At 65.2% G+C, this 55,499-nt stretch carries 57 protein-coding genes and 4 tRNA genes (2 of these 61 running past the window's edge); 14 read left to right on the forward strand and 47 right to left on the reverse strand.

Going from position 1 to position 55,499, the window contains the following annotated elements; genetic code table 11:
• The 3 genes in view from ROZ37_RS01620 to ROZ37_RS01630 are tightly spaced (each overlapping or abutting the next) and all read left to right on the forward strand, a layout consistent with a single transcriptional unit that may run on beyond the window.
• On the forward strand, window positions 1–27 hold the 3' end of the coding sequence (locus tag ROZ37_RS01620) for a hypothetical protein (RefSeq protein WP_312656958.1). The gene continues 411 nt to the left of window position 1, outside the view; the window shows 27 of its 438 coding nt (coding positions 412–438); the start codon falls outside the window, past its left edge; it ends in the stop codon at window positions 25–27.
• Entirely contained in the window at window positions 27–1,913 is a 1,887-nt protein-coding gene (locus ROZ37_RS01625) for a hypothetical protein (RefSeq protein WP_312656960.1), read from the forward strand. The genes ROZ37_RS01620 and ROZ37_RS01625 overlap by 1 nt, the downstream gene beginning before the upstream one ends.
• Window positions 1,894–2,118 (forward strand): hypothetical protein, encoded by a 225-nt coding sequence (locus ROZ37_RS01630; protein WP_312656961.1) that lies wholly within the window; start codon window positions 1,894–1,896, stop codon window positions 2,116–2,118. Before ROZ37_RS01625 ends, ROZ37_RS01630 begins: the two co-directional genes overlap by 20 nt.
• Before the next feature lie 84 nt (window positions 2,119–2,202).
• Here the strand turns inward: ROZ37_RS01630 and ROZ37_RS01635 are convergent, their stop codons facing one another.
• A complete protein-coding gene (locus ROZ37_RS01635; protein WP_312656962.1) occupies window positions 2,203–2,655 on the reverse strand; it encodes a pilin in 453 nt (150 codons plus the stop codon).
• Window positions 2,656–2,928: 273 nt separating this feature from the next.
• On the opposite strand from ROZ37_RS01635, the gene ROZ37_RS01640 reads away from it, so the two are divergent.
• Window positions 2,929–3,486, forward strand: coding sequence for a hypothetical protein (locus tag ROZ37_RS01640; protein WP_312656963.1), 558 nt, complete (start codon window positions 2,929–2,931; stop codon window positions 3,484–3,486).
• 272 nt (window positions 3,487–3,758) lie between these two features.
• Here ROZ37_RS01640 and ROZ37_RS01645 read toward each other — a convergent pair.
• The 19 genes from ROZ37_RS01645 to rpoE all read right to left on the reverse strand — a co-directional run bounded on the left by ROZ37_RS01645 (window position 3,759) and on the right by rpoE (window position 18,362).
• Window positions 3,759–3,832: transfer RNA gene (locus ROZ37_RS01645), tRNA-Cys, on the reverse strand.
• 70 nt (window positions 3,833–3,902) lie between these two features.
• Window positions 3,903–3,978, reverse strand: a tRNA-Gly gene (locus ROZ37_RS01650).
• 36 nt (window positions 3,979–4,014) lie between these two features.
• A complete protein-coding gene (gene pgsA, locus ROZ37_RS01655) occupies window positions 4,015–4,608 on the reverse strand; it encodes a CDP-diacylglycerol--glycerol-3-phosphate 3-phosphatidyltransferase (protein ID WP_312656965.1) in 594 nt (197 codons plus the stop codon).
• Between the two features lie 32 nt (window positions 4,609–4,640).
• Window positions 4,641–6,449: an excinuclease ABC subunit UvrC gene (gene uvrC, locus ROZ37_RS01660; protein ID WP_312656967.1), complete on the reverse strand. Its 1,809-nt coding sequence runs from the start codon at window positions 6,447–6,449 to the stop codon at window positions 4,641–4,643.
• 19 nt (window positions 6,450–6,468) lie between these two features.
• Complete coding sequence (gene nagZ, locus ROZ37_RS01665; RefSeq protein ID WP_312656968.1) at window positions 6,469–7,542, reverse strand: beta-N-acetylhexosaminidase; 1,074 nt, start codon at window positions 7,540–7,542, stop codon at window positions 6,469–6,471.
• A complete protein-coding gene (gene acpS, locus ROZ37_RS01670; protein WP_312656969.1) occupies window positions 7,539–7,916 on the reverse strand; it encodes a holo-ACP synthase in 378 nt (125 codons plus the stop codon). The genes nagZ and acpS overlap by 4 nt, the downstream gene beginning before the upstream one ends.
• A gap of 10 nt (window positions 7,917–7,926) precedes the next feature.
• Window positions 7,927–8,682 (reverse strand): pyridoxine 5'-phosphate synthase, encoded by a 756-nt coding sequence (locus tag ROZ37_RS01675; protein ID WP_312656970.1) that lies wholly within the window; start codon window positions 8,680–8,682, stop codon window positions 7,927–7,929.
• Complete coding sequence (recO, locus tag ROZ37_RS01680) at window positions 8,679–9,401, reverse strand: DNA repair protein RecO (RefSeq protein WP_312656971.1); 723 nt, start codon at window positions 9,399–9,401, stop codon at window positions 8,679–8,681. Before recO ends, ROZ37_RS01675 begins: the two co-directional genes overlap by 4 nt.
• 21 nt (window positions 9,402–9,422) lie before the next feature.
• Complete coding sequence (era, locus tag ROZ37_RS01685; RefSeq protein ID WP_312656972.1) at window positions 9,423–10,343, reverse strand: GTPase Era; 921 nt, start codon at window positions 10,341–10,343, stop codon at window positions 9,423–9,425.
• On the reverse strand, window positions 10,340–11,017 hold the full coding sequence (rnc, locus tag ROZ37_RS01690; RefSeq protein ID WP_312656973.1) for a ribonuclease III: 678 nt from the start codon (window positions 11,015–11,017) through the stop codon (window positions 10,340–10,342). The genes era and rnc overlap by 4 nt, the downstream gene beginning before the upstream one ends.
• On the reverse strand, window positions 11,017–11,376 hold the full coding sequence (locus ROZ37_RS01695) for a DUF4845 domain-containing protein (RefSeq protein ID WP_312656975.1): 360 nt from the start codon (window positions 11,374–11,376) through the stop codon (window positions 11,017–11,019). Before ROZ37_RS01695 ends, rnc begins: the two co-directional genes overlap by 1 nt.
• Window positions 11,377–11,394: 18 nt before the next feature.
• Entirely contained in the window at window positions 11,395–12,183 is a 789-nt protein-coding gene (gene lepB, locus ROZ37_RS01700) for a signal peptidase I (RefSeq protein WP_312656976.1), read from the reverse strand.
• A gap of 48 nt (window positions 12,184–12,231) precedes the next feature.
• Window positions 12,232–14,028 carry a translation elongation factor 4 gene (gene lepA, locus ROZ37_RS01705; protein WP_312656977.1) on the reverse strand — a complete coding sequence of 599 codons (1,797 nt, stop codon included), beginning with the start codon at window positions 14,026–14,028 and terminating at the stop codon, window positions 12,232–12,234.
• A gap of 54 nt (window positions 14,029–14,082) precedes the next feature.
• Entirely contained in the window at window positions 14,083–14,349 is a 267-nt protein-coding gene (locus ROZ37_RS01710; protein WP_312656978.1) for a glutaredoxin family protein, read from the reverse strand.
• Window positions 14,346–15,761 carry a Do family serine endopeptidase gene (locus tag ROZ37_RS01715; protein ID WP_312657485.1) on the reverse strand — a complete coding sequence of 472 codons (1,416 nt, stop codon included), beginning with the start codon at window positions 15,759–15,761 and terminating at the stop codon, window positions 14,346–14,348. Before ROZ37_RS01715 ends, ROZ37_RS01710 begins: the two co-directional genes overlap by 4 nt.
• 5 nt (window positions 15,762–15,766) lie before the next feature.
• Window positions 15,767–16,222, reverse strand: coding sequence for a SoxR reducing system RseC family protein (locus tag ROZ37_RS01720; RefSeq protein WP_312656980.1), 456 nt, complete (start codon window positions 16,220–16,222; stop codon window positions 15,767–15,769).
• 14 nt (window positions 16,223–16,236) lie between these two features.
• Entirely contained in the window at window positions 16,237–17,211 is a 975-nt protein-coding gene (locus ROZ37_RS01725; protein ID WP_312656981.1) for a MucB/RseB C-terminal domain-containing protein, read from the reverse strand.
• Window positions 17,208–17,753: a sigma-E factor negative regulatory protein gene (locus ROZ37_RS01730; RefSeq protein ID WP_312656982.1), complete on the reverse strand. Its 546-nt coding sequence runs from the start codon at window positions 17,751–17,753 to the stop codon at window positions 17,208–17,210. Before ROZ37_RS01730 ends, ROZ37_RS01725 begins: the two co-directional genes overlap by 4 nt.
• A gap of 9 nt (window positions 17,754–17,762) precedes the next feature.
• Window positions 17,763–18,362, reverse strand: a complete 600-nt coding sequence (rpoE, locus tag ROZ37_RS01735) for an RNA polymerase sigma factor RpoE (protein WP_312656983.1) — start codon at window positions 18,360–18,362, stop codon at window positions 17,763–17,765.
• Between the two features lie 221 nt (window positions 18,363–18,583).
• On the opposite strand from rpoE, the gene nadB reads away from it, so the two are divergent.
• Window positions 18,584–20,167, forward strand: a complete 1,584-nt coding sequence (gene nadB, locus ROZ37_RS01740; RefSeq protein ID WP_312656984.1) for an L-aspartate oxidase — start codon at window positions 18,584–18,586, stop codon at window positions 20,165–20,167.
• Here nadB and ROZ37_RS01745 read toward each other — a convergent pair.
• The 9 genes from ROZ37_RS01745 to ROZ37_RS01785 form a co-directional block, all read right to left on the reverse strand.
• Window positions 20,164–20,634 (reverse strand): protein YgfX, encoded by a 471-nt coding sequence (locus tag ROZ37_RS01745; protein WP_312656985.1) that lies wholly within the window; start codon window positions 20,632–20,634, stop codon window positions 20,164–20,166. The two genes, nadB and ROZ37_RS01745, sit on opposite strands and share 4 nt — an antisense overlap.
• A gap of 22 nt (window positions 20,635–20,656) precedes the next feature.
• Window positions 20,657–21,895, reverse strand: coding sequence for a beta-ketoacyl-ACP synthase II (gene fabF / locus ROZ37_RS01750; protein ID WP_312656986.1), 1,239 nt, complete (start codon window positions 21,893–21,895; stop codon window positions 20,657–20,659).
• A 20-nt stretch (window positions 21,896–21,915) separates the two neighbouring features.
• On the reverse strand, window positions 21,916–22,155 hold the full coding sequence (gene acpP, locus ROZ37_RS01755) for an acyl carrier protein (protein ID WP_002930040.1): 240 nt from the start codon (window positions 22,153–22,155) through the stop codon (window positions 21,916–21,918).
• Window positions 22,156–22,245: 90 nt separating this feature from the next.
• On the reverse strand, window positions 22,246–23,004 hold the full coding sequence (gene fabG, locus ROZ37_RS01760) for a 3-oxoacyl-ACP reductase FabG (protein WP_312656993.1): 759 nt from the start codon (window positions 23,002–23,004) through the stop codon (window positions 22,246–22,248).
• Entirely contained in the window at window positions 23,001–23,930 is a 930-nt protein-coding gene (gene fabD / locus ROZ37_RS01765) for an ACP S-malonyltransferase (RefSeq protein WP_312656995.1), read from the reverse strand. The genes fabG and fabD overlap by 4 nt, the downstream gene beginning before the upstream one ends.
• 18 nt (window positions 23,931–23,948) lie before the next feature.
• Window positions 23,949–24,914 (reverse strand): beta-ketoacyl-ACP synthase III, encoded by a 966-nt coding sequence (locus ROZ37_RS01770; protein WP_312656997.1) that lies wholly within the window; start codon window positions 24,912–24,914, stop codon window positions 23,949–23,951.
• Complete coding sequence (gene plsX / locus ROZ37_RS01775) at window positions 24,911–25,924, reverse strand: phosphate acyltransferase PlsX (protein WP_312656999.1); 1,014 nt, start codon at window positions 25,922–25,924, stop codon at window positions 24,911–24,913. The genes ROZ37_RS01770 and plsX overlap by 4 nt, the downstream gene beginning before the upstream one ends.
• An 85-nt stretch (window positions 25,925–26,009) precedes the next feature.
• Window positions 26,010–26,189 (reverse strand): 50S ribosomal protein L32, encoded by a 180-nt coding sequence (gene rpmF, locus ROZ37_RS01780; protein WP_312657000.1) that lies wholly within the window; start codon window positions 26,187–26,189, stop codon window positions 26,010–26,012.
• A 27-nt stretch (window positions 26,190–26,216) separates the two neighbouring features.
• Window positions 26,217–26,720 carry a YceD family protein gene (locus tag ROZ37_RS01785; RefSeq protein WP_312657001.1) on the reverse strand — a complete coding sequence of 168 codons (504 nt, stop codon included), beginning with the start codon at window positions 26,718–26,720 and terminating at the stop codon, window positions 26,217–26,219.
• A 104-nt stretch (window positions 26,721–26,824) separates the two neighbouring features.
• Between ROZ37_RS01785 and ROZ37_RS01790 the strand changes: the two genes are divergently transcribed.
• Window positions 26,825–27,400: a Maf family nucleotide pyrophosphatase gene (locus ROZ37_RS01790; RefSeq protein WP_312657002.1), complete on the forward strand. Its 576-nt coding sequence runs from the start codon at window positions 26,825–26,827 to the stop codon at window positions 27,398–27,400.
• The gene (locus ROZ37_RS01795) at window positions 27,397–28,116 is read left to right on the forward strand and encodes an SAM-dependent methyltransferase (protein ID WP_312657003.1); all 720 of its coding nucleotides are present in this window, start codon (window positions 27,397–27,399) and stop codon (window positions 28,114–28,116) included. The genes ROZ37_RS01790 and ROZ37_RS01795 overlap by 4 nt, the downstream gene beginning before the upstream one ends.
• Before the next feature lie 27 nt (window positions 28,117–28,143).
• Here ROZ37_RS01795 and ROZ37_RS01800 read toward each other — a convergent pair whose 3' ends face one another.
• From ROZ37_RS01800 to ROZ37_RS01815, 4 genes are read right to left on the reverse strand one after another with little or no spacing between them, the layout of a single operon-like run.
• Window positions 28,144–29,094 (reverse strand): S49 family peptidase, encoded by a 951-nt coding sequence (locus ROZ37_RS01800; protein WP_312657005.1) that lies wholly within the window; start codon window positions 29,092–29,094, stop codon window positions 28,144–28,146.
• Window positions 29,087–29,383 (reverse strand): Rieske 2Fe-2S domain-containing protein, encoded by a 297-nt coding sequence (locus ROZ37_RS01805; RefSeq protein WP_312657007.1) that lies wholly within the window; start codon window positions 29,381–29,383, stop codon window positions 29,087–29,089. Before ROZ37_RS01805 ends, ROZ37_RS01800 begins: the two co-directional genes overlap by 8 nt.
• 38 nt (window positions 29,384–29,421) lie before the next feature.
• The gene (locus tag ROZ37_RS01810) at window positions 29,422–30,078 is read right to left on the reverse strand and encodes an HAD-IA family hydrolase (RefSeq protein WP_312657009.1); all 657 of its coding nucleotides are present in this window, start codon (window positions 30,076–30,078) and stop codon (window positions 29,422–29,424) included.
• A complete protein-coding gene (locus ROZ37_RS01815; protein WP_312657486.1) occupies window positions 30,071–31,030 on the reverse strand; it encodes an RluA family pseudouridine synthase in 960 nt (319 codons plus the stop codon). Before ROZ37_RS01815 ends, ROZ37_RS01810 begins: the two co-directional genes overlap by 8 nt.
• 377 nt (window positions 31,031–31,407) lie before the next feature.
• On the opposite strand from ROZ37_RS01815, the gene ROZ37_RS01820 reads away from it, so the two are divergent.
• Window positions 31,408–34,380, forward strand: coding sequence for an Rne/Rng family ribonuclease (locus ROZ37_RS01820; RefSeq protein WP_312657011.1), 2,973 nt, complete (start codon window positions 31,408–31,410; stop codon window positions 34,378–34,380).
• Window positions 34,381–34,499: 119 nt separating this feature from the next.
• Here ROZ37_RS01820 and ROZ37_RS01825 read toward each other — a convergent pair whose 3' ends face one another.
• Together ROZ37_RS01825 and uvrB are read right to left on the reverse strand one after the other, a co-directional pair.
• Window positions 34,500–34,967, reverse strand: a complete 468-nt coding sequence (locus ROZ37_RS01825; RefSeq protein ID WP_312657013.1) for a low molecular weight protein-tyrosine-phosphatase — start codon at window positions 34,965–34,967, stop codon at window positions 34,500–34,502.
• A 10-nt stretch (window positions 34,968–34,977) separates the two neighbouring features.
• Window positions 34,978–37,038: an excinuclease ABC subunit UvrB gene (gene uvrB, locus ROZ37_RS01830; RefSeq protein ID WP_312657015.1), complete on the reverse strand. Its 2,061-nt coding sequence runs from the start codon at window positions 37,036–37,038 to the stop codon at window positions 34,978–34,980.
• A 174-nt stretch (window positions 37,039–37,212) separates the two neighbouring features.
• On the opposite strand from uvrB, the gene ROZ37_RS01835 reads away from it, so the two are divergent.
• From ROZ37_RS01835 to ROZ37_RS01845, 3 genes are all read left to right on the forward strand, one after another.
• Window positions 37,213–38,421, forward strand: a complete 1,209-nt coding sequence (locus ROZ37_RS01835) for an amino acid aminotransferase (protein WP_312657017.1) — start codon at window positions 37,213–37,215, stop codon at window positions 38,419–38,421.
• Between the two features lie 60 nt (window positions 38,422–38,481).
• Window positions 38,482–38,557: transfer RNA gene (locus tag ROZ37_RS01840), tRNA-Asn, on the forward strand.
• Window positions 38,558–38,595: 38 nt separating this feature from the next.
• Window positions 38,596–38,671: transfer RNA gene (locus ROZ37_RS01845), tRNA-Asn, on the forward strand.
• Between the two features lie 160 nt (window positions 38,672–38,831).
• Here ROZ37_RS01845 and ROZ37_RS01850 read toward each other — a convergent pair.
• Together ROZ37_RS01850 and ROZ37_RS01855 are read right to left on the reverse strand one after the other, a co-directional pair.
• Window positions 38,832–41,249: an AAA family ATPase gene (locus ROZ37_RS01850; protein WP_312657019.1), complete on the reverse strand. Its 2,418-nt coding sequence runs from the start codon at window positions 41,247–41,249 to the stop codon at window positions 38,832–38,834.
• Window positions 41,250–41,339: 90 nt separating this feature from the next.
• Window positions 41,340–41,627, reverse strand: a complete 288-nt coding sequence (locus ROZ37_RS01855) for a hypothetical protein (protein ID WP_312657021.1) — start codon at window positions 41,625–41,627, stop codon at window positions 41,340–41,342.
• A 276-nt stretch (window positions 41,628–41,903) separates the two neighbouring features.
• On the opposite strand from ROZ37_RS01855, the gene moaA reads away from it, so the two are divergent.
• Window positions 41,904–42,983 (forward strand): GTP 3',8-cyclase MoaA, encoded by a 1,080-nt coding sequence (gene moaA, locus ROZ37_RS01860; protein ID WP_312657022.1) that lies wholly within the window; start codon window positions 41,904–41,906, stop codon window positions 42,981–42,983.
• Between the two features lie 36 nt (window positions 42,984–43,019).
• Here the strand turns inward: moaA and ROZ37_RS01865 are convergent, their stop codons facing one another.
• The 3 genes from ROZ37_RS01865 to ROZ37_RS01875 all read right to left on the reverse strand — a co-directional run bounded on the left by ROZ37_RS01865 (window position 43,020) and on the right by ROZ37_RS01875 (window position 47,995).
• On the reverse strand, window positions 43,020–44,219 hold the full coding sequence (locus tag ROZ37_RS01865) for a DNA recombination protein RmuC (RefSeq protein ID WP_312657024.1): 1,200 nt from the start codon (window positions 44,217–44,219) through the stop codon (window positions 43,020–43,022).
• Window positions 44,220–44,297: 78 nt separating this feature from the next.
• A complete protein-coding gene (locus ROZ37_RS01870) occupies window positions 44,298–46,793 on the reverse strand; it encodes an FtsX-like permease family protein (RefSeq protein WP_312657025.1) in 2,496 nt (831 codons plus the stop codon).
• Window positions 46,794–46,822: 29 nt separating this feature from the next.
• Window positions 46,823–47,995 carry a M20 aminoacylase family protein gene (locus ROZ37_RS01875; protein ID WP_312657027.1) on the reverse strand — a complete coding sequence of 391 codons (1,173 nt, stop codon included), beginning with the start codon at window positions 47,993–47,995 and terminating at the stop codon, window positions 46,823–46,825.
• 216 nt (window positions 47,996–48,211) lie between these two features.
• Here ROZ37_RS01875 and ROZ37_RS01880 point away from each other — a divergent pair, with 216 nt between their 5' ends.
• Both ROZ37_RS01880 and ROZ37_RS01885 read left to right on the forward strand, forming a co-directional pair.
• Complete coding sequence (locus ROZ37_RS01880) at window positions 48,212–49,114, forward strand: histone deacetylase (RefSeq protein ID WP_312657029.1); 903 nt, start codon at window positions 48,212–48,214, stop codon at window positions 49,112–49,114.
• On the forward strand, window positions 49,111–49,962 hold the full coding sequence (locus ROZ37_RS01885; RefSeq protein WP_312657031.1) for a DUF429 domain-containing protein: 852 nt from the start codon (window positions 49,111–49,113) through the stop codon (window positions 49,960–49,962). The genes ROZ37_RS01880 and ROZ37_RS01885 overlap by 4 nt, the downstream gene beginning before the upstream one ends.
• Before the next feature lie 65 nt (window positions 49,963–50,027).
• Here ROZ37_RS01885 and gdhA read toward each other — a convergent pair whose 3' ends face one another.
• From gdhA to mltG, 7 genes are all read right to left on the reverse strand, one after another.
• Window positions 50,028–51,371, reverse strand: coding sequence for an NADP-specific glutamate dehydrogenase (gdhA, locus tag ROZ37_RS01890; RefSeq protein WP_312657033.1), 1,344 nt, complete (start codon window positions 51,369–51,371; stop codon window positions 50,028–50,030).
• Between the two features lie 376 nt (window positions 51,372–51,747).
• Window positions 51,748–52,416: an ankyrin repeat domain-containing protein gene (locus ROZ37_RS01895; RefSeq protein WP_312657035.1), complete on the reverse strand. Its 669-nt coding sequence runs from the start codon at window positions 52,414–52,416 to the stop codon at window positions 51,748–51,750.
• Window positions 52,413–53,192 carry a TatD family hydrolase gene (locus ROZ37_RS01900; RefSeq protein ID WP_312657037.1) on the reverse strand — a complete coding sequence of 260 codons (780 nt, stop codon included), beginning with the start codon at window positions 53,190–53,192 and terminating at the stop codon, window positions 52,413–52,415. Before ROZ37_RS01900 ends, ROZ37_RS01895 begins: the two co-directional genes overlap by 4 nt.
• 30 nt (window positions 53,193–53,222) lie before the next feature.
• Window positions 53,223–53,585 carry a PilZ domain-containing protein gene (locus tag ROZ37_RS01905; RefSeq protein ID WP_312657039.1) on the reverse strand — a complete coding sequence of 121 codons (363 nt, stop codon included), beginning with the start codon at window positions 53,583–53,585 and terminating at the stop codon, window positions 53,223–53,225.
• A complete protein-coding gene (holB, locus tag ROZ37_RS01910) occupies window positions 53,582–54,643 on the reverse strand; it encodes a DNA polymerase III subunit delta' (RefSeq protein WP_312657042.1) in 1,062 nt (353 codons plus the stop codon). Before holB ends, ROZ37_RS01905 begins: the two co-directional genes overlap by 4 nt.
• Window positions 54,640–55,272, reverse strand: a complete 633-nt coding sequence (gene tmk / locus ROZ37_RS01915) for a dTMP kinase (RefSeq protein ID WP_312657044.1) — start codon at window positions 55,270–55,272, stop codon at window positions 54,640–54,642. Before tmk ends, holB begins: the two co-directional genes overlap by 4 nt.
• Window positions 55,269–55,499: the final stretch of an endolytic transglycosylase MltG gene (mltG, locus tag ROZ37_RS01920; protein ID WP_312657046.1), read on the reverse strand. The gene runs 771 nt beyond the window's last position; 231 of the gene's 1,002 nt are visible here — the last part of the coding sequence; its start codon lies beyond the right edge, outside the window — the gene reads right to left on this strand; it ends in the stop codon at window positions 55,269–55,271. Before mltG ends, tmk begins: the two co-directional genes overlap by 4 nt.

Here is a 55,499-nt window from a genome sequence, read left to right on the forward strand (position 1 = left end):
CGCATCGTCAGCGGCGTGTTCTACTGATGAGCGACGCGCCGACGCCCGATCTGCTGTTCGCCGACCCGCCTCCGGCGGGCGGTGATTTGCTGTTCGGCGCGTCGTCGGCGCCATCCCCGTCGGTCGTCCGCGCAACGCTCGCCGTCGGGCTGCCGCTGCTGCAGCTCGCCGTGAGCGTTGCGCGGGTGCGCCGCATCTCCCTGGCGTTGTCGCTCCCCGCGCTGCAAATGCGGGCGGCCGCACAATGGGATAGCCGCACCGAGCGCCCGCTCGCCCACAACCTCGCGGCGCCGCACCAGCAAGCTGAGCGCTCGCCGGCCCCCGCATTGCGAGCGCCACACGACCAGGCCGCGCCGCTCGCCGTCGGCGCAGCCGTTCGGCATGAGGACGGCGCCCCGGCCGGGGAGCAGGCGGCGCTGCACCATCGCGACGCCGGACATACTCGCACCGCGGCAACGTCCCGTCATGCTGACGGCAGCGCAGTCCGCGCGCACCGCGCCGCCCCGCACCAGGACTCGATCCACGCCCGCCGCCAAATCCTCGCGCGCCATCGAGAGGCGGCCGGCCTGCGCGTCCGCCGCTCCGCGCAACATGAAGACGCGCTGCGCCTGCGCCGCAGCGGCACGAGCCGCTTCACCGCTGCCCGGTCGAGCGGCCTGTGGCAACACGCCGCCCACGGCCCTGCGCTCCCCGCCGGCCGCTGGCTCGCGCCCGAGCATCAAGACGCCCGCCGTCCGCCCCCGGGGCGTTACGTCCTCGTCCCCCCCGTCACCCCGCCCCCGCAGCCGTTCGAGGTCGCGCCGGATCTGCTCTTCTGCCAGCCGTTCCCGACCAGCGCCGATTTGCTGTTCGGGTGGGTATGCGGCGACACCCCCGCCGGCACCGTTGTCATCCCCATCCGTGAGGTCTATCTCGTGATCAACAGTTTCGCGCTCGTCCGCGCCGACACCGGCGAGCCCGTCGAGGTCGAGACTTTCTCCGCCTCGCTCGACGTCGATAGCTGGTGCTGGGGCTGGTCTGCGAACCTGCCGGCGTCGCTGATGCCGCTCGTCCGCTCGCCCGCGCTCGGCGAGCACGTCGAGTTGATCGCGACCCTCAACGGCACGCCGCTGCGCCTCGTCGTCGAGCGCATGGCGCGCGACCGCCGCTTCGGTGCATCCATGCTGCGGATCTCCGGCCGCAGCCGCGCCGCCTGGCTCGCCGACCCGCACGCCCCGATCGCTACCCGTTACAACACAGCAGCCTATACCGCGCAGCAGCTCCTCGCCGACGCGCTCACGGTCAATGGGGTGTCGATCGGCTGGTCGCTCGACTGGCGCATCGCCGACTGGCTCGTGCCTGCAGGCGCATGGAGCCACACCGGCACCTACATGGACGCCGCGACCCGCCTCGCCGAGGCCGGCGGCGGCTACGTGCAGGCGCACGACAGCGATCAGACGCTGATCGTCCTGCCGCGTTACCCGGCTGCGCCGTGGAACTGGGCGGCGCAGACGCCCGACATCGACCTCCCCGAGGATGTCTGCGAAGTCGAAGGCATCGAGTGGCAGGACAAGCCCGCGTACAACGCCGTGTGGGTCACCGGCGGCGAGTCCGGCCGCCGCGACCGCATCCGCCGCGCCGGCACAGCCGCCGACCGCACTGCGCCGACCCTCGTCGACCCGCTCGCCACGGCCCCCGAAATGACCCGCGCTCGCGGCCTTGCGGTGCTGGCCGACACCGGCCGCCAGGCCCACATCAGCCTGCGCCTACCCGTGCTCCCCGAGACCGGCATCATCCGCCCCGGCAAGCTCGTGCGCTACACCGAAGGCGGCAACACGCACCTCGGCCTCACCCGCGCCGTGCAGCTCGAGCAGCGCTTCCCCGACCTCTGGCAGACGATCAAGGTGGAAACCCATGAGCTGGAACCCATATAAGCGCCTCCTCGCCCTCGTCGCCGGCGCCCCCCTCGACGCCGGCCAGGTGACCGCCGTGACGACCGACGGCGTCACCGTGCAGCTCGTCGACGGCGCAACGATCCACGCCCGCGGCGAGGCAGCGGTGGGCGAGCATGTGTATGTGCGGGGCGGGGTGATCGAGGGGCCCGCGCCGGCGCTGGTGGGCGTGGATCAGGAGGTGTGAGGCGCGCGAGACGCCCAAAAGCAAAGAGACCGCCGCGGCGGTCTCTTTTACTCCTAGAGGAAAGCTAGGAAATCGATCTCGTGTTTAGATGCGGCAGTTAGCCGGGACGAGGCCATTTCGAGCAGCATCGTCGACCGCGCATGCCCACTCAATGTTGCCCGTAGGCACCGGATCAGCATTCAGCGCGCTGCCCCCAACCGTCGGCGTTAGAGTGATGTCGTTGCCGCTCATTGCGCCCGTTGCCGCGGCGTAGGTAATCGTGATTACCCCCGTGCCGTCTTCGATCGCGATGGTGGTAACGTTGTCAGTCGAGCCGCTCCACGTCCATCCGGACGTGGCTGCAGTCACGGCGCCTTGGCTGACGAATGTTTCTGCAACCGCTGCCTTGGCTGCCGAAGCGAGCCCCAACCCTTCAGTAACTCGCGCCCGGACCGTGTAATCCTGATAAGCCGGCAGCGCGACCGCCGCCAGAATGCCGATGATCGCGACGACGATCATCAGTTCGATCAGCGTAAAGCCTTGTTGAACCTTTTTCATGATGTTCCCCTTTCGAGATGTGCCACGGAAAACCCGCTTGGCAAGGGCATCGCAAGGGGCGTGCCAGGGCCGAGGCGTCCTATTTTCTGGGCCAGGTGGCATTTAAGGGTGTGACAGAGCGGAGCGGTGGCACACCCACCCGTGCCAAAGGTGCCGCCTGTCGCACCCCCCTGTGTCACAAACGCAGTTGCACGGCGGCCGCGCGCAGCCGCTCCCCGCGTTTCGCGCGAGGGGATAAACTATATTCTCCTCAGCCAGCCCGACCGAGCGCACATGCACTACATCTCCATCAACACGGCCGCGTCCCTCTCTGGACTCAGTAAGCGCACATTGTGGAGGCGGGTAGCGGACGGGCACCTTCGGGCGATCTCGACCGGTTCGGGTGAGCGGACGGGCATCGCGCTCGACGATGCAACCGCACTGTCCCGGCTGCGTCTCGCTGCCGAGGACGGCGAACTGATCGTCGCCGCCGATGCAGGCGACCCGGACGCACAATGCGACCTCGCGCTGATGTTTCTCGCACAGGACTACGCCGAATCCGCGCTGCCGTGGCTCGAAGCCGCTGCCCGCCAGTACCACGCCGAAGCGATGCACTGGCTCGGCCGCTGCTATATCGCCGGCAAGGGAGTGCCCGCCGACGAGAAGCTCGGCGCCGACTGGATCTCGAAGACGGCCAGCCGCGGGCACAGCACGGCCTCGCACATGGTTCGGTATCTCGAATCCTCCGACCGTCCCCGCGAGCCCGCTGCTGTCGAAGCCGCGCTCGACGCGATCGAACGAAAAATTGTGCTTGCCGTCCTCGACGAGACCGCCTACTCGAGTCCGAGGTAAGAAGGGGAACCGTCGCCGCTGGCTCTTAAAAATAGGGCGAGGGCGGGCATCTTTCTTGAGACCCCTAAAGGCGCCACGGCGGGCCTCTCATCCGGGCGAATGTCCCAGCCGGAAAATCCCGTCCCGCAACGAGTAATGTCCCGTGCCAAAAGCCGCGCAAATCAGTGACAAAGCGCGCGCGGCGTTACAGGCACGACCCCACTTTAGTCCATTTGTTGCCGGATTTCCGGCAACAAAAAACCCGCCGGAGCGGGTTAAGTATTTGATTCTTTTGGAGGCGCGAACCGGAATCGAACCGATGTACACGGCTTTGCAGGCCGCTGCATAACCACTCTGCCATCGCGCCACGCTGCTAGTCTGACTTCCCGATGCGCCTCGATCGGGCGAAGCATCCGAACGGGTGCTTCGAGAAATTCTGGAGCGGGAAACGAGTCTCGAACTCGCGACCTCAACCTTGGCAAGGTTGCGCTCTACCAACTGAGCTATTCCCGCTGAAAGACCGCCATTATAGTTTGCGATCAGAAGCTGTCAAGTGTTCTTGCCCCGCACTTTTCGATCATGTTGCACGAGATGCGGCATCGCCCGGTGGAGGTAATATCCCATCGACCATAGCGTCAACGCTGCCGCAATGTAGATCAGGATCTCGCCGACGACGCGCAGATTCACCGACAAGAGCGGCGCATCGTAGAGCAGCAGCGGGATTGCCGTCATCTGCGCGGCGGTCTTCATTTTGCCTACGAAGGCGACGGCGACGCCCGCCGACTCGCCGACGCGCGCCATCCACTCGCGCAGCGCTGAAATCGTGATCTCGCGTCCGATGATGACCACCGCGATGATCGAGTCGACCCGGGAGAGTTGCACGAGCAGGATCAGCGCGGCCGCGACCATCAATTTGTCGGCGACCGGGTCGAGAAAGGCACCGAACGCGGAAGTCTGGTTCAGCGCGCGCGCGAGGTAGCCGTCGAACCAGTCGGTGACGGCCGCGACGATGAAGATCAGCGTTGCCGCAAGATTTTTCCCATCGACGTCAAGCCAGCGATCCGGAAAGTAAAAGACGCCGACGAACAGCGGAATCAGCGCAATGCGCGCCCATGTCAGCGAGTTTGGAACGTTGAATAACATTGAATAGGGCCGAGAGGGCCATCGGGAGCGCGTCAATGCAGGGCATTGTATATCGCTTCGGCAATCTTTCGGCTCACCCCCCCGACACGGCACAGGTCTTCGACCGTCGCGGTGCGCACCCCGTCGAGTCCGCCGAAGCTGGCCAGGAGGTTCCTCCGCCGGGTAGGTCCGACGCCCGGAATGTCCTCGAGGCGGGAGCCGATTCGCGTCTTCGCCCGCTTGGCACGATGCCCGGTGATGGCAAACCGGTGCGCCTCGTCCCGGATCTCCTGGATCAAATGCAGCGCCGGGTGGTCGGTGGAGAGGTTCAACGCGCGCCCGTCGGGAAAGATCAGCGTCTCGAGACCAGGTTTGCGCTCTTCGCCCTTCGCCACGCCCACCATCGCGATAGACTCGAGCCCGACGTCGGCGAGCACCGCGCGCGCAGAGCTGACCTGCCCTTTTCCGCCGTCGATCAGGATCAGGTCGGGCGACACGCCCTCGCCGGCCGCGACTTTCCCGTAGCGGCGTTCGAGCACTTGCCGCATCGCCGCGAAATCGTCGCCGGGCGTGATTCCGGTGATGTTGTAGCGCCGATACTCGGAATTCTTCATCGCGCCGTCGACACACACGACGCACGACGCCACCGTCGCCTCGCCCATCGTGTGGCTGATGTCGAAACACTCGATGCGCGCCGGGGCTTCGGGCAGGTCGAGTGATTCGCGAAGGGACTCGAGCCGAAGTTGGGCGCGCCCCGTGTCGTGCTTGCGCGCGAGAATCGCGAGGCGCGCATTGTTCTCGGCCATCTCCATCCACGCTTTCTCGGCCTGGAAACGCGGCGCGAGCGGCGAACAGGGCTTGTCCGTGATTTCGGTCATCAGCGTCCGGACCGCGGCGAGCGGGACGTTCACGAGCAAGCGCGCCGGCAACGGCTGATCGCGGTAATGCTGCTCGATGAACGCGAGCGCCCCGTCGAGCGCACCGATCCCGGCTGCGCCGCTCGGAAACTGCGGACGGTCACCCAAGTGGCGACCGCCTCGCACCATCGCGAGGTTCACGCAAACGACGCCACTCTCCTCGACCGCCGCGACGATATCCACGTCCTCGTCCTTGCGGCTGTCGACGAACTGGCGCTGCAGCACCGCCTGCAGCACCCGGACCTGATCACGGCACGCGGCCGCCTCCTCGAATGCGAGGCGCTCCGCAGCCGCGTTCATGCGGGCCGTCAGGTCGTCGATGACCTCCGAGGCGCGCCCGTCGAGAAAGCGGGCCGCCAGCGTCACATCCGCGGCGTACGCGGTCTCGTCGATCAACCCGACACAGGGCGCGGTGCAACGTTTGATCTGGTACAGAAGACAAGGGCGCGACCGATTCTGGAACACCGAATTTTCACAGGTGCGCAGGCGAAACGTCTTCTGCAGCAGGTGGATGCTTTCGCGCACGGCCCACGCGTTCGGAAACGGGCCAAAGTAGCGCGCCCCCTTCGCGAACGCGCCGCGATGGTAGGCGAGACGCGGAAACTCATCCGCTGACAATTCGATGTAAGGGTACGACTTGTCGTCGCGGAACAGGATGTTGTAACGCGGCGCGAGGCTCTTGATGAGGTTGTTTTCGAGCAGCAGCGCCTCGGCCTCGGAGCGCGTCGGCGTGATGTCGACGCGCTGGATCTGCGCGACCATCATGGCGATTCGGGGGCTCGGCTGTGTGCGCTGGAAATAGCTCGACACGCGCCGCTTCAGGTTTTTCGCCTTGCCGACGTAGAGCACCCGCTCCTCGGCGCCGATCATTCGATAGACGCCGGGATCCTCCGGGACATTGCGGAGAAAGGTCTTGGCGTCGAACGCGCTGCCCGAGCCACTCATCGAAACCCACCCATCCGCGTTACGCCGCCCTCTCGACGATCCCGGACACGACGGCCCGTGCCTGCTGGTAGATGGGATGCTGCTCGAGCGTGGCCACATCGGCGCATCGGGGCCGCGAGCGGAGCGCTTCGATACGTGCCCGGCTTTCCGCGCCGATCTGCGGATTCCAGCGGTCGAGCAAATCGGCGGCGAGATCGGGGCGATTGCACACCAGCACCATGTCGCAACCCGCCGTATAAGCGGCGCTCGCGCGCGCAAGAATGTCGCCGGCGACGGCGGCGCCCTCCATCGTGAGATCGTCGCTGAAAATCACGCCTTGGAACCCGACACGCGTACGAAGAACATCCTGCAGCCAGAACGACGAGAAACCTGCCGGGTTCGCGTCGACCCGCCGGTAGATCACGTGCGCCGGCATCACGCCGGACAACCGGCTCCCGAGGCGATCGCGGTACGGCGCGATGTCATCGGCCCAGATCGCATTGAAGTCGCGTTCGTCCACCGGAATCTCGACATGCGAATCCGCTTCCGCGAAGCCGTGACCCGGAAAATGCTTCCCGACACAGCCCATTCCCGCCTCGGTCATGCCCGACACGAGCGACTGCGCGAGCGCCCCGACGACCTGCGGGTCCCGATGGAACGCGCGGTCGCCGACGACGCGGCTGCAACCGTAATCGAGATCGAGCACCGGCGTGAAGCTGAGGTCGACGCCGTGGGCGAGCAACTCGGCGGCAAGGACGTAGCCGGCCGACCGGGAGGATTCCAGCGCGACGACGTGGTCCTGCTCCCACAGGCGACCGAGACTGCGCATCGACGGGATGTGCGTGAAGCCGTCGTTGCGGAAGCGTTGCACACGCCCGCCCTCATGATCGACGGCAATGATCAGCGGCCGCTCCCGCACTGCGTGGATCTCGGCCGTCAGCGCCGCCAACTGCAGCGAATTGCGGAAGTTGCGCGCAAACAGGATCACCCCTCCGACGAGCGGATGGCGCAGGCGTTCGCGCTCCTCGTCCGTCAGCGCGAAGCCGGCGACGTCGAGCATCACCGGACCCAGCGGAAGGTTTCGTGCGGGCGAAGCAGGTGTCTCGTTTGTCATCGTTTCTCGATCAGGGCGAAGGCGACGACGTAATCCACCTCGTCGGTAAGACTCAAATGGGCGCTGAGACCACGGTCCCGCAGGAAGTCCGCAAGGGCTTCGCCGAAGCGGAACAGCGGTTTTCCGCGCTCGTCGTGATCGACCGCGACCGCGTGCAGGGTCGCCGGAGCCGCGACTCCCGTCCCGAGAGCCTTGCCGAAGGCTTCCTTCGCGGCGAAGCGTTTCGCGAGGAAGCGCGCCGGATCGCGACTCGACGAAAATCCGTCCTGCTCCGAACCCGCGAGGATTCGCCCGGCGAAACGTTCCCCATATCGGTCGAGCGACTGACGCATCCGCGCGACTTGAACGATATCCGTGCCGATACCGTGGATCATCGGGGCAGGCTCATCGCGCCGCGTCCGCCGCCTCGCGCATCAATCGCTTCATTTCACGAACCGCGTCGCGCAGACCGGAGAAGACAGCTCGACTGACGATCGCGTGCCCGATATGCAGTTCGCGCACGCCGGGGAGCTGCGCGACCGGCTGCACGTTGTAGTAATTCAGTGCGTGGCCGGCGTTGAAGCGCATCCCGAGGGCACAAACGGCTTCCCCGGCGCGCCGCAGCTTCGCGATTTCGGCGAGGACTGCCGGACTCTCCTCATCGCGCCCGGCGGCATGGAAGGCATGAGCATAGGGACCGGTATGAATCTCGCACACACGCGCGCCGATGCGGGCAGCCGCCTCGATCTGCGGGAGCTCGGCATCGATGAACACGCTGGTGACGATCCCCGCATCCGCAAGGCGGCCGATGACGTCCTTCAGCCGCCGTTCCTGGGCGACGACGTCGAGCCCGCCCTCGGTCGTCACCTCGTGGCGACCTTCCGGCACCAGCATCGCCATTTCGGGCTTCAGCCCGCAGGCGATGTCGACCATTTCGTCGGTCGCCGCCATCTCGAGGTTGAGCTTGATCTGGGTGAGGTCGCGCAGCTTCCTGACGTCCTCGTCCTGGATGTGGCGCCGGTCTTCGCGCAGGTGCACCGTGATGCCGTCGGCGCCGCCGAGATGGGCCTCCACCGCAGCCCACACCGGATCCGGCTCCCACGTCCGGCGTGCTTGCCTGAGGGTCGCCACATGGTCGATATTGACGCCGAGTTCGATCACAGTTCCTGAAACTCCTTCAGCACCCGACGCGACTGCAGCGGCTGTCCGCCGAGATAGTGGTTGATCAGCATGCGCAACAGCGCCTTGCTTTGGGCGAGGGTTTCCGTTCGGGAAAAATCGTCCCGAGCCATATCGAGCAGCACCTGTCCGTCCACAACCGGCATCCCTTCGGTGCCTTCCCCAGCCGGCGTCGGACCCTTTTCGATTATATAGACGTACTGCGCAGCCGGATCGACGGCACGATCGGAGTCGACCTCGTTTTCGAGCCCGAGTCCGTACCCCAGCTCGCGCAACAGTCCCAGTTCGAAGCGACGCAGGATCGGGGCGGCGCTCTCGTTCCGCCCGAGGCTCGAGAGTGCGGCCGCGTAGGCATCGAACAACGCCGGGTGCGGGTCCTCGCGAGCGGTGAGACGCACCAGCAGCTCATTGAGGTAGTAGCCGCACATCAGCCCCTGCCCGCCGAGCAACGGCTGCCCGCCGCGCCATTCCGCGCGCACCAGCGTCTTGATTTCCCCGCCGCCCGACCAGTCGACCAGCAACGGCTGGAACGCCATGATGACGCCGCGCATCGCCGACATCGGGCGCCGAGCGCCTTTGGCGACCAGCGCGATTCGCCCATAGTCGCGGGAGAAGGCCTCGACGATCAGGCTCGTTTCCCGCCACGGGTAAGTGTGCAGGACGAACGCCGGCTGCTGGTCGACGCGTTGCTTCGGATTCACTGGCGGACGCGCCGAAGCGCGTTATTCGTAGCCGAGGCTCTTGAGCGCCCGTTCGTCATCGGCCCAGCCGCTCTTGACCTTGACCCAGACTTCGAGAAAAACCTTGCCATCGAACAGTTTCTCGAGCTCGACGCGCGCTTCGGACGCGATGCGCTTCAGCTGCTCGCCGCCCTTGCCGATCACGATGCCCTTGTGCCCCGGCTTGTCGACGACCACCGCCGCGTGAATGCGGCGCAGGTTGCCTTCGGTTTCGAACTTCTCGATCTCGACTGCGATGCCGTACGGCAGCTCGTCGCCGAGCAGACGGAAGAGCTTTTCGCGCAGGAATTCGGCGGCGAGAAAGCGCTCGCTGCGATCGGTGATCTCGTCCGCACCGAACATCGCCTCGCCCACCGGCAGCAGCGGGACCGCCGCCTTCAGGAGCGTATCGACGTTCGTGCCGCGCTCGGCGCTGAGCGGCACGATTTCGGTGAAGGGATACGCCTCGGCCATCTTCGCGATGAAGGGCAGGAGCCGGCTTTTGTCTTCGAGTCGATCGACCTTGTTGATGACCAGCACGACGCGCGCATCGGCCGGCAGGACTTCGACTACCTTGCGATCATCCTCGCCGAAACGCCCTGCCTCGACGACGAAGAACACCAGATCGACGTCGGCGAGCACCTGCGAAACCGTCCGATTCATCGAACGATTCAGCGCGTTGCGATGCCGCGTCTGGAATCCGGGGGTATCGACGAATACGAGTTGCGCGTCGTCCTGCGTGAGGATGCCGGTCACACGATGTCGCGTCGTCTGCGCCTTGCGCGAGACGATGCTGATCTTCTGACCGATCAGCCGATTGAGCAGCGTCGACTTGCCGACGTTGGGACGCCCGACGATCGCGACGAAGCCGGCGCGAAACGCAACTTGGCCATCAGCGCCATCCGGCGCGTTTTCGAAATTCATTGCTTCCTCAACTGGGCCAGCGCGAGTTCGGCCGACTGTTGCTCCGCGGCGCGCCGGCTCGGACCGTGCCCCGTCGTACGGACGTTCAGCGCGTTGACCTCGCACATCACCTCGAATTCCTGCGCGTGCGCTTCGCCGCGCACTTTTACCGTGGTATAGGACGGAAGCGGGAGTCTGCGTCCCTGCAGCAACTCCTGCAGCGCGGTCTTGGGGTCCTTGGCCGCAACGTTAGGGTCGATCGCTTCGATGGCTGCGGCGTAGAGCCGATCGATCACCGCCTTCGCCGCCGGAAATCCCTGGTCGAGAAAAACGCCGGCGAAGATCGCCTCCAGCGCGTCGGCAAGAATCGACGGTCGGCGGAAACCGCCGCTCTTCATCTCTCCTTCACCGAGGCGCAGGTAGTCGCCGAGTTGCAGCTGCGTCGCGATCCGATGCAGCGCGTCCTGACATACGAGGGACGCGCGCAGGCGCGACATCTCGCCTTCGCGCAAATCCCCAAAGCGGTCGAACAGCGCCATGGCGACGACGCAGTTCAGGATGCCATCGCCCAGGAACTCGAGGCGCTCGTTGTTGGGCTGACCGAAGCTGCGGTGCGTGAGCGCCTGCCGCAGCAACGACGAATCACGGAACTGATGACCAAGCGCGCGCTCGAGGCGCTCCAACTCCGAAGGCACTACTGCGCAGCCGAAGAGGCGCGGAAGTCGAAAAGCAGGCTTACGTTTCCGGCGACCGGCACCTTGCGTTCGTACGCGATCTCGACCAGCGTCTTGCCGCCCTGCTTGGATATGTCCAGATCGGCGCCGGTGATCGTCACCACGTCGTCGATCTGACCGCGACGGTCGAAGTTGCGCCGCAGTTCCGCCGTCGCGACGCCGTTGTCGCCCTCTTCCGCGACGAGCTTGACGTTCCGCTTGATCGCCAGATATTCGTTGACCGCGGGGACGGCGCGAAAACCGATCAACAGCGCGAAGCCGAGCAATGAGGCGACGATCAGGAGGCCGATCAGGCTCAGCCCAGCTTGTTTGCTCTTCATGCGATCACACGCTCCGTGTCAGTGGAAGCCGCCAATGCGCTTCATGTCACTGAAATTGAACCAGATGAAAAAGGCGCGTCCGACGATGTTCGCATCGGGTACGAATCCCCAGACGCGACTGTCGCTGCTCGCGTCCCGGTTGTCGCCCATGACGAAATAATGGTTTGCAGGTACGACGCAACTGACGCCGGCCGTAGTATAGGTGCAGTTTTCCCGGTACGGAAAATCGAGCACATGCGGGACGAACGACGGCGCGTCCCGTTCGATCAACACCGAATGCTCGACGTCGCCGAGCTTCTCCGACAAGCGCGGCGAATAATACAGCCGGTCGGGATGAAGGTAGTCGCCCTGCGCCTGCATGTCGACGGGCTGACCGTTGATCCGCAAGCGCTTGTTCAGGTATTCGACCTTGTCGCCCGGAAGTCCGACGACACGCTTGATGTAATCGAGCGACGGATCGGCCGGATAGCGGAACACCATCACGTCGCCGCGCTTCGGGTTTTCGACCTCGACGACCTTCTTGTTGATCACCGGCAGGCGGATGCCGTAGACCCACTTATTGACGAGAATGAAGTCACCGACGAGCAGGGTCGGAATCATCGACCCGGACGGGATTTTGAACGGCTCGACGAGAAAGGAGCGCAAGCCGAACACGATCAGGATGACCGGAAAAAAGCTCGCGCCGTACTCGACCCACCAGGGCGACTGCGCGCCCGGGCTGCGCCGCTTGCGCGCGAACAATCGATCGATCAACCACAAGACGCCCGTAGCGACGAGCAGCAAGAACAATATCAGGGCGAAATTCACACAGACTCCGGATTGGAGGATTTGGGCAAGGGCATGCCGAAGGTCGCGTCACTTGCCTTCATCGACGCGCAGCACGGCGAGGAACGCTTCCTGCGGAATCTCGACGTTACCCACCTGCTTCATCCGCTTCTTGCCTTCCTTCTGCTTCTCGAGCAGCTTCTTCTTGCGTGTGATGTCGCCGCCGTAGCACTTTGCGAGGACGTTCTTGCGCAATGCCTTGATCGTTTCGCGTGCGACGATGTGCGAACCGATCGCCGCCTGCACCGCGACGTCGAACATCTGGCGCGGGATCAGGCCGCGCAGCTTCGCCGCGACCTCGCGGCCCCGGTACTGGGCGGAAGCGCGATGAACGATGATCGACAGCGCGTCGACCTTCTCGCCCCCGACCAGCAGATCGAGCTTGACGAGGTCGGCGGTGCGGTATTCCTTGAACTCGTAGTCGAGCGACGCATAGCCGCGCGAAACCGATTTCAGCTTGTCGAAAAAGTCCATGACGACTTCGTTCATCGGCATGTCGTAGATCAGCTGAACCTGGCGCCCGTGATAACGCATGTCCACCTGCGCGCCGCGCTTCAGGTTGCACAGCGTGATGACCGGCCCGACGTAATCCTGGGGCAGGAAGATCGTTGCGGTGATGATCGGCTCGCGGATCTCGGCGATTTTCGACAGATCCGGGAGTTTGGCCGGGTTTTCGACACGGATGGTTTCGCCGCTGTTCATCAGCACTTCATACACGACCGTCGGCGCGGTGGTGATGAGGTCCATGTCGAACTCGCGCTCGAGCCGCTCCTGCACGATGTCCATGTGCAGCAGCCCGAGGAAGCCGCACCGGAAGCCGAAGCCGAGCGCCTGCGACACCTCGGGCTCGTACTGCAGCGAAGCGTCGTTGAGTCGCAGTTTTTCGAGAGAGTCGCGAAGCTGGTCGTATTCGCTCGACTCCACCGGGTAGAGTCCGGCGAACACCTGGGGCTTGATTTCCTTGAATCCCGGCAGCGGCTCGGCCGCGGGTTTCGTGGCCAGCGTCACCGTATCGCCGACCTTCGCCGCCTGCAGCTCCTTGATGCCGGCGATCACGAACCCCACCTCGCCGGCCGACAATTCCGAGCGGGCAACGGAACGCGGCGTAAACACGCCGACCTGGTCGCACGGGTACTGCGCGCCGTTCGCCATCAGGAGGATCCGGTCCTTCGGCTTGAGCACGCCGTCGACGACGCGTACAAGCATCACGACACCAACGTAATTGTCGAACCACGAATCGATGATCAGCGCCTTCAACGGCGCGCTCGGATCGCCCTTCGGCGGCGGCACACGCCGCACCACCGTCTCCAGCACGTCCTCGATACCGAGCCCGGTCTTCGCCGAGCACAGCACCGCTTCCGACGCGTCGACGCCGATCACGTCCTCGATCTCCTGGCGCGCGTTCTCCGGGTCGGCAGCAGGCAGATCGATCTTGTTCAGGACCGGAATGACTTCGACGTTCTGCTCGATCGCGGTGTAGCAGTTCGCGACGGTCTGCGCCTCGACGCCCTGCGAGGCATCGACGACGAGCAGCGCTCCTTCACATGCCGACAACGAACGGCTGACCTCGTAGGAGAAATCGACGTGTCCCGGCGTGTCGATCAGGTTGAGGTTGTACACCTGCCCGTCTTTCGCCTTGTACTGCAGCGCCGCCGTCTGGGCCTTGATCGTGATCCCTCGCTCGCGCTCGAGATCCATCGAATCGAGGACCTGCGCCTCCATTTCACGGTCCGACAGTCCCCCGCAGTAGTGGATGAGACGGTCGGCCAGTGTGGACTTGCCGTGATCGATGTGCGCGATGATCGAGAAGTTTCGGATATGTTGCATGCGACAACAAAATAAAGGTGCCGTGCGGCACCTTGGATGTATGGGTTAATCCGGCTAAGCCGCGGATTCTAGCGGAAAACGGCCGCAATAAACACGGATGGCGGCCTCGTCCAAATGATAGCGGCACAGTTCCATGTCGCCCGCAAGGACGACCGGAACCAGCTCATCCCACCGAGCTTCGAGTTCGGGATCGGCGTCGACGTCGAGGACCCGCACCGCCCAGCCCAACTCGGCCGCAAGAGGTAGGAGTCGGTCGACGAGGTCGTGGCACAGGTGGCACCACTCGCGGCTCATGACGGCGAATTCGCGTTCGCCTGTCATTCGCCGGCCCGCAACGTGATGTACGAATTGCCGTCGGCCCGCTGCACGAGCAGCGTGACCTGCTGTCCGTCCTTCAACCCCGAGACCATCTGGTTGAAGGTCTGAATCGATGTCAGCGCCGTCTGCCGCCCGCGCGAGACGATCGCGACGATCACGTCGCCGACCTGCAATTCGGCCCGAGCCGCCGCTCCCTGCACACGCTCCACGACGAGCCCGCGATCGATTCCGCGCTCGCGTCTTTGTGCAGCGGTCGGCTCACCGACAACCAGTCCGAGCTTGTTGGCCGACGGCGCGGGGCGTTGGGAACGCGACGCTTTGCCGCTCCTTTCGTCTTGCCACTCCCCGACCGTGACCGCGAGATCCCGCGGCTCACCCGCCCTATAGACGCGCACCGGGACGCGCGTTCCTGGCCGAATCGCCGCAACGATGCGCGGCAGATCCGCGGACGCGGAGACGCTCTTGTCGCCGAAGCGGACGATGACGTCGCCCTGCGCGACGCCGCCGCGAGCTGCGGGTCCGTCCGGGTCGACCGTGCTGACCAGCGCGCCTTCCGCCTGCGGCAAGCCGAAGCTGTCGGCAAGTCCGCGCGTGACCTCCTGGATCGCGACGCCGATGCGCCCGCGCTGCACCCGTCCGCTCGTCCGCAATTGCTGCTGGACGTCCATCGCGACGTCGATCGGGATCGCGAACGACAGTCCCATGAAGCCGCCGGTCTGACTATAGATCTGCGAATTCATGCCGACCACCTCGCCCTTGAGGTTGAACAAGGGCCCACCCGAATTCCCCGGATTGATCGCGACGTCGGTCTGGATGAAGGGAACGAAATTCTCGTCGGGAAGGCTGCGCCCCTTCGCGCTGACGATGCCGGCAGTGACCGAATGATCGAACCCGAACGGCGAGCCGATCGCGACGACCCATTCACCGACCTGCAGGGCATTCGGATCGCCGATCGCGAGCCGCGGCAGTCCTGTCGCGTCGATCTTGATCAACGCCACATCGCTGCGTGTGTCCGCACCGATGACTCTCGCGTGAAACTCGCGTTTGTCCACCAGGCGGACGAGTATTTCCTCCGCATCGGCGACGACATGCGCATTCGTGAGGATGTATCCGTCGCCGCTGACGATGAAACCCGATCCGAGCGAGCGGCTGTCCGGGTCGGCGTGGGGAGTTCCAGGTCTGCGCGGAATGAAGCGGCGAAAGAAGTCGAACATCGGGTCGTCTTCATCGATGCCGGGAAATCCCTGCGTCGCCGTCTTAACGGCCTGGCTCGTACTGATATTGACGACCGCCGCACCGTGTTTCTGCACCAGCGCGGTGAAATCCGGCAACGAGGCTGCTCCACCGGTGAGCGGCGTCAGAGAGCAGATCGCGGCAAGAAAAAGGATACGGAACGAGTACCCGAGGGACCGCATCGGCGTCATTCGAATGCCCCTCCGCAACCCGAGCGCGGCGACGGGTCTTTCGCAAGTTCGACGTCGAGGCTGCGCCGCCATCTTCCATTGCGGAGTAACAGGCCATTCAGTCCAATCGCGACTGCGAGCCCGCCGACGCCCCCCGTGAAGGCGAAGAGGTCCTCGCCCGCCGGAGGCGCCAGCGAATGACCGATCGCAGCGCCGAGGATCAGCAAAACCACCCCGAGACCGTACGTGGCAAACGCGCCGCGCAGGGGCATACGTTCGTCGATTCGAATCCCGACCGCATCTCCGACGCGTGCGCCGATCCGGTTCGGCAGGCGGAACTCCTCGTCCGGCGCCTTCAGCGCGTACGCCAGCCCGATCGACCGGCAACCTCCCGGTTCGTCACAGCGCCCGCAACCGCCCGAGGATCGCCCGACCCGAACCCACGCGTCTGCGCCGTCCAGGCGCGTAACCACGCCATTCGCCTCGATCATCGCGCCCCACGCTCGATTCCGTCGCCCATTCTGCGGACGGTTTCCAGGGGCACTTCCCCGAGCGCAGTGACCACGTGGCCGGCGACGATCCGCTTGTACATGTTGACCGCTCCGGTCGCCATCGGGACCACTCCCGGTCGCGTGCCGCTCGTGCCCGCCGGTTCAATGAATACCGAAACCGCGGCCAGCCCGTCACTGAACACGAGATGCAACGCCTCGCCCCGATCATTGCCCAGCGGCCTGCGCACCACCGATGTGAGCGCGAACCCGGGAAGCGGAGCGCTAAGGGACCAGCCGATCTCCTCTCGCGGGACCTCGACGCCGTGGGCGCGTACGACGCGCCAATCGCTCTCGCCGGTATAGCGCGGCTTGAGCGCCTCGCTGCCGATTTCGCCGCCGATCTTCACGTCGCTGAACGTGAACTGCTCGATGATCTCGCCGGTCTCCCCGACGGTTCGGGCCTTCAAGAGCAGGCCCGATTGCAATTCGGCCCACAGCAGATGGCCGTAACGCAGGTTGTCCTTCGGCTCGAGGACGATCAACTGCGCGTCCAGTCCCGCGACGCGCCCTACTTCTCCCTTGCGGATCCGATAGTTTTCGGCCAACCCTCCGAACGAGGCAGGCAATCGCGACGGAAACGCCCGCTGCCCGCCCGGCTGATCGACGATGACCATTTTCTGGTCGGGCAGCACGCAGCGGACTTCGCTGTTGTTGCGGATCACCTCGCGCGGGCTGCCGTCGAGCACCTCTAGACGCTCACGCTCGCCGCCGACCGGATCGGCCAGGTGCGCAATACGGGAAGTTTCGAAGTTCTTCCCTGACTGATAGATGAAGATTCCGGAATAATTCAGGCGATGGCCTGCGCTCGCGATGCGCCCCAACCAGGAGAGCGGATCCCCCGGTGCTTCCGCCAGAACCGCCGAATGGGCAAGAAATGCGCAGAACCCGACTACGACTGCGAAACCCTTCATCGAGCAGAATCCTGTCTCACATCCGCAACCGTACGTACGTGCTGGATCGCACCCGAGATCGGACCCCCGCCGGTCATCGCCTGGTGGGCAAACAAGTATTCGCGATGAGGATCGATTGCCGGGGCCGGAGAAGACGGCCGAACCGAAACCGCTACGCTTTCGGTCACCGGGATGCGAGGCGCCGCGGCGAGCTGCGGCGTGTTCTTCGGCCCGGCGTAGAGGCCGTGCGCAACCCAGCCGACTGCCGCAACGCCCATCAGGGAAGCGGCGAGCGGCATGATCTTTCGCCACGCGTGGCCCTGGTCCGGCGCTCGGCTGGTGGTGTTCGGCGCGAGCAAGGTCGGCTCGCCGTCGATGTTCGCCATCACCCGTCCGACGAAATCGGGAGGTGAATCCCGATCGCCCCTGATGACGTCTCCGATCGCACAGTAAGCGTCCCAGTCGGTGCGCAGGGATCGATCCCGACGCATCGAGTCGAGCACTGAGTGCATTGATTGTTGATCGAGATCGCCGTCCAGCAGTGCCGACAATTTGTCCTTCATGAGTACCACCTACCAACGTTTGTCAGGAGCCGTGTCCAGCAGCGGCCGAAGTCTTTCCGCAATTGCCTCTCGTGCCCGGAAGATGCGGGATCGCACGGTCCCGATAGGGCAGTCCATGATGCTGGCGATCTCTTCATAGCTAAGCCCTTCCAGTTCCCGCAGCATGATCGCCGTCCGCAACTCTTCCGGCAGCGCCTCCATCGCCTCATCGACGGTCTTTCCAATCTGCTGCGTCATCATCAGGCGCTCCGGCGTGTTGATGTCGCGTAGCTGGTCCCCTTCCTCGAAGGTCTCCGCCTCCTCGGAATCAAAGCCGGTCGACGTCGGGGCCCGGCGGCTCTGGGATACCAGGTAATTTTTAGCAGTATTGATGCCGATGCGATAAAGCCAAGTGTAAAAAGCGCTGTCCCCCCTGAACGAACCCAAGGCGCGGTACGCCTTGATGAACGTTTCCTGGGCAACATCCTCCACCTCGGCAGAGTCGCGAATCAATCGCGAAAGCAGCCTGTGCAGCTTGCGTTGGTATTTACTTACCAGCAAGCCGAAGGCTTGCTTGTCGCCGCGCTGGACGCGTTCGACAAGCTGCTGATCTATCTCGCGATCGCTCATGGGCGGGTCGTTTCTCTAGGTTGGGCAAAATCCGCGCCAGTATAACGACCGCCCCAGAGTACGGCAAAGCCGAGGCTAATCGAACAGACACAGACACGGAAAAATAGTTCAGACATCGGAAGGGTCTTGCAACGCGCGTGCCTGAACCGACCCAAACCGCATCCCGGCCCGCCTTTCCATCGTGCTATAGTCCCCGCGTCAGACCTTGGACTAACACGATCTTGTTAAGACAATACGACGTACTCATTCTGGGCAGCGGCACCGCTGGCCAGTCACTGGCACTGCGGCTCGCCGACCACCTTCGCGTCGGACTCGTCACGAAACGCGCCTTGCTCGACAGTGCGAGTAACTGGGCACAGGGCGGCATCGCCGCCGTTCTCGACACTTCCGACAGCATCGAGGCCCACATTCAGGACACATTCACCGCGAGCGCGGGATTGTGCGATCCGAGAGCGACGCGCTTCGTCGTCGAACACGGCAAGGCTGCGATCGAATGGCTGATCGGCCGCGGTGTACCTTTCACCCGCGAGGACCAGTCGCAACTCGGTTATCACTTGACGCGCGAGGGAGGACACTCCCATCGCCGCATCATCCACGCGGCCGACGCGACCGGCGCCGCCGTGCAGGCGACGCTGAGCAAGCAGGTGCAAACGCACCCGAACATCGAAATCCTCGAGAACCATATCGCGATCGATCTCGTGCTCGGCGAAAAGATCGGGCGCCCCGCCGGCGGTTGCTTCGGTGCCTACGTGCTCGATATCGCGAAAGACCGGGTCGTCACGATTGGCGCGCGCCATACCGTGCTCGCGACCGGCGGAGCAGGCAAGGTCTATCTGTATACGACGAATCCGGACGTCGCGACGGGCGACGGGATCGCGATGGCTTGGCGCGCGGGGTGCCGCGTCGGCAACATGGAGTTCATCCAGTTTCACCCGACTTGCCTGTATCACCCGCATGCCAAGTCGTTCCTGATCTCCGAAGCCGTGCGCGGCGAGGGCGGGATACTGCGGCTGCCGGACGGCACGCGTTTCATGCCGGACCATGATCCGCGGGCCGAACTCGCGCCACGAGATGTCGTCGCCCGCGCGATCGACTTCGAGATGAAGAAGCGCGGCCTCGATTGCGTTCTGCTCGACATCAGCCACAAGCCGGCGGAGTGGCTCCGCTCGCACTTCCCGACCATCCACGGACGCTGCCTCGAACTCGGCATCGACATCACCCGCGAGCCGATTCCGGTCGTCCCGGCCGCTCATTACACTTGCGGCGGGATCGTCACCGACCTGTCCGCGCGAACCGACGTACCGCGCCTCTACGCGGTCGGCGAGTCCGCTTTCACCGGGCTTCACGGCGCAAACCGCCTCGCGAGCAACTCTCTCCTCGAGTGCCTGGTCTTCGGCGAAGCGGCCGCAAAGGACATTCTCGCGGCGTCGCGTGAAGAATTTCCGGCACTGCCGGACTGGGACGAGAGCCGCGTCACGGACGCCGATGAAGAAGTCATCATCACCCACAACTGGGCGGAACTGCGCCGCGCGATGTGGGACTACGTCGGAATCGTGCGGACGACCAAGCGGTTGCAACGCGCGCAGCACCGGATCAGGCTGCTGACGCGCGAAATCAACGAGTATTACTCTAACTTCCGCGTCACGAACGATTTGATCGAACTACGCAACCTCGTTGTCACTGCCGACCTGATCGTCCGCTGCGCATTGCGACGGCGCGAAAGCCGCGGACTGCATTACTCGCGGGACTTTCCCGAAACGCTGCCGCGAGCACGCGACACGATCCTTCACCCTCGCCGAAATTAACCAGGGTCTGCCGACGCGCTTGTATCGGGTTTTCCTGATGCGAGCGCCTTGTGCCTTAGCCAGATTCTCAGCGCGCGCCGGGCAGCGGGCGACAAGTTGTCGGATAACAGCATCGTCGCCCCAGCCCGGTTCCGGCCTTGCCCCGGAGTGTGGTCGACCCGCCACTGTAGCCAGATTACCCAGCCGAAATCGGTACAGCCGCGCTCCGGGAACGCCTGCGCGACTTCGCCATCGCGCCCTACCGCCAGCTTTCCGGAGTCCTCGAGAACGATGCGGAGGGCGCTTTTCGCTCGCTCGCCTCGAATCGCGAGGAGCAAAGAGAGCCCCAACCCGATCGCACCCAGGAGACGGGCTGTCCACGGGAGCGACGAGAGCAGAAACGCAGTCGCCGCGATCACATGGATCGCGGCGACGAGGGCCAGCGCTTGCCGGGACGGTACAAGCTCCAGCGCTATCGGGTAGCGCATCAGGGCATGCGCTACGGCATCATTAGACGCGACGGAAAGCCAAGGTGCCGTTCGTTCCGCCGAAACCGAACGAGTTCGACAGCGCTGCGCGAATCTCCATCGGACGTGCTTCGTTCGCGACATAGTCGAGATCGCACTGCTCGTCCTGCTCGAAGATGTTGATGGTCGGCGGAGCGATCTGGTGATGGAGTGCCAGCGTAGTGAAAATGGCTTCGACTCCACCCGCAGCGCCCAACAGGTGACCGGTCATCGACTTCGTCGAGTTCACTGCGATCGACGTCGCACGCTCACCGAAGCAGCGCTTCACCGCCGTCGTTTCGGCGACATCCCCGAGCGGCGTCGACGTGCCGTGCGCATTGATGTAATCGACCTCGCCCAAGTCCATGCGGGCGTCGCGCATTGCGTTGGTCATGCACCGTGCGGCACCTTCGCCGTTTTCCGCGGGAGCCGTCATGTGGTAAGCATCGGCGCTCATGCCGTAGCCGACGATTTCCGCATAGATCTTCGCGCCGCGGGCCTTCGCATGCTCGTACTCTTCGAGCACCATCACGCCCGCACCCTCGCCGAGCACGAAGCCGTCGCGCCCCTTGTCCCACGGTCGGCTCGCGGTCGCAGGATCGTCGTTGCGCGTCGACAATGCCTTCGCCGACGCGAAACCGCCGACGGCGAGCGGCGTGACAGTGGATTCGGCCCCGCCTGCAACCATCACATCGACGTCACCGTACTGGATCAGCCGCGCGGCCTCGCCAATGCAGTGCGTCGCCGTGGTACATGCGGTCACCATCGCCAGGCAAGGTCCCTTGAGACCGAACATGATCGACAGGTTGCCCGCGATCATGTTGATGATGGTGCCGGGGATGAAGAACGGGGAAATCTTCCGCGGCCCCGCCTTCAGGTAATCGTCGTGGGTCGATTCGATCATCGGCAGACCGCCGATTCCCGAGCCGACGTTTACGCCGATGCGCTCCGCGTTCGACGCGGTCACTTCCAGCCCGGAATCCTTGAATGCCTGGATTCCGGCTGCCATGCCGTAATGGATGAAGACATCCATCCGACGCGCCTCTTTCGGCGAAAGATAGGCGCCGATATCGAAACCCTTCACTTCGCCGGCAATCTTTACCGGAAAGGTCGAGGCATCGAAACGGGTGATCTCACCGATACCGGAGCGGCCGTTGACAATGTTGTCCCAAGCCTCCGGAACGGTGTTCCCGACCGGGGAGATGATACCCAGACCGGTAATGACGACTCTGCGACGGGTCAATGTTCGCTCCGGTACTCAGATTACTTCTTCAGATGCGCGTTGACGTAGTCAATCGCCTGCTGAACGGTGGTGATCTTCTCGGCCTCCTCGTCCGGAATCTCGCACTCGAACTCTTCTTCGAGCGCCATGACCAGTTCGACGGTGTCCAGCGAATCCGCGCCCAGATCGTCGACGAAAGACGACTCCGTCTTGATCTCCGACTCGTTTACGCCAAGCTGCTCGGCGACAATCTTCTTGACGCGCTGTTCGATGTTCTCCATGAACTAACTCCTTCCCTGAATGATCCAGATATGAAAAAAAAGCCGGCGTATTCTACCAAAACGGCTGACAACCGCTATCGCGACCGGCGCTCACGACATGTACATACCGCCATTCACGTGCAGGGTCGTGCCCGTGACGTAAGCAGCGGCGGGTGAAGCAAGAAACGCGACCGCCCCGGCAATCTCTTCGGGGCGCCCGAGACGACCGAGCGCGATGTTGCCCAGCAACGCGTCGCGCGCGGCCTCGGGCAAAGCGCGGGTCATGTCGGTATCGATAAAACCGGGCGCGACGCAATTGACCGTGATGCCCCGGCTGCCGAGCTCGCGGGCCAGAGCCCGGCTCATGCCCGCGACGCCGGCCTTCGCCGCCGCGTAGTTCGCCTGCCCGGGGTTGCCGGCGCTGCCGACGACCGATGTAATGTTGATGATGCGTCCACCACGCGCCTTCATCATGCCGCGCATCACGAGACGCGACATCCGGAAGACCGCCTTGAGATTGGTGTCGAGCACCGAATCCCATTCGTCGTCCTTCATGCGCATCGCGAGGTTGTCGCGGGTGATCCCGGCATTGTTGACAAGGATGCTGACCGCGCCGAACCGCTTTTCGATGTCCCCCACCGCCGCTTCGCACGCGCCGGCGTCGGTCACGTTCAGCGCAATGCCGCAGCCCTTGATTCCCGTCTCTTGCAGTCCCTTTTCGATTTCGACTGCGCCCGACTCGGACGTTGCGCTTCCGACGACCGTAGCGCCGAGGCGCCCGAGCTCGAGAGCGACTGCACGACCGATGCCGCGCGACGCGCCGGTCACCAGCGCAACCTGCCCTTCCAGGGAAAAACTCGTTGTGCTCATCTCACCGCCGCAATCGATTGTTCGAGACTCGCGGCGTCATGAATCGACCCGCCCTGCACCTCCCCTGCAATGCGCTTCGTCATTCCGGCCAGAATCTTGCCGGGACCGCACTCGAGAACATGACTCATGCCTTGCCGCGCGAATTCCTGCACCACTTCGATCCAGCGCACCGGCGAGAACGCCTGGCGCACGAGCGCATCGCGAATCCCTGCGGGATCGTTGCAGACCGCCACATCGACGTTGTTCAACACCGGAATGTCGGGCGTGCTGATCGTGATCGCGGCCAGCCGTGCCGCGAGCCGCTCTGCCGCCGGTTTCATCAGCGCGCAATGGAACGGGGCACTGACCGGGAGCAGCATCGCGCGCTTCGCGCCGCGGGCCTTCGCAGCCTCGATCGCGCGCTCGACCGCCGCCTTCGCACCGGCAATCACGATCTGGCCGGGCGCGTTCAGGTTGGCCGCCTCGACGACCTCGCCGTGAGCGGCTTCCGCGCAGGCTTCGCGCACCGCGTCGACCTCGAGACCGAGGAGAGCGGCCATCGCGCCTTCGCCAGCCGGCACTGCTTCCTGCATCGCCTGCGCGCGAAAGCGCACCAGCGGCACCGCATCGCGGAATTCGAGCGCTCCCGCCGCGACCAGTGCGGAATATTCGCCGAGACTATGCCCGGCAACGAACGACGGCTTCGGGCCGCCGGCAGCGTTCCACGCACGGTACGCGGCGATGCCCGCGGTGAGCATCAGCGGCTGCGTGTTGACAGTCAACGCGAGGCGCTCAGCCGGCCCTTCGTTCACCATTTGCCACAAATCCTCACCGAGCGCGTCGGACGCCTCGGCAAAGGTATCGCGGATCTCCGGACGCTCTCCGTAGCCCGTCATCATGGCGACGGACTGCGAGCCCTGTCCTGGAAAAACCAGTGCAAAAGCCATCGTTTCTTGATCCTGTAATCAGAGTTGGAGCAGCGCCGCGCCCCACGTGAAGCCGCCACCGACGCCCTCGACGAGAAAGCGATGACCCGGGCGGATGCGTCCGTCCCGTATCGCGACGTCGAGCGCTAGCGGAATCGAGGCGGCAGAGGTGTTCCCGTGACGGTCGACAGTGGTGATCACCTTGTCCATCGACACCCCAAGGCGCTTCGCGGTCGCCTGGATGATCCGCACGTTGGCCTGATGCGGGATCATCCAATCCACGGCGCCCACTTCGACGCCGCCCTGCTCGAGAACTTCGAGCGCAACGTCGCCGAGCACACGGACGGCGAATTTGAATACCGCCTGTCCATCCATGCGGAGAAACGGGTCGCCGATGATCTGGCCCGACGCGACGCTGCCGGGGACGCACAGGATCGGGTGATGGCTTCCGTCGGCATGCAGCGCGCTCGAGATCATTCCCGGCGTCTCCGACGCTTCCAGAATCACGGCTCCAGCACCGTCGCCGAACAACACGCAGGTGCCGCGGTCCGACCAGTCGAGGATGCGCGAAAACACTTCAGCACCGACCACGAGCGCACGCTTGTGACTACCCGAACGGATGAACTTCTCGGCGACGCTCAGTCCATAGACGAAACCGCTGCACACCGCCTGGATGTCGAATGCGGCCGAACCGTTGCGGATCCCGAGCTTGGACTGGAGAAGCGCGGCCGTGCTCGGAAAAATGCAATCGGGCGTCGAAGTCGCGACGATGATCAAGTCGATATCGTTCGCGCCGATCCCGGCGGCCTCCAACGCGCGCTCGCTGGCGATTCTCGCGAGGTCGCTGGTCACGAGCTCGGGCGGCGCAAGATGACGGCTGCGAATCCCGGTACGTTCGACGATCCACTGATCGGAGGTGTCGATGCCTCGCGCGACAAGGTCGTCGTTCGTAACAGGGTCGCCCGGCAGGAAGCTGCCCGTGCCCGCGATCCGCGCATAAATCATGCTGCCACCCCCATAGCCGTCATCCGTTCGGAAATACGTTCGATCAGGCGGTTCGACGCTGCTTCGGCGGCACGGTGAATCGCCTGCTCGAATGCGAATACGTCGGCCGAACCGTGGCTCTTCACGACGACCCCTCGCAATCCGAGCAATGCTGCGCCGTTGTACCTGCGGTGATCGACGCGACGCTTGAACCGTTTGAGCGCCGGCATCGCGACGAGCGCCATCGCCTTGCTCAAGATGCCGCGACTGAACTCTTCTCGCAGGAAGGTCGCCAGCATCTGCGCGAGCCCTTCGGATGTCTTCAGCGCGACATTGCCGACGAAGCCGTCACAAACGACGACGTCCGTCGTGCCCTTATAGATGTCGTCACCTTCGACGTTGCCGTAGAAATTGAGCCCGCTCGCTTTCAGCAGCTCGGCGGCGCGCTTGACGACGTCGTTCCCCTTGATGGCTTCTTCGCCGATGTTGAGGAGACCGACGGTCGGCCGATCCACGTGCTCGACGGCGGAAACCAGCATCGCCCCCATGACCCCGAACTGCAGCAGATGCTCAGGCAGGCAGTCGACGTTCGCACCGAGGTCCAGCACGTAAGTCTGCCCATTGCGCGTCGGCAGGACCGAGGCGATCGCCGGACGGTCGATGCCCGGCAGGGTTTTCAGGACGAAACGCGAGATCGCCATCAGCGCACCGGTATTGCCGGCCGACACGGCCGCCTGCGCCCGCCCGGACTTCACGAGATCGACGGCAACGCGCATCGACGAATCCTTCTTCGTACGCATCGCGATTGCAGGGGGATCATCCATCATCACGACTTCGGACGCGGCCTGGAGCGACACGCGCTCGCCGAAGGCAGCTCCGATGGCCTTCGAGGCCTGGTCGAGCGCCTCCGGTCGTCCAACCAGGATGACTTGGGCTTCGGGGTGACTACGAAGGAAGGCGTGTGCAGCAGGCACCGTCACTGACGGCCCGTGATCGCCACCCATACAGTCGATGGCAATGGAGACACCCATCGGTTTTCCGCGTGGCTCGGAGAAGAATTCGAGATGAAAAAACGGCGCAGGCGCACGAAGCGCTGCGCCGTTACCGTAACCGGAGTTACTCGCCCTTGGTCTTGACGACCTTCTTGCCGCGGTACACGCCGCTCGGGCTGATGTGGTGACGAAGATGCACTTCGCCGGTAGTCGGCTCGACCGCCAGCGAAGGATCGGTCAGAAAATCGTGCGCGCGATGCATGCCGCGCTTCGAGGGGGATTTTTTGTTCTGCTGAACGGCCATGAAACACTCCTAATACAAATATCGCGCCTATTCCGCGCCGTCGTTCTTGCGAAGCTTGACGAGCGAAGCAAAAGGCGATTCCTTTTCACTCCCCTTCACGGGGCGCGGCGCATCACAACTTTCATGCCTCGGAGCAATCGGCACCGCAAGCACGATCTCATCCTCGACCAAAGCCAGCACATCCAAATCGGGCACGGCCTCGATCGCGTCGAATTCGTCGTTCTCGAGTTCGTCCTCCGGAATCGGCTGTCCCGGCCTGACCAGTTCGAGCACCACTTCGACATCCAGCGGCCATTCCAAGCGCCCAAGACAGCGTTGACAGTGCATCGGGAGCATCCCCGCTGCCGTCAAACGCAGCAGCGCCTTCCGATCCAGACCGAACTCGCCGACCAGGCTATAGGTGACTTCGCCCGATGTATCGACAAGCACATCGGAAAGCCGACCCAAATCGGCCAGAGCGATCGCCCCCGAAACGCTGCCGCCTTCGGCAGCGAACCTGAAGGGATCCGGAATGACGCTTCGTCGTGGCATAAGGGGCGCATGATATTATTTTCGGCTTACCCTGTCAAAACCCATTCCCACTCCGGGTTCCTTGCGCCGACACGCACATCTTCGACCCTCCCGGACCGACGCCGATGAAAATCATCCTTGCTTCAACCTCCGCCTATCGCCGCATGCTGCTCGAACGCCTGCAACTCCCGTTCGAGGTCGCCCGTCCCGAGGTCGATGAGACCCCGCTGCCCGATGAGCTGCCGCCGACCACTGCGGAGCGGCTCGCGGTGGAGAAAGCGCGTGCAGTGGGAGCGGGCTTGCGCGACGCGCTCGTAATCGGGAGCGATCAGGTCGCGCACATCGGCAGCGAAACCTTCGGCAAGCCCGGCACGGTGGAACGCGCGATCGACCAGTTGCGACGAATGAGCGGGAAGACGGTGATGTTTCACACCGCGCTGGCGGTACTGAATACCCGAAGCGGGGAGATTCGAACCGAAGCCGCGCCGACCCGCGTGCAGTTCCGCGTCCTTTCGGACGACGAGATCGTGCGTTACGTCGAAAAGGAGCGTCCGCTCGACTGCGCCGGCAGCGCGAAGTCCGAGGCACTCGGGATAACGCTGCTCGATTCGCTATCCGGGGACGATCCGACCGCCCTCGTCGGCTTGCCGTTGATTGCGCTGTCGCGGATGCTTCGCGCCGAAGGCGTCGTTCTTCCGTGAGAGCCGCCCACGGAACCCTGTTTCTCGTCCCGGTCAGCCTTGGCGATACGCCGTGGACGCGATTTCTCCCGACCGAGGCCAGAAGCCTCTCGGCCGACATCCGCCATTTCATCGTCGAAAACGCCAAAACGGCGCGCGCCGAGCTCAAACGCATCGAGCATCCGTGCCGGTTGCGCGAGCTCGACATTCGCGTCCTGCCCGAACGCGCTACCGACGCCGAACTTACCGCACTGCTCGAACCTGCTCTCGCGGGTCACGACTTGGGCCTCATGTCGGAGGCAGGCTGCCCCGCGGTCGCGGACCCGGGGGCAGCGCTCGTCGCACGCGCACATGCACTGGATATCCCGGTTCGTCCGCTCGTCGGGCCGTCGTCGATTCTCCTCGCGCTGATGGCCTCCGGCCTGAATGGGCAGAGCTTCGCGTTCAACGGCTATCTGCCGGTCGCAGACGCCGAGCGCGATTCGCGCGTCCGCCAACTCGAGGACGAGTCGCGCAGGCAGCGGCGAACGCAGATTTTCATCGAAACGCCATACCGGAACGAGCGCCTTTACGACGCGTTGCTCGCCACCTGCCAGCCCGCGACGCGGCTGTGCGTGGCGCGGGACCTGACGACCGACGAGGAATGGATCCAGTCCCGCACGGTGGCCGAGTGGCGCCGATCGGCTCGACCGGAGCTCGCGCGGCGCCCCGCGCTATTCCTGATTCTCGCGCGCTGACTCCCGCGCGCCCCCAGCCGACACCGCTCAGCGCAGATTGAACCGGCCGAGCGCTCCCATCATGTTCTCTGCGACGTCGGCGCCAAAGCGCTGAGCGAAGCGCTCGGCGAAATTCCGCTTGTGCGTGAAGTCCCGCACCTCCTCCGCCTGGAACACGGTTCGCGCGACCGAGTCCACGGTGCCGAAGCCGTCCGCGAGACCCAACTCGACGCTGCGCGCGCCGGTCCATACCAGCCCCGAGAACATCTCCGGCACTTCCTTCAGCCGGTCGCCGCGGCCCTTTCGCACGACCTCGATGAACTGCTTGTGGATGTCGTCGAGCAGGCCGCGCGCGTGGGAGAGGTGATCCGGGCGTTGCGGCGAGAACGGATCGAGGAAGCCTTTGCTCTCGCCCGCCGACAACAGGCGCCGCTCGACCCCGAGCTTGTCCATCGTCCCGACAAACCCGAAACTGTCCATCAGCACCCCGATCGACCCGACCAGGCTCGCCTTGTCGACATAGATGCTGTCGGCCGCCACCGCGACGTAGTAGCCGCCCGACGCACAGACGTCCTCGACGACGGCAACGACCTTCAGGTCGGGCCGCGTGCTTCGCAGCCGTGCGACCTCATCGTTGATCATTCCCGCCTGCACCGGACTGCCGCCCGGACTGTTGACCCGCAGCACGACCCCGCGCACCGCCGCGTCGGCAAACGCGTCCTGCAGCGACGCGATCACCTGTTCCGCGCTCGACTCGCCGCCCGAATCGATCACGCCCTGGATCGACACCAGCGCCGTGTATCCCTTGCCGTCGGCCAGCGGGTCTGCGCTCTCGCCCCAGCCCCCGAGCAGATAGATGATCCCGGTGAGGTAGGCAAATCCGAGCAGCTTGAAGAAGATTCCCCAACGCCGGCGGCGCCTCTGCTCGGCGAGCCCTTCGGATGCCAGCCGTTCCAGCACCTTCCGCTCCCAGTCGCCTTCGCGCTTCTCGCTATCCATTTTCCTGTTCCGAAACGTAAATATTGCCGTCGCGTTCGATCACGCCGACGGGAGTCAGGCTCCGTCCCTTGCACGGACCCATGACGCACCGCCCGGTATCCGGCTCGTAGTGCGCCCCGTGCATCGAGCAGACGAGATAAAGTCCGCGGGCATCGAAAAAGCGGCCGTCCTGCCAATCGAGCTCGATCGGAACGTGCGCGCATCGGTTGAAGAACGCCCTCACCGTACCGGCGTAGCGCACGGCGAAGGCCGGCATCGGGCCGCCTGGCAAATCGAGGTCGAAGCGCACGCCGTCGCCGCCGTCCGCGAGCTGCGACGACGCACAGATCAAGCGTTCGCGCGCAACCACGCTGCCAATTCTCCGGGCGTCTCCATCACCGCCAGCGGCGACTCCTGCTCGAGGTTCGATCGCCGGTGCGCCCCGAACGCGACCCCGAGCCCGCGCACGCCGGCGTTGCGGGCCATCTGCAGGTCGTGCGTGGTATCGCCGACCATCAGCGTGCGCTCACGATGGACGCCGAGCTCATCCATGATTTCCTCGAGCATCGCCGGATGCGGCTTGGAAAAGCATTGATCCGCACAGCGCGTCGCATGAAAGAAATCCCCTAGCTTGCTGTGCTCGAGGGCGCGCTTGAGTCCGGGGCTGCTTTTTCCAGTCGCCACCGCGAGCAGGCGTCCCGCGCCCGACAGCTCGGCAACCATCTCGAACGCCCCGGGAAACAACGTCAGCTCGCGGTCTTTCGCGAGGTAATGATGCCGATAGCGCTCGGCCATCCGCGGGTAATCGGCGACCGCCAGTTCCGGAACCGCGTAATGGAGCGCGTCCGACAGGCCGAGGCCGATGACGTGCCGCGCCCTTTCCTCCGACGGCTCCGGCAGGTTCAGGTCACGGCAAGCGCCGAGAATCGCGGCGACGATCGCCGCCGCGGAATCCATGAGCGTGCCGTCCCAATCGAAGACGATGAGTTCGTATCGGTCAGCCATTTTTCTGCGGTTCGGTCCGGTCGAGATGATCGAGAAACGCACGGAGTTCGTCGGGGAGTTCGGACTGCAACGCGATCGGGTCGCCGGTCAATGGATGGACGAAGCCGAGTTGCGCCGCGTGCAGGAACATCCGCTTCAGCCCTTCGGCTTCGAGCGCCTTGTTCAGCGCGAAATCCCCATACTTGTCATCCCCGCACAAGGGAAACCCGACATGTGCGAGATGCACGCGGATCTGATGGGTGCGCCCGGTCATCAGTTCGACCTCGAGCAGACTGAATCGCGACCAGCGGCGCACGAGGTGCACGATGCTGTGAGACGCCTTCCCCTCGCTGCTGACCCGCACCCGCCGCTCGCCGTCCGGTGTCAGATACTTGAATAGCGGCTCCTTGATGTGCTGCAGCGGGTTCGGCCAGCGGCCCGCGACGAGCGTCAGATAGCGTTTTTGCACTCGCCCTTCGCGCATCATGTCGTGAAGCGCGGTGAGCGCCGAGCGTCGCTTCGCGATAATGAGCAGGCCCGAGGTCTCGCGGTCGATCCGGTGAGCGAGTTCGAGCATCCGGGCTTCCGGGCGCTGGCTGCGCAACTGCTCGATCACCCCGTAGCTGACGCCGCTCCCCCCATGCACCGCCTTGCCCGAAGGCTTGTCGACGACGATCAGCGCCTCATCCTCGTAGACCACCGGAAGCGGCTTGCCCGCCGGGGCCGGCCCGCCCGCAACCGGCTCGGCGACCCGGACCGGAGGAATACGGACCTCATCACCCTCCGCAAGGCGATAAGTGGGCCCGACCCGCCCTCCGTTCACACGCACTTCGCCGCTGCGGAGGATGCGATAAACGTGGCTCTTCGGCACGCCCTTGCAGATTCTCAACAGGTAGTTGTCGATGCGCTGCCCCGCAACGGAATCGTCGATCCGTTCGCGCCTTACCGCAATCGCTTTGCCTTGCGCCATCATCCTGAAATATACTTGCGCCCGGTCCCGGTTGCGGTCGGCGCCCCTCGCGCACAGAAGCGGAGACGAGCGGACGACAACGAGCCCAAAAGCGAGCTCCCGGAAGACCAAAAACGTATCGTCGTTGCCGAAAAAGGCACTGATGGTAACGCAATCGACAAACTTCGATCCAATTGATTGAATGTGGATGCGTAGCTCACCCGCAGGATCAAGTGTTCCGGCCGTTCGCGGGAATACATGAAATTCGACCAGCCGTCCCATCAACGCCGATTACCGACCGGAAAAAAGTAGCCCTAACTACCCGCTCCTGATCACGTAGCAAGCGCGATGGTGCGCGCCGTTCGTCCTGCCCGTGGGTTTCGCACGGGAGAACGAAACATATGAAGCGCATGCTTTTCAACGCGACGCAGGCCGAGGAATTGCGCGTCGCGATCGTGGACGGTCAGAAACTGATCGACCTCGACATCGAGTCGGCCGCCAAGGAACAACGCAAGAGCAACATCTACAAGGCGGTCATCACCCGCATCGAGCCGAGTCTGGAAGCGGCGTTCGTCGACTACGGCGCCGAGCGGCACGGATTTCTTCCTTTCAAGGAAATCTCCCGCTCGTACTTCTCCAGCCCTTCGGAAGGCGGCAAGGCCCGTATTCAGGACGTCCTGAAGGAAGGCCAGGAACTCATCGTCCAGGTCGAAAAGGACGAACGCGGCAACAAGGGCGCGGCGCTGACGACCTACGTCTCGCTCGCCGGCCGCTACCTCGTGCTGATGCCGAACAACCCGCGCGGTGGCGGCGTGTCGCGGCGTGTCGAAGGTGACGAGCGCAGCGAGCTGCGTGAAGTCATGGATCAGCTCGACGTGCCGTCCGGCATGAGTCTGATCGCGCGCACTGCCGCCATCGGCCGCAGCGCCGAAGAACTCCAGTGGGACCTGAACTACCTGCTGCAGCTGTGGGGCGCGATCGACGGCGCGGCGCAGTCGCAGTCCGGCGCGTTCCTGATCTACCAGGAAGGCAGCCTCGTGATCCGCGCGATCCGGGACTATTTCCAGCCCGACATCGGCGAGATCCTGATCGACACGGACGACGTGTTTGAACAGGCGCGGCAGTTCATGGCCCACGTGATGCCGTCCAACGTCAACCGGGTCAAGCGCTACAGCGACGACGTGCCGCTGTTCTCGCGCTTCCAGATCGAGCACCAGATCGAGTCCGCGTACTCGCGGCAGGTCGGCCTGCCGAGCGGCGGCGCGGTCGTCATCGACCATACCGAAGCGCTGGTGTCGATCGACGTGAACTCGGGCCGCTCGACGCGCGGCGCCGATATCGAGGAAACCGCGTTCCGCACGAACCTCGAAGCAGCCGAGGAAATTGCGCGCCAGTTGCGCCTGCGCGACCTCGGCGGCCTGATCGTCATCGACTTCATCGACATGGAGTCGCAGAAGAACCAGCGCGAAGTCGAAAGCGTGCTGCGGGATGCCCTGCGTCACGACCGCGCGCGCGTGCAGACCGGCAAGATCAGCCGCTTCGGCCTGCTCGAGCTGTCGCGCCAGCGTCTGCGCCCGGCGCTCGCCGAGACGAGCTACATCCCCTGCCCGCGCTGCAACGGCACCGGTCATATCCGCAGCACGGAGTCGTCCGCGCTGCACATCCTGCGCATCCTCGAAGAGGAAGCGATGAAGGAGAACACCGGCGCCGTGCATCTGCAGGTGCCGGTGGATGTCGCGACCTTCCTGCTCAACGAGAAGCGGGTCGACATCGCGCACATCGAGGTTCGCCACAAGATCCAGCTGATCATCATCCCGAATCGCCACCTCGAGACTCCGCATCACGAAATCATCCGGCTGCGTCACGACCAGTTGAATCAGGAAGAGACGACGCTCGCGAGCTATCAGATGGTCGGGAAGCCCGCCGAGGTTGACCTCCGCCTGCCGTCGAAGGATGGCGAAAGCCGCCCGGCCCGCGCCGAAGCCGTCGTCAAGGGCATCGCACCCGCGCAGCCCGCGCCGGTCCACGAGCCCGAAGCGACAGTCGTCGCGCCGGCGGCCCAGCCCGGTCTGTTCGAGCGCCTCTTCGGCTGGCTGCGTAGCAGCAAACCGGCACCCGCGCCGCAACCTGCTCCGGAAGCCGCACCGAAACGCGAAAGCCGTCCGCGCACCGAGCGCGGCGACAATCGCCGGAACACCAATCGCAACCGGCGCGACGGTCAGCGCGCTGAACGGGACGAAGGTGCACCGACCCTCCAGCCGCTGCGCTCCGCGGCTCGTCCGGAGCGCGCTGAGCGCCCGGAACGCCCCGAGCGCGCGGAACGCCTTGAGCGCCCCGAAGCGGCCGAACGCGAGAAGCAGCCCCGGCAGGAACGGGCCGACAACGGCGGTCGTACTCGACAGGCACGCGCCCCGCGCAATCAGCCGAAGCCTGCAGAAGCAATCGAGAACGTGGCGGAGGCGCAGCCGATCGAGGCGGTCGTCGCAGTCCCGGCCGGTGCCGTCGAGACTCCGGTAGTCACCGGGGGCGAGGAAGGCGCTCCCGAGAAGCGCCGTCGTCGCAGCCGCGGCCGTCGCGACCGTCGTGGCGGTGAGGAGCAGGTCCAAGCCGCGACCCTGTCGGGCGACGAGACGCCGCTCGCAGAGACGGCGGCAGCCGAGGCCATCGAAGCGCCGCGCGAAGCCGTCGCCGCCGAAATCGTGCCCCCCGCAGCCCCGCTCGAAGCCGTTGCGACAACCGAAGCGGCGCCGCTTCCGGTCGTTGCCGGAGCCGCCGAAGCGGCCGTGGTCGAGGCCGAAGAAGCGCCGTTGCCCGTGATCGCGCAGCACGAGGAGTCCCCGGCGCCGATCCTTGCGCCGGCATCTTCTTCAGTTGGTCAGCCGGAACTCGCGGTGAGCGAAAACGGCGAGCCGATCGTGTCTGCGGACAACGTGGCGGCGCAATCGCCTGAATCCATGGCAGCGGACGAAGCGGGGCCGGTTGCATCGGAGGCCGCCGAAGCGGAAGCCGAAGCTTCCACCGCGGTAACCGCGGCGGTTGCGGAGCCGGAAGTGCGATCGGCCGCAGCGGTCACGGTGGTCGAGAACGAAACCGCCCTGCCCACCGCAGACGCCGTCGTCGCTGAGCAAACGGAACCGGCCGCGGTGACCGTGGGTGCGAGCACGGTCGAGCCGGCAGCATTGTTGCCTTCCGCGCCGATCGAGTTGGGCGAGACGCTCGCCGAAAGCGGGCTCGTGATGATCGAAACGAGCCGCGAGAAGGTGCAAGCGTTTCCGCTCGCCGCGGACGCGCCGGTGCAACCGCTCGGGCGACGTCGGCGGCCCGCCCCGGTCATCGTCGATGAACCGCTGCAGCAGGTAGAGACGCACAAGTAACAACGTACCGCCAACGGCAAAAAGGGGCGTCCTTCCGGACCGCCCCTTTTTTTGTTCGTCGCGCCGCCGTATGGCCACGACTGTCCCGCGCCGCATATCGAACGGCGCGAGGCGCGAAGTCAGCGTCCGATCAACTCCTCGAGCAATCCCTGCACGCCGTCTTCGCAGTAATCCAGCACGGCTTCGAATCCCTTGTCGCCGCCGAAATACGGGTCGGGCACATCTTCGCGGCGATGTTTCCGCGCGTAGTGCATGAACATCTGCAGCTTCGGCCGATACACCTCCGGACACGCGCGGCGCATGATTTCGAGGTGCTCGGAATCCATCGCAAGCAGCAGGTCGAACTCCTGGAAGTCAATCGCCTCGAGTTTCCGCGCGCGCAGCGTCGATAGGACGTAACCCCTTTTCAAGGCGGCCTTCTGCGCCCGCGGGTCGGGCGGCTCTCCCACGTGGCCTCCGTGCGTGCCGGCCGAATCGACGGTCAACACCGCTCCGAGCCCCGCCTTGTCGATCGCGTGTCGCGCGACCGCCTCCGCGGTCGGCGAACGGCAGATGTTTCCCGTGCAGACGAACAGGATCTTCGTCAATCTCCCCTCCCTAAGTCGAGCCATGCTGGTCGGCGCCGAAAGCCCGCTGCCGCAGCCTGAAGAGTTCGTCCCGCGCCGCCGCGGCCTTCTCGAACTCCAGGTTGCGCGCATGCTCCTGCATTTCCTTTTCGAGCTTCTTGATCGACTTCGCCAGCGCCTTCTCGTCCATCGAGAAATACTCGGCCGACCGCTCCGCGACGGCGGCGACGCGGCGCTCGTCACCCCCGCCGCCGTACACGCCGTCGATGATGTCCTTGATCCGCTTCGACACCGTTCTCGGCACGATCCCGTTCGCTTCATTGAACGCAATCTGCTTTTCCCGGCGCCGTTCGGTCTCGTCGATCGCCGTACGCATCGAACGCGTGATCAGGTCGCCGTACAGGATCGCTCGGCCGTGAACGTGACGCGCGGCACGTCCGATCGTCTGGATCAGCGAACGCTCCGAACGCAGGAAACCCTCCTTGTCGGCGTCGAGGATTGCAACGAGCGAGACCTCGGGAATATCGAGACCCTCGCGCAACAGGTTGATGCCGACAAGGACGTCGAACTCGCCGAGACGCAGGTCGCGAATGATCTCGACGCGCTCGACGGTGTCGATGTCCGAATGCAGGTAGCGCACGCGGATGCCGTTGTCCGCGAGGTAGTCCGTCAGATCCTCGGCCATGCGCTTCGTCAGCGTCGTCACGAGCACGCGCTCGCCCGCGGCGATCCGGCGTTTCGCTTCCGACAGCAGGTCATCGACCTGCGTCGTCGCCGGCCGGACTTCGACCGCGGGGTCGATCAGCCCGGTCGGTCGAACGACCTGTTCGACCACTTGCCCCTGATGCTCGGCCTCATAGGCAGCCGGCGTTGCCGAAACGAACACCGTCTGCGGCATCAGGCGCTCGAATTCCTCGAACTTCAACGGGCGATTATCGAGCGCGGACGGCAGGCGAAAGCCGTAGCCGACGAGGTTCTCCTTGCGCGACCGGTCGCCCTTGAACATGCCGCCGACCTGCGGAATCGATACGTGCGACTCGTCGACGAACATCAGCGCGTCGCGCGGCAGGTAGTCGATCAGCGTCGGCGGCGGCTCGCCGGGGCCGCGGCCCGAGAGGTGGCGCGAGTAGTTTTCGATGCCCTTGCAAAACCCCATCTCGTTGAGCATTTCGAGGTCGAAGCGCGTCCGCTGCTCGATCCGCTGTGCCTCGACGAGCTTTCCCGACGTCTGAAAAAAGGAGGCGCGGTCACGCAGTTCGTCCTTGATCGCCTCGATCGCCTTCAACACCGTTGCGCGCGGCGTCACGTAGTGGCTCGAGGGATAGACGGTGAAGCGGACGAGTTTCTGCTTCAGATGACCCGTCAGCGGATCGAACAGCGTCAGGTGCTCGACTTCGTCGTCGAACAGCTCGATGCGAACCGCAAGTTCCGCGTTCTCCGCCGGGAACACGTCGATGACGTCGCCCCGTACCCTGAACGTGCCGCGGCGGAAATCAATATCGGAGCGCGTGTATTGCATCGCGACGAGCCGCTGCACGAGGTCGCGATGACCGATGCGCTCGCCTTCGCGCAGATGCAGGATCATCGCGTGGTAATCGACCGGGTCGCCGATGCCGTAGATGCAGGAGACGGTCGCAACGATGACGACGTCGCGGCGCTCCATCAGGCTCTTCGTCGCCGACAGCCGCATCTGCTCGATGTGCTCGTTGATGCTCGAATCCTTCTCGATGAAGAGATCGCGCGACGGCACATAGGCTTCCGGCTGGTAGTAGTCGTAGTACGAGACGAAATACTCGACGGCGTTCTGCGGAAAGAACTCGCGAAACTCGGCATAAAGCTGCGCGGCCAGCGTCTTGTTCGGAGCGAGCACGAGCGCCGGTCTTCCGCAGCGGGCGATGACGTTCGCCATCGTGTAGGTCTTGCCCGACCCCGTGACGCCGAGCAGCGTCTGATACATCAGCCCGTCGGCGATCCCTTCGGTGAGTTGCGCGATCGCACCGGGCTGGTCGCCCGCGGGCGCGAACGGCTGATGAAGGCGGAATGGACTGCCTTCGAAAGTGATCACCGGAACACTGTCGGTTGAACTCGTCATGCTAAACTTTCCGGCTGTTTCAGGCGCCTGCCGGACAATCGCACAGACAACGGGCGAATGCGGCAGGACGCTCATTATTTCGCAAAACGCGGCTCAAGGCACGGCAGCTGGCACCCGAACCTCGAAGCGATGTTCCGGACCGGGCCGCGCACCCCGCCCAAACTGGAGTTGTCCATGCCCGCTTCGATCTTCGCCGCCGTCGATATGGCGCCCCGTGACCCGATTCTCGGCCTGAACGAGGCCTTTAACGCCGACGCGCGAACCGAAAAGGTCAACCTCGGCGTCGGCGTCTACTACGACGACAACGGCAAGATCCCGCTGCTCGCCGCTGTCCGCGCCGCCGAAAAGGCCCGGCTCGAAGCGATGCCGCCGCGCGGCTATCAGCCGATCGAAGGAGCGCCCGCCTACAACAACGCAGTGCAGAACCTGCTGTTCGGCAAGGATTCGGCGCTGATCGCGAACGGCCAGGTCGTCACCGTGCAGGCTCTCGGCGGGACCGGCGCGCTCAAAGTCGGCGGCGACTACCTGAAGCGCCTGAACCCGGGCGCGACCGTCTATATCTCCGACCCGAGTTGGGAAAATCACCGCGCGATCTTCGAATCGGCTGGCTTCCCGGTCGACGTCTACCCGTATTACGAGCCCGCCACCCGCGGCGTGAACTTTGCCGGAATGAAGGCAAAGCTCGAAAGCCTCGCCGCCGGCTCGATCGTCCTGCTCCACGCCTGCTGCCACAACCCGACCGGTGCGGACCTGACCGAAGCGCAGTGGGGAGAGGTCGTCGAAGCCTGCCGTGCACGCAACCTCGTGCCCTTCCTCGACATGGCCTATCAGGGCTTTGCCGAAGGCATCGAGCCGGACGCGATTGCGGTGCGCCGCTTCAGCGCCAGCGGTCTCCAGTTCTTCGTCTCGAGCTCGTTCTCGAAGTCGTTCTCGCTCTACGGCGAGCGCGTCGGCGCGCTGTCGATCGTGACCGCAGGCAAGGATGAAAGCGTCCGCGTGCTGTCGCAGGTCAAGCGCGTGATCCGGACCAACTACTCGAACCCGCCGACGCACGGCGGCGCAGTCGTCGCTGCCGCGTTGAATTCGCCGGAATTGCGTCAGATGTGGGAAGACGAACTCGCGGGCATGCGCGACCGCATCCGCGCGATGCGCGTCGGGCTCGTCGACAGCCTGAAGGCTGCGGGCGTCGCCCAGGACTTCTCGTTCGTCATCCAGCAGCGCGGGATGTTCTCGTACACCGGCCTGTCTGCCGCGCAGGTCGAGCAACTGCGCAGCGAATTCGGCATCTATGCCGTTTCGACCGGCCGCATCTGCCTCGCAGCGCTGAACTCGCGCAATATCGGCTATGTCGCGAAAGCGATCGCATCGGTCGTGAAAGGCTGAGAATTACCTTAAGCAAATATTGACGAACAACCGCGCGGTGCCTATACTGCGCGGCTCAATTCCCCGATAGCTCAGTCGGTAGAGCAACGGACTGTTAATCCGTGTGTCCCTGGTTCGAGCCCAGGTCGGGGAGCCAATTTCGGCTCGGTGAGGCATTCGCCGGGCATGTACCGATCCCCGATAGCTCAGTCGGTAGAGCAACGGACTGTTAATCCGTGTGTCCCTGGTTCGAGCCCAGGTCGGGGAGCCAAATCGCACCTCAGCGTGAATTCAGATTCGATTCACGCACTTCAAGGCCAGTCATTCGCCACGGCAAAAACCGTGTCGTTTCTGGCCTTTTTCGCGTTCACGCCGCACCCACGGAACGCGCTCGGCGGCCGAGCGCGTAGCCGAACGGAAACCGCAGTCGATCAATGATCCGGCCGGTGGCGATGTCGGCGGCTGTCGTGCCCGTCGTTGAACGCGTGCTGTGCAGCCGTCATCGTCGCGAGCGCGGCGGCGACGCGCTGATTGATCGTGTCTTTCGGTATCACGCCCTTCGCATCGGGCTTGCCTGCCGGCAGGCCGGTCAGGACGGTCATCGCGTCATCGACGGTTTCAACGGCGTGGATGTGGAAACGCCCGCAGCGTGCGGCCTCGACGACGTCGGGGCGCAGCATCAGGTGCCGGACGCTTGCCGCGGGAATCACGACGCCTTGCGAGCCGGTAAGACCGCGCACCGCGCAAAGGTCGAAGAAACCCTCGATCTTTTCATTCACGCCGCCGACGACCTGGGCCTCACCGAACTGGTTCACCGAACCGGTCACCGCGAACGACTGCCGGATCGGCACCTGTGCGAGGGCCGATAGCAGCGCGCAAATCTCCGCGAGCGAAGCCGAGTCGCCCTCGACCGGTGCATACGACTGCTCGAACACGAGGCTCGCGGAAAGCGACAGCGGCGTGTGTCGCGCATAGCGCGAGGCGAGAAAGGCGGAAAGGATCAGGACGCCTTTCGAATGGATCGCACCGCCCAGTTCGATCTCGCGCTCGATGTCGACGACGTCACCCTCGCCCAAGCGCACCGTGGCAGTAATACGCACCGGATGCCCGAACTGCTCGCCGGCGATATCGACGACCACCAGCCCGTTGATCTGACCGCAACGCTCGCCCGCGCTGGAAATCAGCGTCGTGCCGTCGACCATCGACTCCAGGACTTTCTCCGAATAGCGCGCGTAACGACGCACGCGGGCAGCGATCGCCCGGTCGACGTGGTCGCATACGATCACCGACGCATCCTCCTGGCGCGCGTGGTAATCAGCCTCGCGCATCAGATCAGCGAGCAGGCGCGTGCGCAGCGAGAGGCGCCCGGCGTCCTCCGCAAGACGCGCGCCATGCTCGACGAGGCGGGCGACGCCGCTACGATCGAACGGCAGCAGGCCCGCACCGCGCGCGAGCGTCGCGAGCAGGCGGACGTAGTAGCCGACGTTTTCGCCGGTGCGCGGCAGATCGTCGTCGAAATCGGCCGCGACCTTGAACAACTCCGGGAAGTCCGGGTCGTTGTCCGTGAGCAGGTAGAAAATCTCGCGATCCCCGATCAGCACCACCTTCAAGTCGCACGGCACCGGCTCCGGCTCCAGGGTCGCGATGTTCGTCCAGCCCTGCGCCTCGGCGGGCGGCTCGATCCGGATCTCGCGTGCGCGCAATGCACGCTTGAGTCCCTCCCACGCGAAAGGCTGCGTCAGCAGGCGCTCCACATCGACGACGAGATAGCCGCCGCTCGCCCGGTGCAGCGCGCCGGCGCGGATCAGGTTGAAGTGCGTCACGAGCGTGCCCATCTGCGCGATGTGCTCGATACGGCCGATCAGATTGCCGAAAGTCGGGTTGTCTTCGCCGACGACCGGTGCGCCGCGCGTAGTCGAATGATCGACCAACACCTTGACCTGGTACCGGTGAAAACGCTTCCTGGGCCCCTCGTCCGCCTCCTCCTCGTCCTCAGCCGGCGCGCCCCACTCCCCACCGCTTTCGAGCAGTTCCCGCGTTATCGCGTCGAAGAACGCGAGGACGGGAGCGAGATCCGCGTAACGTGCGTGCAGGCCGCGCATCAGGTGCGACACCGCCGGCGCGAGCGCGTCCCGCTCGGCGCGCTTGACCGCTTCATGCAGTTCGGTCCGCCAACCGGGGAAGCGCTCCAGCAGCTCGGTGAGGCGGTCGCTCCACTCGCCGACCCGGGCCTCGATCTGCTCGCGCTCGACCGGCGGCAACGCCTCGAAATCCTCCGGCGACATCGTGCCGTCGCCCTGTTTCGGTGCGAACACGAAGCCCTCGGGGGTTCGTAACAGGGAAATGCCCTCGTCCGCGCACGCCTGTCCCAATTCCCGCAGCGCATCCTCTTCACGGGCCTTGTGTCCCTCCTGCAACGCGTCGATCCGCGCGCTGTGGGTTTCACTTTCGAGCGCCGACTCGATCGCCGGGCCGAGATCCCGGATGAACGCCTGCATGTCGGCACGCAGTGCAGCGCCGCGCCCTGCCGGCAAACTCAGCAGCCGCGGCCGCAGCGGCTCGTCGAAGTTGTGCAGATAGCACAGATCGGGCGGAATTTCGCCCTGTGCGGCGAGCTCGCGAATCAGACGGAAGACACCGGCGTGGCGGCCGGTGCCGGGTTCGCCGAGAACGAACACGTGGTAACCGGGCTGGCGCATCGCGAGGCCGAAGCGCAGCGCCTCCTCGGCACGCGCCTGCCCGAGACCGCCGGGCAGATCGAGCAGATCCGCCGTCGTGTCGAATGCAAAATCGTCCGGTTCGCAACCGGTCCGCAGACGCTCGGCCGGAAGGGAAGACAGATCGGCCATGTTGTTATTCTCCTGCCGAAAAGAAAACGAGGGCTCCCTCGCGAGAGCCCCCGTCATAATCGCCCTGTAATCGCGGGCGCCGCAAGCCTGCTAGCGGAAGCCGCGGCGCTGACCCACGTCGTGCCCCCAGCGGTGGTCGTGGTGGCCGATTTCGTGCTCGAACTGCGGGAACCGGCGGTCGTGCTCCATCAGGAGCGACATGATCGTCCCCGCATACTCCTTGGGAAAGCCCTGTCGCGTTCCTCCACGGGTATCGGTCATCAGCAGGAAGATGAACTTCCGGCACTCGGGACTGCCCCACAACAAATCGATCTTGCGCAGGTGAGGAAAACGCTCGTACAGCTTTTCGGTAGGTGTTTCGGTCACTCTTCCCGTCATCGGGACAACTCCATCGGGCGCTTTTCCCGCCCTTTCATAACTATTACTTTCGTCTTATATCCAACTACTCCGCCCGTCGCCATCCGCAGAACCCGCGAGCCGTGACACAATGCGCACGAACACCTTGAATTCGCATCTGCCCCGGCCTGAAGGTCCCCCCGACGCTTGCGGACACGGGATTAGGGATCAACTCTTTTCCGCGTGCCTTGCGCCAGAGCAAGGAAAGCGCGATCCTCGAGCAGGACAATTCTCCTGCCCCATTCTGCGAAGCCGCCCATGAAGATCATCCCGATCCAGTCCAGCTTCTCGAATCCCATGCCCGAAAGCGTCCTGGATGACACGCAGACGGCAGGCGAGCTACGAGACAGGCTCGGCCGAGCCGTGCATGATCTGCGCATATCCGTTACGGATCGCTGCAACTTCCGCTGCGTCTATTGCATGCCGCGCTCCGTGTTCGGCAGCGACTACGCTTTCCTTCCCCGCAAGGAATTGCTCTCGTTCGAGGAGATCGTGCGCGTCGCGCGCCGCTTCGCCGAACGGGGCGTGCGCAAAATCCGCATCACCGGTGGCGAGCCGCTGCTGCGCAAGCACGTCGAGAACCTGATCGAACAGCTCGCGCAGATCCCGGGCGTCGAACTGACACTTACGACCAACGGCGTATTGTTGCCGAAGATGGCCCGCACGCTGAAGGAGGCCGGGTTGAACCGCGTCACGGTCAGCCTCGATGCGATCGACGACGCCACTTTCCGCCTGATGAACGACGCCGACTTCCCGGTCGCGTCGGTCCTCGAGGGCATCGACGCCGCAAAGGCCGCCGGGCTCGGGCCGATCAAGGTCAATATGGTGGTCAAGCGGGGCGTGAATGATCAGGGCGTCGTCGACATGGCGCGTCATTTCCGCGGCAGCGGGCACATCCTCCGCTTCATCGAATTCATGGATGTCGGCAGCTCGAATGGCTGGAAGATGGATTCGGTCGTGCCTTCACGCGAGATCATAGAGCGCGTCGGCGCGATCTTCCCGCTCGAGCAGATCGATCCGAACTACACCGGCGAAGTGGCCGAGCGCTGGCGCTATCGCGACGGCTCCGGCGAGATCGGCGTTATCTCGTCGGTCACGCAGGCCTTCTGCTCGACCTGCTCGCGGATCCGCCTGTCCACCGAAGGCAAGCTCTACACCTGTCTGTTCGCGCAAGGCGGCCACGACCTGCGCAGCCTGCTGCGAGCCGGCGCTTCCGACGTCGAACTCGACCGTGTGATCGCCGCGGTGTGGAAGGGTCGGGAGGACCGCTATTCGGAGATCCGCACTGCGAACACGGCGGGCCTGCGAAAGATCGAAATGTCGTATATCGGCGGTTGAGGCAAGACACCGGCTGGCCGCAGGGCCACCGCTTCGTCAACGCGCGACACCCAAGCGCCCGCGCGGGATCTCGGGATCCTCGTCCAGCGGTCCGTCAAGTTCATCGAGCTGCGCGGCTTCGATCTTCTGGAAGTGCGCGCTGATCTTGCGCGAGCTGACATGCACGTCCTGCACATCCTTGTTCGCCTGCTCGATGTGCCGGGCGAGCGCGTTCATCCGCTCGTCGAAGCGGGCGAAATCCTTCGCGAGCTTGCCGAGCGCATCCTTGATGACATGGATCTGCTTGCGCGTTTCGACATCCTTCAGCACTGCCCGCGCAGTGTTCAGCACCGCCATCAGCGTCGTCGGCGAAACGATCCACACGCGCCGGCTCTGCGCGTAGGCGACGACCTCGGGATGAAACGCGTGAATCTCGGCGAACACCGCTTCGGCCGGCACGAACATCACCGCGCCGTCTGAGGTGACGTCGGGAATGATGTATTTCGACGCGATCGCGTCGACGTGGCGCTTCAGATCCGTGCGGAACGCAGCCTGCGCCAGCTTGCGGTCGACCTCCGCGATATCGTCGCCGCACATCCGGTGGTAGTTCTCGAGGGGGAACTTCGAATCGACACCGACGAGCCCGGTCGGCTCGGGCAGGCGCAGCATGCAGTCGACGCGCGCGTTGTTCGGCAGCGTGTATTGGAATTCATAGGCTTCGGACGGCAGCATGTTGCGCACCAGCGCCTCGAGCTGGATCTCGCCGAAGGCGCCACGCGCGCGCTTGTCGCCGAGCAATTGCTGCAGGCTCACGACGTTCGTGGTCAGGCCGTCGATTTTCTTCTGCGCCTCGTCGATCGTTGCGAGCCGTGCCATCACGTTCGCGAAGGTCTCGTTGGTCTTGCGGAAACCCTCGTCGAGCCGTTCGTTGACGTGGCCCGACAGGGTCTCGAGCCGGCGGTCCATGCTTCGAGTCATCGCCTCGATGCTCGTCGCGAGTTGGCCGGAAGCGCTCGCGAGTCCGCGCTGCAGCAGCTCACGATCCGCGCGCGCGTGCTCCGACAAGCGATCCGCCTGGCGCGCGAGACCGTCGTGCAGGTCGCCGAGCATCGCGCGGTGCTGGACGGCGAGCGCGTCGCCGACTTCGCCGACGAGAATTTCGGGCAGGTCCTGTTCGAGCCGGCGGATCCGCAGCGCGAGCCAGACGACGATCAGGATCAAGCCGCCGACCAGGCCGGGCAAAACGTATTCAGGCATGCGTGAAGGACTCCGCGAACGAGCAGGCAAGGGTGGCGGGCGCTGCCGCAGGAATCGAAGCGGCGCGAGCGACTCGCCTCATCCGAGCGCCCGCAGGCTTGCGAGCGGCGGGCGTGCGAGCAGTTTTCGCGTTCCGAGCCAGCCGCCGGCAACGACGCCGGCGGCGCCCGCGAGCGTCGCGAACAGCAATGGCCACACCGCCGGCACGTACGCGATCTTGAAGACGTAATGTGCGAGACCCCAGCCGATTGCACTCGCGCCGACGCCCGCCAACGCGCCGGCGACACCGCCAAGGACGACGAACTCGGCCAGCAACGCCTGGCGAACCTGCCGATTGCGGGCGCCGAGCGTGCGCAGCATCGCCAGCTCATATTCCCGCTCGTCGTGTGTGGATTGCAGCGCGGCGTAGAGCACGACGAAACCGGCGAGCACCGCGAAGCCGAACACGAACTGGACAATCAGGATCAGTTTGTCGGTCATCGAGCGCACTTGCTCGATCACGGCCGCAACGTCGATGACCGACAGGTTCGGGAAGCGATTCACGAGCTCGGCGGTGAACGCGTGATTCTCCGGCGGAAGTCGAAAGCTCGTGATCAGGCTCGCCGGGTCGTCGTCGAGCATTCCCGGCGCCGCGATGAAGAAGAAGTTCACGCGCATCGAATCCCATTCGAGCTCGCGCACGCTCGTGATCGGTGCTTCGACGAGCCGTCCGGCCACGTTGAAGCGCACGCGGTCGCCGATTTTCAGCGCGAAGGTCTCGGCGAGCCCCTTTTCGACCGAGAACTCCGCGCTCGGCCCGTCGCCGTGCCATTTGCCTTCGGTCACACGGTTGCCGTCCGGCAACCGGCTGCCGTAACTCAGGTTGAACTCGCGTTCCGCAAGCCGCTTCGTGCGCGCATCGACGTAGTCGTCCGGTTCCACCGCCTTGTCGTTGATCGCGACCAGGCGTCCGCGAATCATCGGCAGGATGTCGGGGGCCCCGAGGCCGTGTTCCGTGAAGAACGCCGCAAGCGGCCCATTCTGGTCCGGCTGGATGTTGATGATGAAGCGGTTCGGCGCGTCGGCAGGAGTCATGCCGCGCCAATTGTCGAGCAGATCCCCGCGGATCAGCGTCAGCAGCAGCAGCGCGGCGATGCCGAGGCCGAGGGCTGTCGCCTGGATCACGCTGCCCTTCATGCGCCTCGCGAGCGACGCGAGACCGTAGCGCCATCCGCCTCCGCGCAGTGCTCCGCGCCCTTTCGTGCTCGCCGCCGCGCGCAGGATCCACCACGCCCCGAGCGCGAATACCGCGAGCGCCGCCGCGAAGCCACCCGCAATCATCAATCCGAGCTTGAGGTCGCCGGCGATCCAGAAAATGATCGCAAGCAACGCCGCAGCACCCGCGGCCCACGCCGCGCCGCTCACCGACTCGACCCCGCCGACCTCCCTGCGCAACACGCGTACCGTAGACACCTTGCCGAGCCGCAACAATTGCGGCAGCACGAAACCGACGAGCAGGACCATGCCGACGGCAATCCCGTGCGCGAGCGGCAGTAGCGATGGCGTCGGGAGCTCCGCCGCAACAACCTCGACGAGGACGACCGCGAGGCCGAACTGCACCGCCCAGCCGATTGCGCTGCCGAGGGCGGCGGCGATCAGGCCGAACAGCACGAATTCGCCGACGATGATCGTCAGCACCTGGGCTTGCGCCGCACCGAGGCAGCGCATCACCGCGCAGGCGTCGAGATGTCGCTGCATGAAACGGCGCGCGGACAGCCCGACGGCGACGGCGGCGAGGATCACCGCGAGGAGCGCCGCGAGCCGCAGGAAGCGTTGTGCCTGGTCGAGCGACGCGCGCACTTCGGGCCGCGCGCTCTCGATGGTCTCGATCGACTGGCCGCGGCCGAGCTGGTCCCGGGACCAGCGTTCGTAGCCGTCGATGGCCGTGGGTTCGCCCGCGAGGTGCAGTCTCCACGTCGCGCGGCTGCCGACGGACAGCAGCCCGGTTGCGGGCAGGTCGGCAGCATTGAAGATCGCGCGCGGCAACAGGCTGAAGAAGTTCGCACCGCGATCCGATTCGAAGCTGACCATCGCGCCGACGCGGAATTCGAGCTCCCCGAGCCCCACCGTGGCGCCGACCCCGACACCCAATTGCGCGAGGAGCCGCTCGTCGAGCCACACTTCGCCTCGCTCGGGCACCCGGCCCGCGGTCGTATCCGCCTGATTGGGACCCGGCGCGATCCGCACGCTTCCGCGCAACGGATATCCCGGCTGCACGGCCTTGACCCCGGCGAGCTGCGCGCCGTCTTCGGTGCTGACCATGCTCGTGAACAGCACGGTTTCGACGACCTGCAGCCCACGGCGCCGCGCCTCATCGACAAACCGGGCATCCCAGGGTTGATCGCCGCGAAGCAGGAGGTCGCCGCCAAGGAGCTGGTTGGCCTCGCGGTCGAGTCCGCGCCCGACGCGGTCGGCGAGAAACCCGACGCTCGTCAGGCTCGCGATCGCGATCACGATCGCGAGCCCGAGCAGGTGGAGTTCGCCCGCGCGCAGGTCGCGCAACATCATTCGAAAGGCAAGTCGGAGCGCTTTCATGTAATCCCGAGGACGTGCGCAACCGGGCATCAGCGCGCCGGAGCCAGAATCCGGCGCACCAGCTCGACCCAGTACGCGACTCCGGTCGTGATGATTTCGTCGTTGAAATCGTAGGTCGGATTGTGCAAGGTGCATCCGCCCTCGCCCGCTCCGTTGCCGATCCACACGTAGCTGCCGGGCTTGCGCTGCAGGAAATACGCGAAATCCTCGGCGCCCATGCTCGGCCGCGCGTTCGTCGTGACCCGGTCGGCGCCGACGAGCGCGCCGGCGACCTCGGCGGACAACGCGGCTTCCGCAGGCGTGTTCACCGTCGGCGGATAGCCGCGACGGTACTCGACCGCAATCTCGACGCCGAACGCCGCCGCAATGCCGCCGGCGACGCGCCGCAGTGCCGCCTCGATCTGATCCTGCACCGTCTCGCTGAACGCACGCACGGTGCCGCACAGCGCCGCGCGGTCGGGGATCGCGTTGTACGCCTCGCCGGCATGGAACTGCGTCACGGAAACGACCGCCGAGTCGGTCGGATCGATCGTCCGACTGACGATGGTCTGGATCGCCTGGACGAGGGCCGCGCCGGCGGTGACCGGGTCGGCCCCCAGATGCGGCATCGCCGCGTGCGCGCCGTGCCCGGTGATCGTGATGTCGAAACGGTCGGCGCTCGCCATGACCGGCCCGGGATGGACGACGAAGTGCCCCGGCGCGAGACCCGGCCAGTTGTGCATGCCGAACACCGACTCCATCGGAAAACGCTCGAACAGCCCGTCGTCGATCATCGCCAGTCCGCCGCCCTCGCCTTCTTCGGCGGGCTGGAAGATCAGATAGACCGTGCCGTCGAAGTCCCGCTGCGCCGCCAAGGCTTCGGCCGCGCCGAGCAGCATCGTGGTGTGCCCGTCATGACCGCAGGCGTGCATGCAGCCCGGATGGACCGAGCGATGCGCAAAATCATTGCGCTCCTGGATCGGCAGCGCATCGATGTCCGAGCGCAGGCCGATCGCGCGCAACCCGCGCCCGGCCCGGACAACGCCGACGACCCCGGTCTTGCCGACGCCGCGATGCACCTCGATGCCGAGCGATTCGAGATGGGTCGCGATCAGGTCGGCGGTGCGATGTTCGGCGAACGCGAGTTCGGGATGCGCGTGAAGGTCGCGGCGGATCTCGGTGAGTTTGGCAAGCTGTGGCCGGAAGGATTCGATGACGCTCATGGCTGGACCCTTATCGATTGGGTTTTAGTATGGGCTTCTGCTGGGATACATCGAGTGTACTGATCCTGGCAGCGGCCGTCGAACGCGATTCGCCGTCGAGGACGGGGCAGCTCCGCTCCGGCGCGCTGCCGCGGCTCTTGCGCTTCGATTCGGCTAGACTTGCCGCCCGCTCCTCCCACGTCACCCCGCCCCGCGCGGGCCTCATCCGGAGTCCGCGTGAAGCTCTTCTACGCCGACCACTTCGTGCTGCCCTTGCCGCAAGGCCACCGCTTTCCGATGGAAAAATACTCGCGGCTGCGCGAACGGCTCGCGGCGTCCGGCCGCTTCGGCCCCGGCGACTTCGTGGTCCCCGACGCGGCGAGCGACGATGAAATCCTGCACGCTCACGACGACGCCTATCTCCGGCGAGTCGTCGCCGGCACGCTCGACGCGGCCGAACAGCGGCGCATCGGCTTTCCGTGGTCGGCGCAGATGGTCGAACGCTCGCGGCGGTCGGCCGGCGCAACCCTCGCTGCGTGCCGGGCCGCATTGATCGAAGGCTGCGCGGCGAACCTCGCGGGTGGCACACACCATGCGCACCGCGACTTCGGCTCCGGGTTTTGCGTCTTCAACGATGCAGCGGTCGCCGCCCTGACGATGCGCGCGGAAGCCCGGGTGCGGCGCGTCGCGATCATCGACTGCGACGTCCATCAGGGAGATGGCACCGCAGCGATCCTCGCCGGCGAGCCCGACGTCTTCACGTTCAGCATCCACGGCGCAAAGAATTTCCCGTTCCGCAAGGCGCAGTCGGATCTCGACATCGAACTCCCCGACGCGACGGCCGATGAAAGCTATCTCGACGCACTGCGGCGCGGACTCGATGCCGTGTTCGAGCACATCTCGCCCGAGCTCGTGATCTATCTCGCCGGGGCCGACCCGTACCATGACGACCGTCTCGGTCGGCTCGCGCTGTCGATCGACGGACTCGGCGCGCGCGACGCGCTGGTACTCGCCGAATGCGCGGTGCGACAGATACCGGTCGCGGTCGCCATGGCGGGCGGCTACGCGCGTCAGATCGACGACACGGTGACGATCCATACCAACACGGTGCTCGCCGCATCCCGGCTGGCGGCCCGATGAGGCCCGTCACCCTGTACGGCGTCGACTTCACGTCCGCGCCGCGGGTGCGCAAGCCGATCACCGTCGCCGCGGGGCGCGACGACGGAAAGTCGATCCGGCTCAACACGCTCGAAGTCTTGCCGGACTGGCTCGCGTTCGAAACGTTTCTCGACCGGCCCGGACCGTGGCTCGGCGGCTTCGACTTTCCGTTCGGCTTGCCCCGCGAAGCGGTCGTCGATCTCGCCTGGCCGATGACCTGGCGCTCGCTTGTCGAGCACTGCGCGTCGCTCGGCCGGCAGGCGTTCCGCGAACAGCTCGATGCCTACCGTGCGACGCGTCCCACCGGCAAGCGCTACGCGCATCGCGCGGCGGACGCGCCGGCGCGGTCGCATAGCCCGTTGAAGCTCGTGAATCCGCCCGTCGGACTGATGTTTCTCGAAGGGACCCCGCGACTGATGCGTGCGGGGGTGAGCCTGCCGGGATTGCACGACGCGGATCCTTCCCGTGTCGCGCTGGAAGCCTATCCGGGCCTTCTCGCCCGCGCGATCACGCGGGCACCTTACAAGACCGACGAACGGGCGAAGCAGACGATCGCGCGACAGGGCGCACGTGAAACGATCGTCGCTGCGTTGGAGAGCGGTGCGCATCCGCTCGGACTCGCGCTGTCGCTCGAAAGTGGCCAGCGCGCCGCGCTGATCGAGGATGCGTCCGGCGACCTCCTCGACGCGACGCTTGCGCTGGTCCAGTCGGCGTGGTGCCTGAGGGCGGGACCGCCGGATTTCGGCTTGCCGCGAGAAATCGATCCGCTCGAAGGCTGGATCGCGACCGTGGCGGGGCCGACCGGATATCGGAATCCGTCGGGCAGCTGAACGACACGGCCGACGAACGAGGGGCGGGCCGAGAAGCCGCGCCCTTCGTCGCGAGGTCGCTGCGCTTAGATGACGCCCTGCGCGAGCATCGCTTCCGCAACCTTCACGAAGCCTGCAACGTTCGCGCCGTTGGAATAATTCACCTTGCCATCGGCCTTCGTGCCGTACTCGAGGCACATGCGGTGGATGCCCTGCATGATTTCCAGCAGGCGCGCATCGACTTCCTCGCGCGTCCACGACAGGCGCATCGCGTTCTGGCTCATCTCGAGGCCCGACGTCGCGACGCCGCCGGCATTGCTCGCCTTGCCCGGGGCGTACAGGACGCCGTTCTTCTCGAACACGCGCACGGCCGCAGCGGTGGAAGGCATGTTCGCGCCTTCGGCGACGCATTTCACGCCGTTGCGGACGAGCACCGCTGCGTCGTCGCCGTCGAGCTCGTTCTGCGTCGCACACGGGAAGGCGATGTCGACCGGCACGTGCCACGGGCGCTTGCCGGCTTCGAAGCGCAGACCGAGCCGCTCGGCGTAATCGCTGACGCGTCCGTAATGGACGTTCTTCACGTCCATCAGCACCGCGAGCTTCTCCGGCGTGAATCCGGCTTCGTCGATGACCGTGCCGCTCGAATCCGACGCGGTCATGACCTTCGCGCCGAGCGCCATGGCCTTTTCGATGCCGTACTGCGCAACGTTGCCCGAACCCGAAATCGAGACCCGCATGCCGGCCATCGTCTTGCCGGTGTGGCGCAGCATCTCTTCGGCGAAATACACCATGCCGTAGCCGGTTGCCTCGGGGCGGATCAGCGAGCCGCCGAAGCTCAGGCCCTTGCCGGTGAACACACAGCTCGCCTTGTTCGACAGCTTTTTCATCATCCCGGCCATGTAGCCGACTTCACGGCCGCCGACGCCGATGTCGCCCGCCGGCACGTCGGTGTCCGACCCGATGTGGCGAAACAGTTCGGTGATGAACGCCTGGCAGAAGCGCATGACTTCGCCGGGGCTGCGGCCCTTCGGGTCGAAATCGGAACCGCCCTTGCCGCCGCCCATCGGCAGCGTCGTCAGTGCGTTCTTGAACGTCTGCTCGAACGCGAGGAACTTCAGGACCGACAGATTCACCGACGGGTGGAAGCGCAGGCCGCCCTTGAACGGGCCGATCGCCGAACTGTGCTGGATGCGGTAGCCGCGGTTGACCTGCACGTCGCCGCGATCATCGATCCACGACACGCGAAACTGGATCAGGCGCTCCGGCTCGACGAGGCGATCGAGCAGCCCGTGCTCCGCGTAGCGCGGATTTTCGGAAATGAAAGGCCACAGGCTTTCCATCACCTCGGCGACCGCCTGGATGAACTCGGGCTGGCCGGGATTGCGTTGTTCGACGTGAGACAGGAATTCTTCGAGGGACTGGTAGCGCATCGATATGGCCTTTCATCAGGAAATTACCGGAAGCCCGAAAAACGGGCCGCCCGGGATTTTCCTCGAATTGCGCTCTCAGCGCACGGGTTTTGTGCGCCAAACAAGCCCTCCCGGTGCAATTTCGAGCCAACCGATGCAGACGCCCACCTTTCCGATGATTTTTCGGTGCCTGCCGATGGGTCATGCACCACTTTGGACCACTTTACGCACTTCTTTGGGGCATGCAAGACGCAAAAAACGCGCAGAACAGTGGCAAACGGAGATGCGGAAGGGGTCGCGGCACGCCCCCCGATTCATGACGATATGCTTCGTCCGCGGGACCAGACCCGGCCCCGGCGCGAACCGGTCCGGGTGCTGGCCGGGCGAGTCTTGAGCCCTATTCGACCTCGATCCGCAGCGACTTCGGCTTACTGCCACGTCGCGCACGCTCGGCGCGGATCAACTCGGCAATGTCGGTATTCGAGTTCGTCATCGCCCAGCTTTCGGCGGTGAAGCCGGCATCGTTCTTCTGCTCGATATTCACGTCCGTCTTCAGCAATCGGCGGACGACGTCGAGGTGGCCGTTGCGCGCCGCGACCATCAACGCGTTCGATTTGTTCGGCGACAAGGCATCGACTTCCGCGCCGCGGGCGAGCAGGCGCTCGACGATATCGAGATGGCCTTCGAACGCCGCGTAGATCAGCGGCGTCCAGCCGTCGTTATTGACCGGCGCGCCGGCAGCCAGGAGCTGATCGACGATGTCCGCGTGCCCCTTCAGCGCAGCCAGCATCAGCGCGGAATCGCCCGTGGCGTTACGTTGTGCGATCTTCGGACGGAACTTCAGGATCGCCGCGACCGTTTCTCCGCTGCCTTCGCGCGCGGCGAGCATCAGCAGCGTGTTGCCCTGGTCGTCGACGGTGTTCGGATCGACGCCGCGGTTGAGCAGTTGCACAAGTTGCGCAGTGTCCCCGCGACGCGCCGCGCTCAACGAGTCTTCGTAGCTGTTTGCGAGCACAGCGCTGCTGAACGCCAGCGCGGCGAGTAAGGCGGCAATCAATCGGATCACGGTCGGCTTTCCTTTGCGTGGCGGAACAGGCGGAAGAAATTTTCGGTCGTCGCCGCCTCGATGCGCTCGAGCGGCTCGCTGCGCAGCCGGGCGATCTCCTCGGCGACGTGAATCACCCAACCGGGTTCGTTGGTCCTGCCGCGATGCGGCACCGGCGCGAGATACGGGGAGTCGGTCTCGATCAGCAGCCGGTCGAGCGGAACATATTGGGCGACGGCCTTGAGGTCGGTCGCGTTGCGGAACGTGACGATGCCCGAGAACGAGATATAAAAGCCGAGGTCGAGCGCCGCCTCGGCCACTTCGCGCGTCTCGGTGAAGCAATGCATCACCCCGCCGGCCTCCGTCGCGTCCTCTTCGCGCATCAGGCGCAGGGTGTCCGCCGCCGCCGCACGGGTGTGGATGATCAATGGCTTGCCGCAGGCGCGCGCGGCGCGAATGTGCGTGCGAAAGCGTTCCCGCTGCCATTCGGGTGCGCCTTTCTGCCAGTAGTAGTCGAGCCCCGTTTCGCCGATCGCGACGACCTTCGGGTGGTCGGCGAGCGCGACGAGCCTTGCGACATCGGGCTCCTCGACGTCGTCGCCGTCCGGATGCACGCCGACCGACGCGAACAGATTGGGGTGTCGTTCCGCGAGCGCGAGCACGCGCGGAAACTCTTCGAGCTTCACTGCGACGCACAGCGCATGGCCGACGCGGTTTGCGGCCATCGTCGCGAGCACCTCGTCCTCGCGCTGCGCCAGTTCGGGAAAATCGAGATGACAGTGGGAATCGACGAACATCGGCAACGGCTACAAAACGGTGGGCGGAAATCAGAGCGTGTGGGTTGGGCGGTTCGAGCCGAGGTGGCCGGCGAGGATCTGCTCGATGCGGCCGCGCAGCGCCTTGCCCGATTCGTCGGCGCTGAAATGGACGCCGATTCCCTGCGTCTTGCCGCCCTGCGCACCATGCGGCGTGATCCACGCGACGGTGGCCGCGACCGGATGCTTCGTCGGGTCGTCCATCAATTGCAGCAGCATGAACACTTCGTCGCCGAGCTGGTGAGGCCGCGGCGTCGGCACGAAAATGCCGCCATTCGCAAGAAACGGCATATAGGCGGCATAGAGCGCGGATTTCGAGTTGATGTTCAGCGACAGCACGCTCGGGCGCGCGACGCTGGGTTTGGCTTCACTCATGGTCGGGGTCCGGTCACCGCGCGCGCATAGCGCAGGAGCATGTCTTCGAGCATCAGTCGGGCGTTCAGCGGATGCTGTGCGACCCGGCGAATGCTGGCGAGTTCATTGTAGCAGCCGAGCACCGACGCGACCGTCGAGCGCGGCGCCAACGCGGACAGCGTGCCCTCTTCTCCGGGGAAAAAGCGGATCCGCCCGCCGAGCCGCAGCGACGCGAGGTCGGTGACCCAGCGTTGCATCCAGTCGACGAGCTGCACGATGCCGAAGCCGGCCGCGAGCGCCTCCTTCGATTTGAGCCACGCGTCCCACTGCCCGGCGAGTTTCAGCGGGTCGCCCGCAGGCAGCTGTGCAAGATCGCGGACGAAGCGTGCGCGCAGCGTCGAGGCTCCCCGCCCCGCAAGGCGTTGCGCGGCGAGCGGCATGCCGCCGGTCAGCGCGAGGAGGTCGTCATCGGCCCCGTCCTGCGCATTCATCCACTGCGCGAGGGCGTCCGCCGTGGGTCGGGTAAAGGTCCACTGCTGGCACCGGCTCCGGATGGTGGGCAGCAGGCGGCGCGGCGCTGAGGAGACGAGCACGAAGATGCAGCCTTCCGGCGGTTCCTCGAGAAGCTTCAGCAGCGCGTTCGCAGTGAACGGATTCATTGCCTCGGCCGGGTCGACGACGACCACCCGCCGGCTGCTCTGATGGCCGGTCACCGCGACCGATTGCTGCAGGTCGCGAATCTGCTCGATGACGATCTGCGACGACTTCTTCTTCCCGGAGTCGGGCTCGCGCTCGCCGCCGTCCCGGGCGTCGTCGCTGTCGCCGCTATCGGCGTCGGCGGCCGGCACCAGCGTGAAGAGATCCGGGTGATTTCCGGACAGGCGCAACTGGCACGCAGCGCACCGGCCGCAGGCGTGACCGTCCGAACCGGGCGTCGAGCACAGCAGGTGTGCCGCAAGGGCTTCGGCGAGTTCACGCTTGCCGAGACCGGCAGGTCCGACGAAGAGCAACGCGTGCGGCAGCCGCTGCCCGAGTTCGCAAAGCCGTTGCCACGTGTCGTGCAGCCACGGGTAAATCATCCGAAGCAGCGCTCCTCGACGATGGCGGCGACCTCGGCGCGGACTGCTTCCGGCGGGAGATCCGCGGAAACGACACGGATCCGCTGCGGCGCCATCCGCGCGCGTTCGAGGTACGCGGCGCGCACCCGCTCGAAGAAATCAAGCTGTTCGCGTTCGAAGCGATCCGGGCTCGCGCCGGTATTCGCGACCCGCGCCGCCGCGACTGCCGGCGGCAGGTCGAAGACGAGGGTCAGATCGGGCTGGAATCCCGGGTGCACCCACGCTTCGAGCGCGGCGAACTTCGCGGGATCGAGGCCGCGGCCGCCGACCTGGTACGCATAGGTCGCGTCGGTGAAGCGGTCGGACACGACCCAGCGCCCCGCCGCGAGCGCCGGCAGGATGCGCGCGGCGAGATGTTCGCGGCGTGCGGCGAACATCAGCATCGCCTCGGTTTCGAGATCCATCGGCTCGTGCAGCAGGAGTTCCCTCAGGCGCTCCCCGAGCGCGGTTCCGCCGGGTTCGCGCGTCTGATCGACGTCACAGCCACGCGTGCGCAGCAGGTCGACGACCGCCGCGATCTGGCTGCTCTTGCCTGCGCCGTCGATGCCTTCGAAGGTGATGAAGCGCCCGCGCGCCTGCGTCTGACTCAACTGCCTGCTCTCCGCTGATATTGGTTGACCGCCCGGTTATGGTCGTTGAGGTTCGTCGAGAACACGCTCGTACCGTCGCCGCGCGACACGAAGTAGAGGTATTCGGTCGTCGCCGGCTTGACCGCTGCATTCAGCGATTCGAGCCCCGGCATCGCGATCGGCGTCGGCGGCAAACCGGGCCGCGTGTAGGTGTTGTACTCGTGGTCGCTTTCGAGGTCGCGCTTGCG

The sequence above is a fragment of the Aromatoleum sp. genome (assembly GCF_032027225.1).
Classification (GTDB): Bacteria; Pseudomonadota; Gammaproteobacteria; order Burkholderiales; family Rhodocyclaceae; genus Aromatoleum.

What these genes read in the sequence shown, in the direction of transcription:
- ROZ37_RS01625 (WP_312656960.1), top strand. Translation starts at nt 27, where the DNA reads ATGAGCGACGCGCCGACGCCCGATCTGCTGTTCGCCGACCCGCCTCCG.
- ROZ37_RS01630 (WP_312656961.1), top strand. Translation starts at nt 1,894, where the DNA reads ATGAGCTGGAACCCATATAAGCGCCTCCTCGCCCTCGTCGCCGGCGCC.
- ROZ37_RS01635 (WP_312656962.1), bottom strand. Translation starts at nt 2,655, where the DNA reads ATGAAAAAGGTTCAACAAGGCTTTACGCTGATCGAACTGATGATCGTC.
- ROZ37_RS01640 (WP_312656963.1), top strand. Translation starts at nt 2,929, where the DNA reads ATGCACTACATCTCCATCAACACGGCCGCGTCCCTCTCTGGACTCAGT.
- pgsA (WP_312656965.1), bottom strand. Translation starts at nt 4,608, where the DNA reads ATGTTATTCAACGTTCCAAACTCGCTGACATGGGCGCGCATTGCGCTG.
- uvrC (WP_312656967.1), bottom strand. Translation starts at nt 6,449, where the DNA reads ATGAGTGGCTCGGGCAGCGCGTTCGACGCCAAGACCTTTCTCCGCAAT.
- nagZ (WP_312656968.1), bottom strand. Translation starts at nt 7,542, where the DNA reads ATGACAAACGAGACACCTGCTTCGCCCGCACGAAACCTTCCGCTGGGT.
- acpS (WP_312656969.1), bottom strand. Translation starts at nt 7,916, where the DNA reads ATGATCCACGGTATCGGCACGGATATCGTTCAAGTCGCGCGGATGCGT.
- era (WP_312656972.1), bottom strand. Translation starts at nt 10,343, where the DNA reads ATGAATTTCGAAAACGCGCCGGATGGCGCTGATGGCCAAGTTGCGTTT.
- ROZ37_RS01695 (WP_312656975.1), bottom strand. Translation starts at nt 11,376, where the DNA reads ATGAAGAGCAAACAAGCTGGGCTGAGCCTGATCGGCCTCCTGATCGTC.
- lepA (WP_312656977.1), bottom strand. Translation starts at nt 14,028, where the DNA reads ATGCAACATATCCGAAACTTCTCGATCATCGCGCACATCGATCACGGC.
- ROZ37_RS01710 (WP_312656978.1), bottom strand. Translation starts at nt 14,349, where the DNA reads ATGACAGGCGAACGCGAATTCGCCGTCATGAGCCGCGAGTGGTGCCAC.
- ROZ37_RS01715 (WP_312657485.1), bottom strand. Translation starts at nt 15,761, where the DNA reads ATGCGGTCCCTCGGGTACTCGTTCCGTATCCTTTTTCTTGCCGCGATC.
- ROZ37_RS01725 (WP_312656981.1), bottom strand. Translation starts at nt 17,211, where the DNA reads ATGAAGGGTTTCGCAGTCGTAGTCGGGTTCTGCGCATTTCTTGCCCAT.
- ROZ37_RS01730 (WP_312656982.1), bottom strand. Translation starts at nt 17,753, where the DNA reads ATGAAGGACAAATTGTCGGCACTGCTGGACGGCGATCTCGATCAACAA.
- rpoE (WP_312656983.1), bottom strand. Translation starts at nt 18,362, where the DNA reads ATGAGCGATCGCGAGATAGATCAGCAGCTTGTCGAACGCGTCCAGCGC.
- ROZ37_RS01745 (WP_312656985.1), bottom strand. Translation starts at nt 20,634, where the DNA reads ATGCGCTACCCGATAGCGCTGGAGCTTGTACCGTCCCGGCAAGCGCTG.
- acpP (WP_002930040.1), bottom strand. Translation starts at nt 22,155, where the DNA reads ATGGAGAACATCGAACAGCGCGTCAAGAAGATTGTCGCCGAGCAGCTT.
- fabG (WP_312656993.1), bottom strand. Translation starts at nt 23,004, where the DNA reads ATGAGCACAACGAGTTTTTCCCTGGAAGGGCAGGTTGCGCTGGTGACC.
- fabD (WP_312656995.1), bottom strand. Translation starts at nt 23,930, where the DNA reads ATGGCTTTTGCACTGGTTTTTCCAGGACAGGGCTCGCAGTCCGTCGCC.
- ROZ37_RS01770 (WP_312656997.1), bottom strand. Translation starts at nt 24,914, where the DNA reads ATGATTTATGCGCGGATCGCGGGCACGGGCAGCTTCCTGCCGGGCGAC.
- plsX (WP_312656999.1), bottom strand. Translation starts at nt 25,924, where the DNA reads ATGGGTGTCTCCATTGCCATCGACTGTATGGGTGGCGATCACGGGCCG.
- rpmF (WP_312657000.1), bottom strand. Translation starts at nt 26,189, where the DNA reads ATGGCCGTTCAGCAGAACAAAAAATCCCCCTCGAAGCGCGGCATGCAT.
- ROZ37_RS01785 (WP_312657001.1), bottom strand. Translation starts at nt 26,720, where the DNA reads ATGCCACGACGAAGCGTCATTCCGGATCCCTTCAGGTTCGCTGCCGAA.
- ROZ37_RS01790 (WP_312657002.1), top strand. Translation starts at nt 26,825, where the DNA reads ATGAAAATCATCCTTGCTTCAACCTCCGCCTATCGCCGCATGCTGCTC.
- ROZ37_RS01800 (WP_312657005.1), bottom strand. Translation starts at nt 29,094, where the DNA reads ATGGATAGCGAGAAGCGCGAAGGCGACTGGGAGCGGAAGGTGCTGGAA.
- ROZ37_RS01810 (WP_312657009.1), bottom strand. Translation starts at nt 30,078, where the DNA reads ATGGCTGACCGATACGAACTCATCGTCTTCGATTGGGACGGCACGCTC.
- ROZ37_RS01815 (WP_312657486.1), bottom strand. Translation starts at nt 31,030, where the DNA reads ATGATGGCGCAAGGCAAAGCGATTGCGGTAAGGCGCGAACGGATCGAC.
- ROZ37_RS01820 (WP_312657011.1), top strand. Translation starts at nt 31,408, where the DNA reads ATGAAGCGCATGCTTTTCAACGCGACGCAGGCCGAGGAATTGCGCGTC.
- uvrB (WP_312657015.1), bottom strand. Translation starts at nt 37,038, where the DNA reads ATGACGAGTTCAACCGACAGTGTTCCGGTGATCACTTTCGAAGGCAGT.
- ROZ37_RS01835 (WP_312657017.1), top strand. Translation starts at nt 37,213, where the DNA reads ATGCCCGCTTCGATCTTCGCCGCCGTCGATATGGCGCCCCGTGACCCG.
- ROZ37_RS01850 (WP_312657019.1), bottom strand. Translation starts at nt 41,249, where the DNA reads ATGGCCGATCTGTCTTCCCTTCCGGCCGAGCGTCTGCGGACCGGTTGC.
- ROZ37_RS01855 (WP_312657021.1), bottom strand. Translation starts at nt 41,627, where the DNA reads ATGACGGGAAGAGTGACCGAAACACCTACCGAAAAGCTGTACGAGCGT.
- moaA (WP_312657022.1), top strand. Translation starts at nt 41,904, where the DNA reads ATGAAGATCATCCCGATCCAGTCCAGCTTCTCGAATCCCATGCCCGAA.
- ROZ37_RS01865 (WP_312657024.1), bottom strand. Translation starts at nt 44,219, where the DNA reads ATGCCTGAATACGTTTTGCCCGGCCTGGTCGGCGGCTTGATCCTGATC.
- ROZ37_RS01870 (WP_312657025.1), bottom strand. Translation starts at nt 46,793, where the DNA reads ATGAAAGCGCTCCGACTTGCCTTTCGAATGATGTTGCGCGACCTGCGC.
- ROZ37_RS01875 (WP_312657027.1), bottom strand. Translation starts at nt 47,995, where the DNA reads ATGAGCGTCATCGAATCCTTCCGGCCACAGCTTGCCAAACTCACCGAG.
- ROZ37_RS01885 (WP_312657031.1), top strand. Translation starts at nt 49,111, where the DNA reads ATGAGGCCCGTCACCCTGTACGGCGTCGACTTCACGTCCGCGCCGCGG.
- gdhA (WP_312657033.1), bottom strand. Translation starts at nt 51,371, where the DNA reads ATGCGCTACCAGTCCCTCGAAGAATTCCTGTCTCACGTCGAACAACGC.
- ROZ37_RS01900 (WP_312657037.1), bottom strand. Translation starts at nt 53,192, where the DNA reads ATGTTCGTCGATTCCCACTGTCATCTCGATTTTCCCGAACTGGCGCAG.
- ROZ37_RS01905 (WP_312657039.1), bottom strand. Translation starts at nt 53,585, where the DNA reads ATGAGTGAAGCCAAACCCAGCGTCGCGCGCCCGAGCGTGCTGTCGCTG.
- holB (WP_312657042.1), bottom strand. Translation starts at nt 54,643, where the DNA reads ATGATTTACCCGTGGCTGCACGACACGTGGCAACGGCTTTGCGAACTC.